Origin of the sequence: Siminovitchia fordii DSM 16014 = CIP 108821 (assembly GCF_000374565.1) — a bacterium.
GTDB lineage: Bacteria > Bacillota > Bacilli > Bacillales > Bacillaceae_C > Siminovitchia > Siminovitchia fordii.
Window position 1 is genome coordinate 57,672 of the sequence record NZ_KB894694.1, and the last position, 57,671, is coordinate 115,342.

Genomic DNA, 57,671 nt, shown 5'->3' on the forward strand with positions numbered 1-57,671 from the left:
TTTAACATTAATTGGAGCAGATTTATCCATCACCTTCACTCAAGCTGAACAGTCAGAAATAAAGGCCGAGGAAGCAAATAAAATCACAATAGGTATCAATGATCAATGTATGGGTGAATTGGAAGAAGTACTTGTTCCATATGAAAGCAAACATAATTTAAATAGTTTTAAAAAATTGATCCTCCAAATTGTAAAAAGCGAGATTAAGGATCAGGATGGCAAGGTTGTCAAGACAATTGGTTAGACATAAAGCATTCAGGGGAATGGACTGTAAGCAAGAGTACGTAAAACTCTTGCTTACAGTTTATATAAAAAACAGCCATCGTCATGATAGCTGTTTTTATTCGACTCATATGCTTAATATTTCTTTAATATCTTCTTCTGTCAGACTGGAGAGCATCGTCTCTCCCGGTTGGATGACCTGCTCAATTAATTCCCGTTTCTTCTGCTGTAATTGATAAATCTTCTCTTCAATCGTACCTTTTGTTATGAGCCTGATCACCTGAACGACGTTTTTCTGTCCAAAACGGTGTGCCCTTCCTGCAGCTTGATCTTCCACAGCAGGATTCCACCATAAATCGTAAAGAATGACCGTATCGGCCGCCGTGAGATTCAAACCGGTCCCTCCCGCCTTTAGGGAAATGAGAAAAATGGATTTCTCCCCATTGTTGAAATGCTCACTCATTCTCAACCGCTCCTGTGAAGGTGTCTGCCCGTTCAAATAAAAATGGGGGTAACCGGCTTTAACCAGCTCTCTTTGAATGATGTCCAGCATGCTTGTAAACTGGGAAAAAATAAGAAGTTTTTTCCCATTCTCCATGGAGGCATCGACCGTTTCCATCAACTGTTCCAGCTTACCCGATTTTCCTTCGTAATTTTCCAGGAAAAGCGATGGATGGCAGCAAAGCTGGCGTAGGCGGGTAATGCCTGCCAGGATTTTCATCCGGCTTTTTTGGAATCCCTCTCCCTTTAAGGAAGCTGCGGTTTCTTCTTGAATCCGTTGCAAATAGCCCACATACAGCTCCTTCTGCTCCTTGGACAGCTCAGTAATATGAGTGGATTCGATTTTTTCCGGAAGCTCCTTTAATACATCCGTTTTAAGCCTGCGTAAAATAAACGGCCTGATGATTTGGGAAATTTTTTTAGGGTCCAGCTTTTTAAAATCTTTCAGCCCAGGGAATAAACCCGGCATAATTGCCTGAAAAATTCCCCACAACTCATCGACTGAATTCTCAATAGGCGTTCCGCTCAATGCAAATTTCCGCGTTGCTCGTATACTTCTTACGGCTGCAGCAGACTTCGTCGTGTAATTTTTGATAAACTGTGCTTCATCCAGAATAAGCGTGTGAAACTGTTCTTTTATATATAAATCGATGTCCTGTCTAAGCGTGGAGTAGGACGTGATATAAACATCAGCCTTAGCCGCTTCCAACACTTTCTCCCTTTCCTCCCGCGTACCAGCAACAACGACTGTACTGACTGACGGAGCAAACTTGTTCCATTCACTCTGCCAGTTGTAGATCAATGACGCCGGAGCAACAATCAAATGACGGTTACCTTCCTGTTCGGATAAAAGATAGGCGATACTTTGCAATGTTTTCCCCAAACCCATGTCATCTGCCAAAATCCCTCCAAGATGATACTTGGATAAAGAACGAAACCATTGGTATCCGGTCTTTTGGTATTCCCTCATAGAAGCCTTCAGCCCTTCAGGCAATGGTAAAATTTGCTCTTCAGGTTTTTTCAAATGATCAAGCAGCCTCTTAAAGGCAGGATCATACTGTTTTTTCGTTCGCAAAGAATCGTCTATTTGGACACCACGATATATGGGAACATGGATGCTCCCCTCTTCTAATTCCTCCCTGCTGACCCGCAGGTCCGTAAAGAGTTCCTGCAGGGATTGAAATTCATCCGTCTCAAGCGATAAAAAAGTACCGTTTCTCATCCTATAAAAACGCTTTTTTTCAATCGCGGTTCTCATAATATCAGCGATCTCTTCATCATCAATCCCATCAAGCTGGAAGCTGATTTCCAGCAATCCCGCCGATTCTTCAGTGGTAATGTTCGTTTTAGGAATTGGCTGCTCTAAAGAAACAATCCGACGGATGCTGTTCGTCAGAAATAACTCGCACCGTTCTCCAAGCGCAGGCAATATAGAAAACAGAAAATCATAGAGTTCTTCCTCATCCAACTGGAGATGCAGTTCTTTTCCGTTATATTTCATTCCTGCATTTTCGATGATGTTCATGATTTCTTTCTCTTTTTCAACATCTCTGATTAAAATTTTCTCCGACTCTTCATGCTGATAAAATGGATCTACGGTTATACCGCCGTAATCGTACTCAAGCTTTGCCTTGATTGTATCCTCTTCGAGATCGATATAGGCTTTTGCTGTCAGTGGAACCTGGATAATCTGTTCTTTCACCTTTTCCGCAACCCGTACAGTACCCAACTTTTCCAATCGCGGCAAAACTTCGGACACAAAAGCACCAGCTTGATCCCCGGCAATGGAAATTTTACTGTTTTTTGTTTGAATCTTTAAGATTTTTTCAATGAAAGGAAGAAGGTCAGACGGCGGAAAATAAATTTCACCATTTAAAAAGACCAGATTATATGGCCCCATATAAACAGCGTTCTCAATATCGGGCAGTACCAGTTCAAGGTCATGATCCCCATTTTTCCCCAGTTCATATTGGAATGGAAATTCTCTCTCAGTGATCCGAATTCCGTCAAAGGTCCTGGAGCCCAATTTTCCAATCACGTGTCTGTCCTGTAACCTTTCCAATAATGAGCGGGCAAACAGCGGAGGAATCATTATAGACCGTGCAGTCGAGTAGATAGACGGGTTCATAAAGTAAGACTTGATGCCTTCGGTATATAGCTTTTCATTTTCGATGATCATGTACAGCTCATCTAAAATATTAGTGTCCGCAGAATCTATTTCATGCTCTTCCGGAATGTAAGTGAACTTTTTGGTGAATGGGTGTTCGTTCCCGCCCTTAATATTCTCAATAAACTCTGCTACATCGCGGACAACATACGCATGTTCCACGCCTGCCTTCACTTCTACGAAAAGAGCCTGCGGATTGGAAAAATCACAATGATACTCAATTTTTAATGGCTTTCTTCCAAAAGTTGGAACGATACTCCTTGCAGAAGTATCCTCATCAAGTAATTGGATTAAATCTGCAGCGGCGTGATATTTTCCACCATACGAGCTGCCCTTTATCTGCATCAATTCCTCTTGTTTTTCGCAGATCTCAAGCATGGCCGCTACAATATGTTTGCACTCGTAATATGCTTCGAACGACGGGCAATCGCAATATACCGGAACATTCTCCGGAAGCTTGCTTACATTCACTTCCACCAGATAGGAATGGGTCCCTTCTACATAAGTACGGCAAATACCGCTATTATGATCAAAATTCAATTTACCGACCCGACCCTGGAAATAATATTCCCTGCCCCGCCTGTATATGTTCGGATGGAACATTTCTGCTACTTGGTTCTTCTGTAAAAGTGCCAAATTGCAATAAACCCTTCTTTCCGTCTGCTTTTATATGTTTTTATAGCTGTTATTTTAAAGTATATCCCACCCATTTTACCATATTTTCTGACTCATTCATAATTCATTAGAAACCCGCAGTTTGACCTTTTTAAAACAGGGAAAGGATGAAAGGATTAATTGTATCGGGAGGAATCATTCATTGGGGGACAATCAGACCATTCATGGACTCGATTACCTGAAAAATTTATCACTCATAGATATTGCTTTTTTTTTCGTATATGTTTTGGTGATTTTTGCAATAAAATGGACTGCCCTGTTCATTTTAAAAAGGGTTTATCATTCGGACAGAACCAAGCATAGTTTTATTCCAATAATGGAAGCCATTCTTAATTGGCTCTCTTTTTACGGATCCATTCTTTTATTCATTTTTTATTTTTCAAAAGAAAAATGGCTGTTTACTCCTATTTATAGAGTAAAAGGGATTGATGTTTCTCTTTTCCTGATCTTGGTAGCCTTCATGCTTATCACATTTGCAAACCGCATGGTCAAATTATTCAATGCTCACATCATGCCACTAGCTTATAAAAGGTTTCATGTAGATGCCGGTTCAGGATATACAATCAACCGGCTTATTTATTACACCGTGATGATGATAGCGGTTATGGTGAGCTTCGCCATTGTCGGATTTAATTGGAAAGCCATTGCCGTAGCATTCAGTACACTGGGAATCGGTGTCGGGTTCGGATTGCGAAATGTGGCAGCAAATTTTATTTCGGGACTGATCATTTTATTTGAAAAACCATTGGAAGTCGGGGAAGTGATCGAAGTCGACGGCCAGACAGGAGTGGTGACCAAAATAAAATTGAGATCTACGTCCTTAAGGATGTACAAAGAAGGAACGCTTATCATTCCGAACCAGTATCTCATTGAAAACATGATTAAAAATATGGCGGACGAAAAACTTTATACGAATATTACTGTCAGTGTGGCTTATGGGACGGATACGAGAAAAGTGGAAGGTTTGTTACAAGAAACAGCTAACCGAGGGATTGAAGGAGAAAAAGGCGTTTTGTCAGACCTTCCGCCATCCATCCGACTAACTGACATACAAGAGTCGACTTTGATATTCTCCATTGAAATCCCAGTTGCAAACACCGAGACTAAAGAAAAGCTGGAAGATAAACTCCGCCATTTAATCGTCTCTGCTTTTTATAAAAATAATATACAGCCTGCAAATGTTCCCAATGGATCTGATAAAGGCAATATAGGTGAATGATGGAGAGATTTTTGGGATAATAAGAAAAGAGGAATGCTCATTTAGCGACGTACAGGCTTAGCAGAAAAGCGGGCATCTAAAACGATTCCCGAGGAAGCAGCACTCTAACCACTAGCAGGGCCGCTACATCCTTGAATCAACTTTTGAGCAGTTTTACTCCTATGATGTTGCATAAGATGCTCAAATAAGCTGACGTTTTCGGATACCGCTTCCTTGCAGGCTTGTGTCTTTAGATGGCTTGTCCTTGTCGCTGGGCATCTAGCTGCCATACCAAAGAACAGAAACATGGTGCCAAAACTATCGTAAAGAAACCTCTACAAAACTTAGGATAAAGAAAGGATGACCATCATGTCAGAATTAAAACAGATTACATCTGAATCAGAGTGGAAAGCCCTTATGCAGGATTCAAACGAGAAACCTGTACTTTTATTCAAACATAGTACAACTTGCCCTGTCAGCGCCAATGCCTATAAAGAATACCAGGAATTTGCAACTGACCTGGACAAGTACTATCTGATTGTAAGCGAAAGCCGTCCGGTGTCAAACCAGGTAGCGGAGGATTTGGATATTAAACATGAGTCTCCGCAAATTTTCCTATTGAATGATGGTAAAGCTGTATGGAATACATCCCATTGGAATATTACAGGGGATAACATAAAACAAGCATTAGAAGAGAGTATTTAGTAAATTACTTAAGAGGGCGCAATTTGCGCCCTCTTAATGATTGGCCAGCCGTCTTAAAGCCTCTTTCATCACCTGTACCCCGTTTACGCAGTCCGTAAGGGATGTCCACTCTTCAGGGGAATGGCTTTTTCCCTTATGGCTTGGAACAAAAATCATACCGGAAGGTACGTATTTTCCCATAACCATCGCATCATGGCCCGCTCCGCTTGGAATACTGATTGCCGTTAATCCATTTTTTTCAGCAGCAGCACGGACAGCTTCCTGAATTGTATCCGGAACAACAACAGGCGGGATTTTGACTTCTTCTTTCACTTTAATTTTCAGCCCTCGTTTTTGCGCGATCTCTTCAGCCGAGACTTTCATAACATCAAGCATTTGATCCCTTGCACTTTCATCAATATCCCTTGCATCCACCATCACTTCGGTTTTACCGGCAATAACATTCGTTCCATTGGGAAAAATATTCATTTTCCCGACAGTCGCTACAGCTGTTTCGCTAAATTTTCTTGGCATTTTTTCAACTGCCAGGATAAATTCACCGGCTGCAGCCACCGTATCTTTCCTGTATTCCATGGGGGTGTTACCAGCATGGTCCGTTTCACCATAGAAGGTAAAGGAAGTCCAGACAGGACCGGCAATCCCGTTTACGACACCGATATTTTTCCCTTCTGCCTCCAGCTTTTTTCCCTGCTCAATATGCAGTTCCAAAAAGGCATGTATTTCCTTTGGGTCTCTATAAGCGGATGAGATATTTTCAGGGTCGAAGCCGTATTCTTTCATCGCTTGATACAACACTTTTCCGTTTTTGTCCTTAAACTTCATCAGATCTTCCTTTTTTAATTCTCCCATCAATACCCTGCTCCCAAACAGACTGTTATTAAATCTTGCCCCTTCTTCGTCGACAAACACCACGAGTTCAACGGACCTTTTCAACAGGAGACCGGACTGGATAAGCGCCTTGATGGCAAGAAGGCTGCTGATACATCCGAGTGGGCCGTCAAAAGCTCCGCCATTTGGGACGCTGTCCAAATGAGAGCCTGTCAAAACCGCAGGAAGGTCAGGATTTTCTCCCTCAATCCTTCCGAACAGATTTCCAATCGCATCTTCTTTTACCGTAAGGCCGATTTCTGTCATCCATTCGCTGAACAGCTGCTTAGCCTGACTCTCTTCATCAGTATAAGGAAAGCGGGATACCCCTCCATCCTCTGTTCTTCCGATTCGCGCAAGCTTATCCAGCTTTTCGGCTAATTCTACTGGATCAATCCCTTCATATGAAGGACAATTATTCAACTCCTTCAGCAAACGCTCTTTTGAAAATATTTCTTCCATGATCAACACCGCTTTCAATGGAAAAGTATATATACTCAGAATACTAGATGACAGCTGTCCGGACAAAAGATAAATATTAACTTTTCAGCAAAGCTTGTGTACAATGAAATAAAAACTGATCGGAATATTCCAAGAAAGGCGGTATTTTATGATCACTCTTGATCCAAATGAGCTTAAGGGAAAAGAAATGTACAAGCTGTTATCGGGGACCATCGTTCCGCGGCCCATCGCGTTTGTCACCACTTCTTCCACCGTAAATGGCGCTGTTAACGCAGCACCATTCAGCTTTTTCAATATCGTCAGCAGCGACCCTCCTCTTATTTCACTTTCCATCGGAAGAAAAAAAGGCAATGCGATGAAAGACACGGCGAGAAATGCCATTGAAAATGGTGAGCTTGTTGTACATATAAGTACGGAAGATATCATTGAAGATATAAACGAAACAGCTGCTTTGCTTCCTGCAGCGATTAGCGAATTGGAACTGACTGGACTTAATATTGTAGAGAGTACACATGTGAGCGTCCCCGGAATTTTGGAAGCAAAGGTGCGCTTTGAGTGCCGCCTTGAACATCATCACGAAATTAAAAATGACCAAGGAAAGACCGTTGCTGATTTTCTCATGGCTCGCGTTATATTCGTACATATGGACGAAAGAGTATATGACCTTCAAAAAGGCTATGTTCTCACTGAAGCTTTACGCCCTGTTGCTCGGCTTGCAGGAAGCGACTATGCAGAATTGGGAAAGCTGTACAGCCTGGTCCGTCCTGAATAATTTCCGATATTTTTTATAACAACGGGGATAATATATTACACGATATATCTTTAAAAGGAGAGCCCCCGATGAAAAGAGATGAACAGGAGCAGCTTCGCAGCCTTTCCAAGTTGAATCTTAAAAGAAAATCAAAGGAAGAAGTATTAGAATGGAGTCCTACAGGGTATGGATTTATATCCGCCATTCAGCAGAATGATGCAGAAACAGAATCAGAGGATTAAGAGCTGGAAAGGATGAAATAGATGAGAAAGTGGAATAAAGAAGCAGCACCCAATAATAATATGACAAGTGCCGATATCGAATTTTCCATGAGAAACAACAAGGAGAACATCGAATTTTCCGAAGAGCTCGCGGATGGCGGCGAAAGAAATGAACGATACGAGGATCAGAAAAATAAAGAGCGTTAAAAGCGGCAGACAGGATCGTCCCCTGTCTGCCGCTTTATATTTAAACATCCCCAATGACAGCCTGTGCGATGTTTACCGCATGGTCACCGATGCGCTCAAGGTTGCTGACAATATCCACATAAACGATTCCGGCCGTACCGGTACACTTATTGTCATTGAGCCGCTGGATATGCTTTTTACGGAGATCCCGCTCCATTCTATTGATCAGCCTTTCATTGGCCAGCACCGCCCCCGCTTTAGATTCATTATCTTCCTGCAAAGACTCAAGTGCCTGATGCAGAGTCGAAGAAGTCAACTCAAACATCCTGTCCAAATCGTGGATGGCCGATTCAGAAAACTTTACTTTATTCTGGATCTGACTGTCAACAAGTTCCATGATATTTTCTATATGATCTCCGATTCGTTCCAAATCCATCACTGTGTTCAAGAGTGAACTGTGGGTTTTTAAGTCCTGGTCTGATAAGGAATGATATGAAATTTGAACCAAATAATCGGTAATCACCTTATCCAAGTTGTTCAGGGCATCTTCAATTTGTGGAAGCAGCTCCCGGTGTTTCTTTTCTCTTGTTTTATAAAAACCGCTTACTTCTTTTAGCCCCTGTTCTGCCAGCTCACCCATACGAAGAACTTCTTTTTTACCCTGCCCAAGCGCAATGGATGGAGATTGGCGGATAAATTTCTCACCCAAATGAACTGGTTTATGTTCAATCATCTTGTCCTCACCAGGTACAAGCTTAGTCACAATCCAAGCCAAGACAGCAATGAAAGGGAATTGAATAATCGTATTTGACACATTAAATGTTCCGTGGGCAAATGCAATCGTCATCTTTGGATTCAAAGCAAATGTTGCCTGCATATATTCGACAAGATGAGTAAATGGAATAAACAAGATCAACACAAGGATTGTGCCAATAACATTAAACATGACATGAGTTAATGCAGCCCGCTTTGCTGCAACCGAAGCACCTATGGATGCCAAAATGGCTGTAATCGTTGTTCCGATATTATCACCGAACAAAATTGGCAAGGCTGCTTGCAGGGTAATGGTACCTTGATCAAAAAGTGTTTGGAGAAGTGCAATAGATGCAGATGAACTTTGAACAATGACAGTAAAAAGAACACCTACTAGGACTCCAAGGAGTGGATGATCACTAAGACTTACTGTTAAGTCAGTGAAAAATTGTGCTCCACGGAGCGGCTTCATCGCATCGCCCATTAGGCTTAAACCGAAAAACAAGGCGCCGAATCCAAAAAACACAGTACCAAAATTATTGATTTTATGATTTTTGAAAAAGAAAATCAAGAATGCACCAATTGCAATAATCGGCAAGGCATAGTCAGAAATATTGATTCCGATAATAAAAGCTGTGACTGTCGTACCAATATTGGCGCCCATTATGACCCCAATTGCCTGCCTCAAGGTCATAAAGCCTGCTGTGACCAGTCCGATTGTCAAGACCGTCGTTCCGGAACTAGATTGGATGAGGCCAGTAACAACAATACCGGTTAGAACGCCTAGGATCGGCCTTGTAGTAAATCTGTCAAGCAAATCCCGAAGCCCGTCGCCAGCCACTTTCTGGAGTCCGTCGCCCATCGTTTTAATCCCGTATAGGAAAATTCCCAGTCCTCCAAAAAACATGAAAAGCAATGTTTGCAAGTCCATTTCTTCAGCCCTTTATTCAATAGTTAGAAAAATAAGATTGACCAAGTATTCTTTTTAAACAAAAATACATTCTGTCTAGCTCCGACGGACAGGTGGTTCTAGTGCCACCGAAGCCACAGGATGTGGCGTCCTGAGGCGACCAGGCGCCGTCAGCTCGAGGTCACAAGTCAAATTGCTGTGGTGGCTGAAGAACTGCCTCCCAGCAATTCGCCTTGCGCTTTTCTTATATCTTTTCGACATTATTTTATCCTTAAATAATACTAATGAAGATATATTAAAAAGTAAACAAAACCAATGTAAAGAATTTGTTACAATAAAAGCGGAGGGCGGCTGCTTAGGGGCGACAAGCGCTGGCCGCCTTAAGTCGCCACGTCCTGTGGCGCCGTATGCACTAGGACATCCTGTCCGTCGGAGGGCAAGTAAGTGAAGTCGTCCTTTAACTTCATTGGCTTGACCGAGGCGACCTCGAGCCCCTGCCGACCGGAGCTGTACAGTAGAAAAGCGGAAGCGCCTGTACATCGACGTATGTGCTGGACTGAAACGAGTGAGATAAAGGAGAGTCGAAAGACGATAGTCTTTCGTTCTCGACTTATCGTAAACGAGTTGAAGGAAGCACACTAGTCGATAGGCGCTGGAACTGGACAATAAGAAAAGCGGAAGTGTTCGTTTAGCGACGTACAGATAAGCAGAAATGCGAAAACGCCTTGTTTAACCCCGACAAGCATAAGTCGATTCCCGAGGAGGTAGCTTTTCAGCCACCACAGGGAATAGGCTTATGACCTCGAGGGGCTAAGCGTTGTAGCTAGACATGGACGATTCCTGACGAGTTAAAAGAAAAAGAAAAGCGTAGGTGCTCTTTTCAGGATGCACAGACTGGATGGTTCCTAACCTGACTAATAGGGAGGCGAGACCATGGAAAAGATACAACCAAATGTATATAACATGTTAAACGGTGAAAAGTTCGAAGTAAGAACAGCTTTACCCAAAGATGCTGATCAATCGATACATTTCACAAAAAACATTTTAGTAGAGGCACCCTATTTACTGACTTCTTCGGCCGAATTTAAGATAACAACTGAAAAACAAAACAGTTCTTGCAGGAAATCTATAAAAACGAAGGAAGGTTAGCCCTTCTTGCAGATCATGAAGGGGAAATTATTGGGTTTCTAGACTTTCACTGTGGTCACAAAAAACGAAATGAACACCAAGGCTCTTTCGGAATGAGTGTAAAAAAAGAGTTTCGCAATCAGGGAGTCGGCAAAGCTTTACTTAAATGCCTTATACGATGGGCTGAAAACAACCCTTTGATTGAAAGAATTTCCCTTGAAGTTTTTTCCAATAACAAAGGTGCTATCCATCTATATACGAGCTTTGGATTTGTTGAAGAGGGGATACAAAGAAGAGCAATAAAAAATGACGATGGGAGTTATGAAGATATCATATTGATGGCATTATTCCTAAATTAAATTAAGCAAGGAGGTACTTACGCACCTCCTGTTTTACATTTTAGACTTTTCATCCCAACAGCTTTGCCGCAACAGTTTTTGCTTCGACAATATCCTTCGTGCCATGCACCAGCATGCGGCCATCCCGAAATAATACAATTCGATGACCATCAAAATGGCAGGCAACCAAATGCATATTGGAAATTAGATCGCTCACTATCGGGCGAATGGACTCAGCAATCGATCTAAGTTCCACACCTCTATAACGTGATAATGTAAGCTGCACTGTGTCCCGCCCACACAAAACAGCTGTTTTTGTCTGGTTTTCCCTCGATAAGAAAGGATACTCCGCTTTCTCAGAACAACTGGGGCAATTATGACGGCGAAGGGTCGTCACATCAATCGCCGCCTGTTCACCTGTCCATAGATCAAAGGACTTCAGCCTGTGATCAACTTCTTCTCCGACAATATACTTGAAAGCATTTGTTACTTGGTGGGCAGCAACGACCTGGATGATCGGGCTGATGACGCCTGCCGTGTCGCAGGTCAACGTTTGGGGCGGCAATGTGTCAAGCAGGCAATGGAGACACGGATGGTTCCCTATCCCAATGCAATACGTCAACCCATAACTGGCCACAACTGCCCCCATCAAAAATGGGGTACTTGTTTTTAATGCAGCATCATTCATTAAAAGCCTTGTTTCAATATTATCTGTCGCATCCACAATAAGAGTTTTTCCTTTTGCCAGCTCTTCTGCGTTTTCCTGTGTAACATCAGCTGTAAAAGTTTCAACTTCTATCATACTATTCAGTTCGCCTAGTCGACGTTTAGCTGCAACCGCCTTAGGAAGCTGATCCCTTACATCCTTCTCTGTATAAAGCTGCTGCCTCTGCAAATTGCTCCAATCCAAAATGTCCCGGTCCACAATCGTCAGCTTTCCGACACCGGAGCGTGCAAACATTTCTGCGCTTGCAGATCCTAGCGCCCCTGCCCCGATAATCAAAACATGGGCCTGACCTATTTTTTTTTGACCATCTTCCCCTATGGGGTCAAACAATTCCTGCCGCGAATATCGTTCGATCAAGTTGAAAGCAATCCTTCCATAGGACTGCTTGCCACAGCATAATCCCTTTCTTCAATGCGCCCTGCCTCATACCCCAGGCGACCGGCTTCAATTGCAAGCTTCATTGCCTCGGCCATTTTTACAGGGTCCTTTGCACCCGAAACCGCTGTGTTCAACAGCACTGCGTCTGCTCCAAGTTCCATGGCGAATGCCGCGTCTTTTGGGGAACCAATTCCCGCATCGATAATGACAGGCACCTTCGATTGTTCAATGATGAATTTTAAATTCAGCGGGTTTAAAATCCCCTTTCCTGAACCGATCGGCGATGCACCCGGCATGACGGCATGGACACCAAGCTCCTCCAGCCTTCGGGCCAATACCACATCATCCGATGTATACGCAAGCACTGTAAAACCTTCCTCCAACAACAATTCCGAAGCTCTTAGCGTTTCAACCGGATCCGGCAGCAGCGAACGGTCACAACCAATGATTTCCACCTTTACCATGTCACATAATCCTGAAGCCTTTGCCAGCTTTGCCGTTCTGACAGCTTCCTCGGCAGTTTTTGCCCCAGCCGTATTGGGGAGCAGGGTGTATTTTGATAAATCCAGCATCTCCAGGAAATTCGGCTGAGAGGGCTCAAACACATTCATCCTCCTTACTGCAAAGGTAAGTATTTCAGCTTCCGATACACGAACCGCTTCCTTTTGGATTTGAAAAGACGGATACTTGCCCGTTCCAAGCAACAGTCTTGATTGAAAAGTTTTCTCTCCTATTTTTAACATATTCATCTTGTCATCCTCCTCCTACAAAATGGATCATTTCCACTTCATCCCGATCCCGGATCGGCCTGTCATAATCATCTTTTTGAACTATTTCTTTATTTACTTCAACAATCACAATCCGTTTGGAAAGTTCAAGGTGTTCAAGAAGCTGCTGAACATTTGAAACATCTTCCGGCAGCTCATATGAGTTCCCATTTAACGTGATCTCCATAACATTCAACCTCCCTCTACTGTTGATAAAGTCGGCAGGCAGCATGGTACCTTTCTGCAGCCCTTGCCGGATCAGGGCTTCCAAATATCGAGGACATGACTGCAATTCCCTTTATATTCGTTTTTCTTAATAACGCAACATGTCTGGGCTTGATTCCCCCAATCGCATAAACACCGCATGCTACATGTTCCGTAACCTTTTTCAGCTCCTCAATGCCACGGGCGGATGCACCTTTTTTACATTCCGTTTCGTATACATGTCCGTATAAAAGCCAATCAGCTCCTGACTCGTTTGCTTTTATTCCTTCTTCCAGTGAGTGGATAGACCTCCCAGTTTGCAAATTTGGAAAATGTGATTTCACTAGCTGCAACGTCAAGCCGTGTCCCGGAAGCTGTACCTTGTTGATGCCCATAGCTACCGCAACATCAACCCTGTCGTTTATGATCAACTTTTCTTTACTGATATTTGCAGCAAACAAGTTGTCGATCAATCGTATGTATTCATTAGCTGTTTTTGTTCTTTCTCTGATTATAAAATAGTCGACAAAAGGTTCAGCCTCCATCATGATGCTGGCGAGAGCATCTGAGTCGAAGCGGTCATTTGTTACCGCTATCACCTCCACACCGAGCACCCCCCTTTTACAAACATAAAAAGCCACTTTCCTTTTCCAGGGAAAGTGGCATGATAAACTAAGAAAAATATATGGCACTTCCCTACGCAGGCACAAACCCGATCAGGTCATAAGGGTATCAGAGTTCCACTCTTCTCTCAGTCCTTTTTAAGGATTCCCCTAGTGTTTTTCAGTATTAAATTATAGATCTACAGATATGGTAACATGGTAAAGCAAATAATGGAAGTATGTGAAACCTTCTAAATCCCATAGAAAAAAACTATAAGTTTTTCATTTCTGAATAGAAACAATCGTAATACTCTGCCAATTTAAAATCCAGATCCGTCAATCCTTTTGCTCTCCATGAGGAAATTTTCACCGTTATCAATTTGTACTCGATCGAGATAAATGGATGATGCTGTACCCTTTCTGACTCTTCTGCAACCATTTTCACAAAAGAAATTCCTTGCAGGTAATCCCTGAAACGATATTTACGGACAATCCACTTTTCATCCGCCAGCTTCCAATCCTTCAGTTCGGAAAGCCTTTCTTGAATTTGCTGTTCAGACATTTTTTCCAAAAAGTTCTCCTCCCTTTTAAAGTCACATAATTGGACGTTCGCTTATAAACATTCTATCATTTCCCTTAAGAGATCTTTAAGGAGTGATTCCATTTGAATTCCCCGTCCGCAAAAAAATTTCACGGAATTCCATTGTCTGTTTTGGATTTGGCACCAATCACTGAAGGGAGCAATGCCTCTGAATCATTTAAAAACAGCGTCGAACTGGCACAGCATGTTGAACAATGGGGGTTTAACCGCTATTGGCTGGCGGAGCATCATAACATGCCCGGAATTGCCAGTTCAGCCACTTCGGTCATTATCGGCCATATAGCCGGAGCGACAAAAACAATACGTGTCGGAGCTGGCGGCATCATGCTCCCCAACCATGCAACACTCGTTATTGCTGAGCAATTCGGCACACTGGAGTCGCTTTATCCAGGTCGTATCGATCTAGGGCTTGGACGCGCACCGGGAAGTGACCAGGCAACAGCTTTTGCTTTACGGCGTACATTGAACAGGGGGGCGGAGGAATTCCCACAGCAGCTGGAGGAGCTTCAAAATTATTTTAGTGAAAATCCAATTGGCCGAGTTCAGGCCTATCCTGGAAGAGGCCTCGATATTCCGATTTGGCTGCTCGGGTCCAGTGATTTCAGTGCAAGACTTGCTGCCCAAAAGGGACTCCCTTTCTCATTTGCAAGCCATTTCGCCCCTCAATATACGCTGCCTGCACTGAGACTCTACCGTGACAATTTTGAGCCTTCTGATGCATTGGAAAAACCTTATGCCATGGTCGGTGTAAATGTGATTGTTGCTGATACTGAAGACCGTGCCCAGTGGCTTGCAACATCTCAGCAGCAGCAGTTCTTAAGCCTGATCAGAAATACGCCGTCTCAATTGAAGCCACCCATTGATGATATTGAAAAGGTTTGGTCACCTTTTGAAAGAGCTTCTGTGGAACAAACCCTTGATTCAGAATCAACCATTGTCGGAAGTCCTGCTACAGTCAAGCAAAAGCTTGAGGAGTTTATCGATAAAACTAAGGCGGATGAAGTCATTGTCAACTCACAGATTTTCTATCAAAAAGACCGCTTGCGTTCATATGAAATATTGGCTGGAATGATGAATTAATCTAAAATAAAAAAGAGTGGGTTCTGCATCAAAGCTGAGCCCACTCTTTTCTTCATATCACCAGACGGCGATCGCACCATCTGTCCTTGATTCAGTTCCAGCCACCAGTACACCTGTATCCGGATTTCTCCAAATGATCTGTCCCCGTCCAAAATTATTTGTCTCGAGGGCGATACGAATATCATGCCCCTGGTAGGCCAGTGCTTCAGCAAAATGATGTGGGAAACGATGCTCCACTTCCACTGTCTTCCCTTTGATCCACTGCCAACGCGGTGCATCCAGTGCTGCCTGCGGATGGAGGCCAAAGTCGATTGAATTCATTATCACCTGGACGTGTCCCTGCGGCTGCATGAATCCGCCCATGACTCCAAACGGCCCAACAGCTTGGTCCCCTTTTGTCAAAAATCCTGGAATAATTGTATGGAAAGTTTTCTTTCCGCCTTCAAGTGCATTTACATGGCCCGGATCCAAGGAGAAATTATTCCCGCGGTTCTGCAGGGCGATACCAGTGCCAGGGACAACCAATCCGGAACCAAATCCCATATAGTTGCTCTGGATAAAGGAAACCATATTTCCTTCCTTATCAGCAGTAGCCAAATATACCGTTCCACCGGCGGACGGCTCGCCCGGTTCAGGCATGCACGCTTCTGTCTTGATCAGTTTGCGCCGCTCCTCAGCGTACTCATCGCTCAAAATTTCATCCACAGTATACCTCATATGCTCCGGATCTGTAACGTGCTTATATCCATCAACATAAGCAAGTTTCATCGCTTCGATCTGCTTGTGGTATGTATCGAGCGATTCTTTTCTTGTAAACTCAAAACCTTTTAAGATATTCAAAGCCTGAAGGGCTACAATCCCCTGCCCATTCGGAGGGATTTCCCAAACATCATACCCGCGGTAATTGATGCTTATCGGGTCAACCCATTCGGCTTTATACTCCGCCAAATCTTCTTCTGTAATAAAACCACCTGTTTCCTTTGAAAAAGCGGCTATTTTCTTTGCCAATTCCCCACGGTAAAACGACTCTCCGTCCGTTTCCGCAATAGCACGCAATGTATCAGCATGCCCTTGGGACTTCCAGACTTCACCGACGGAAGGAGCATAGCCGTTTGGAGCAAAGGTATCAAACCAGTGTTTAAACTCATCACCCTTCAGCTCATCGGAAAATTGCAAGAACGCTTTGCGCCAAAATCTGCTCAATGTAGGTGAAACAGGGTAACCCTCTTCCGCATATGTAATCGCATCTTTCAGGACATCCTTTAATGGCAGCTTTCCAAATTTTTTGGACAGTTCTACCCATGCCCCTGGTGCACCTGGTACTGTAACAGGCAGCCACCCATATTTAGGCATCTCTTCGTGACCAAGTCCCTTTACTTTTTCAATAGAAATATTCTTAGGTGCACGGCCGCTGCCGTTTAAACCGTGAAGTTTGCCTTTTGTCCAAACAAGAGCAAAAGCATCACCGCCGATTCCGTTGGATGTCGGCTCACAAACCGTAAGGCAGGCTGCCGTAGCGATCGCCGCATCAATCGCATTCCCGCCTTTTTGTAGAATTTCCAACCCCGCCTGTGCAGCAAGCGGCTGTGATGTGGCTACAACGCCATTCATGGCATAAGCCGAGTTCCTTGTAATTGGATAAGGATGTGATAAATGGTTGAAAGTGATCAATAGACTCTCCCCTTTGTGTATTTTCAGACAATTACCTTCCAGAACAAAATTTTCTTGTCTTTGAACTGCCTCTTATAATACTCTATAGCGGCAGCAGTTTCAGCTTCAAGTCATTTAATAGAGTTCAAGCCTTTCACATGACATCTTCTATACTATTAGGACAAAATCCTGTATACAATGCGACAGAAAGTTTGTCGAATTTAAAACAGGTCATGCTGAAACACCATGCCAGCATTAAGCAAACCGCTGTTTTTCAATGCGGTTCCCATGGAATCCCAATTTTTTTCTGAAAGTCATCCATTCTTCTTTTTCTTTAAAATTACTCAGTTTTTGAAAGAGTAGTCGTCTGCCACTTTTTCCAAGGCTGGAACTACCTCTTAAACACTAACTGACTTTTTGCATTTGTTCTTTTGCTTTCTGGCCGGCCTTAAAATTATTGTAAACTCCATACACCATGGATAATACAGCCAAAATAATTAATATCCCCGATATCGGACGGGTTAAAAACAAGGTCAGATTAGAGTCTATAGAGACCGCCTGCCGCAGGTTTTCCTCCACCATGGGTCCAAGTATTATTCCCAGGATAAATGGCGGGAGAGGAAATTGATTGGATTTCATCCAATATCCGATTAATCCAAAGATCAACAATACCCATACATCAAAAATACGATTGTTTACAGCGAAACTTCCCAAAACACAAAGTAAAAGAATGACCGGCACCAAGTAATGCTGCGGAATTTGATTTATCTTTAGAAATACTTTAATCCCAAAGCTCTGTACAATAAGCATTAAAAATGCAGCCAAGAACAGTGAGATGAAGATACCGTAAACTAAGACAGGCTGATTCTGCATGAGTAACGGACCAGGCTGAATTCCATGAATCAGCAGTGCCCCCAACATCATGGCTGTTACAGCGTCACCCGGGATTCCAAAAGCAAGCATCGGGACAAGCGCCCCTCCAATGGAAGAGTTATTTGCCGATTCGGCTGCGATGACCCCGTCTTGTGTACCTTTTCCGAAGCTCTCTGGCTTTTTTGAAAATTTCTTGGCAATGTCATAGCTCAAAATATTTGCGATACTGCCGCCTGCGGCAGGCAAAATGCCAACAAGGGTACCGATGAGACTGGACCTGATGACATTAAGCTTGGACTTCCACATATCTCTGATCACTTTGAATACAGGATAGGCAACATTCGTTTGATCTCCGACATTAAGAGCTTTCGGAGGATTCTTAATATCACCCAAAAGTTGGGAGAAGGCAAATAGGCCGATCAGTACTGGCAGGAAGTTGAAACCTGCCAACAGTTCGCTAAATCCAAACGTAAAGCGTTGCGTACCCATTAACGGATCTGATCCAACAAGGGCAAACATAATCCCTACCGTTCCGGCAATGAGTCCTTTTATCAAAGAGCCTTCACTCAGACTGGCAATCGCACTGATTCCAAACAACATGAGGGCAAACATTTCCCAAGGTCCGAATTCAAGTGCCCATTCCGCCAAAAGAGGCGCCATAAAAATAAGAATAATCCCGGAAATGACTGTTCCCACGAATGAGGACCATAATCCCAAAGCTAAGGCCCTTCCAGGTTCACCGTTTTTCACCATTGGATACCCATCAAAGGTCGTTGCCATAGCGGACGGTGTTCCGGGTATTCCAAGTAGACAGGCAGTAATGAGACCGCCTGAACTTCCTCCCACTTGCACTCCCATCATCAAAGCAATTCCATCAACAGGGGCCATGCCAAAGCTAAACGGAAGTGTTAGTGCTACCCCCATTGTGATTGTAAAACCGGGAATACTGCCAATGATGATTCCGGCAGTTACGCCGATCAACAGAATGAGGAGCGTGTGGAAGTTTAAGATATTTTCAAAGCTTAACAGAATATTTTCCATTATTTCTACTCTCCTCTAAAACAACAACCCTGCAGGAAGGAACACAGACAGCGCCTTTTGGAAAATTAAATATAAAAGGTATGTTAAAGCGACAGCTCCCAGCAAGACCACCCAAATTTTTTGTCTCTTTGCAGCCAGCAAATAATATAGTGCGATCATAAACAAAACAGATGATATAAAGTAGCCGATATATTCAAGCAGCAAAATATAGATGCCAAAAATAAGGAAGGTGAAAATCACCTTCTTATTTTCTTGAAGCAGTGATTTCGGAGATGCTGTTGTTTTGGACTCTTTTTCTTTTGTCATGCGAATAATGCTTTGTATCAATAAACAGATGCTTAAAAAAGCAACGATGCCTATGACAATTTTCGGAAAAAAATCTGCTCCTGTCTTTCCATAACTGCGGTCCGGAATAAGCAAAACCCCGTAATAAGCTAAGGAGCAGAAGGCTAAAAGTATAATTGAGTTTACGAGGTCTCTTTTTGCTTTAATCAAAGGTAATCCTCCTATTTATCAACCAAGCCACTGTTTTTCAACGAAGCTTCCATATCTTTTTCAATATTCTTCAAGAGCTCTTCGTATTCGCCATTCTTTTTAAAGTTCACATCCGTCGCCAGTTCTGCCATTCTCTCTTTGAAGGAGTCTTTTCCAGACACTTCTTCAAGTGCACCCGCAAGCTTTTCGACAATTTCGTCAGGTGTTTCCTTTGGCGCAAGAATTCCACGGTTTACGGCAGAAACGACATCAATTCCCTGTTCTTTAAGGGTCGGGATATCCGGAAGCTCGGGGCTCCTTTCTTCTCCTGTATAGCCCAGCAGTTTCATACGATTATCTTCGAAGTAATCTTTTCCTGCTGCAACGGATACACTTCCCAAATGAACATCATTCCCAACAACGGCCTTCATTCTTTGGGCCGTGCCGTCAAATCCGACGATATTAAATTTAATGTCTGCTGCCGTTTCAATCAGGGCAGGCTCCAATTGGGAGATGGATCCAATGGAAGCGGCATATGTAATCTTTTCCGGGTTTTTCTTTGCATCTTCAACAAGCTCCTCCATGTTTTTCCATGGATTTTTTGGACTTGTAGCAATCATGTTATAGGTGGATGTCATATTTGCAATCGGTTTAAAGTCAAAGTATCCAAAATCGGCTTGTCCAGTTATTTGCGACATCGGTACAGAATCATGTACGGCAAGTAGTGTATATCCATCAGGCTGAGCATTTAGCGCTTCCTGGGCACCAATTACTCCACTTGCTCCAGCAATATTCTTAATAACAACCGTTTGATCAAGAACTTTCTCCAACTCTTCAGCTATGATTCGGTTAATCGCGTCAGTATCCCCGCCAGCATCCCAAGGTACTATTAATTGAATAGGTTTCTTTGGATAACCATCAGCTTCTGACCCGCCTCCACTGCCGCTTTTAGAGCTGCATGCAGCTAAAAGCAGAACAAATAATAATGATAGTACTATACATTTTGAAAGTCTTTTCATGTTGAATTCCTCACATATTTTTTATTTTGCTAATGGTTTTGAATTTTCAGCAGCCAACACTTTCCTGGATTAGAAAACGTGAACTTACTGCTACATTACTTTTTTAACAATCCGCTGTTTTCAAGCGATTTTTTCATTGTCTCTTCGGATATTTTTATAAACTCGGTATATTCTTCTGTATTCTTAAAATTTACATCTGTGCCCATTTCTTCAATCCGATTTTTAAATGAGTCATTATTAGCAACTTTCTCCAAGGCATCGCTCAATCTTTTAATCATCTCTTCTGGCGTATCTTTCGGTGCCGCAACTCCCCTGTTAGTCCCAGTTACTACATCAATCCCTTGCTCTTTCAACGTTGGTACATCAGGCAGTTCCGGATTTCTTTCTTCCCCTGCGTAACCCAGCAATTTCATCCGGTTACTGGAGATATAATCTTTTCCTGCTGCAACAGATACACTGCCCAAGTCTACGTCGTTTCCTACAACAGCCTTCATCCGTTGGGCTGTACCATCAAAGCCCACAATATTGAATTCAATATCAGATGCAGTTTGGATTAACGCGGGGTCTAATTGGGATGTCGATCCTATCGAGGCAGCATATGAAATTTTCCCCGGATTTTTCTTTGCATCTTCCACTAACTCTTCCATTGAGTTCCATGGATTGTCAGGATGGGTGGCGATAGCATCATAAGTCGAAGTCATCATGGCTATCGGTTCGAAGTCTGAAAATCCAAAGTCGGCTTGTCCGGTTAATTCAGACATGGTCACTGAATCATGGACAGCTAGAATAGTATAGCCGTCAGGCTTTGCAGTCAATGCTTCCTGTGCACCGATCACACCGCTCGCCCCTGCAATATTTTTTACAACAACAGTCTGCCCAAGCTCTTTTTCCAGTTCCTCTGCAATAATCCGATTGATGGCATCGCTATCGCCGCCGGCATCCCAAGGTACGATAAATTGAATCGTTTTATTCGGATAGTCATCCGTCTTGCCTCCAGCCTCATCTGATCCGCAAGCGGCTAAGAGCAAGGAGAAAATAAGCAACAGGCTCCATAAAGTCCTTTTCTTCAATTAAAATGTCCCCTTTAAGAAAAAATGTTTTCTCCGATTGTATTATGTAATGAAAAACGTTCAATATTTGCATTTTATTTAGAAAATTTAAATTTGTCTCTCCCGAAAAATATACCCCCTAATAACAGAATTTTTTACATAAATAGATTTTTACATTTTTTATCCTACGAGATAATAGTTAGGTTGTCAATATTATTTGTAACAAAATGAAAAGTTGTATCTAATTTACCTTTCCTTTAATCAAAAAACTATAAGTTATACTTTCCTTTTGTTTATCATTATATAATGAAATGTTCAATACGCTATCGTTCTCCTCATCTCATTAATTTTAGTAATATTTTCCGTTTATTATTGTTGATTTCGCAAATCTTTTTGATTATAGTTAATCATAACGAAAGGTATTTGTTATTAATTTTTACTATACGTAAATATTTTCATTCTTTACTATTTCACGTAAGAATACTACGATATGGCGAGATGGTTTTTATCTTTTTAAAAAGGAATGTGGTCAATGAAAAAGAATAATGATTTTGACGCAAATCATATGCCAGCCATGAAATTGAATGAAACGGACAAAAAGATCATTGAAATATTATTGGAAAATGCCCGAATTTCGTATACTGACCTTGCCAAGGAAATCGGATTGTCCAGAGTGGCCGTTCAGTCCCGCATCCAATCGCTGATTGAAGATGGGGTCATTGAACGATTTACGGCTGTGGTGAATCCGATAAAAGTGGGCATTCAGGTCTCCGCTTTTTTCAATGTGGATGTAGAACCTAAATATCTCGACGAGATTGCCGAAAAGCTTGCTCTGCATCCGGCAGTCACAAGTCTTTATCATATGACAGGACCCAGCACTCTCCATATGCATGGGGTCTTTAAGAGCATGAAAGAAATGGAAGACTTTTTGCTTGAAACACTATATTCAACAAAAGGGATCATGCGCGTTGATACCCAAATGCTTTTAAAACGATATAAAAGCAGAATGGGGCTCAAACTTTAAACTTTGCATTTCAAAAACAGGAGGGATTGGAGATGGACCTCAAAGAGTATGTAGCACTGTCTGGTGCCATGCTAAGAGTTGGGATTTTTGGTTATGGAGGAGGACCTTCCGTCATTCCTCTGTTCCGCCATGAAGCTGTTACTCGTTATAAATGGATGACCGATAAAGAATTCGGTGAGCTCTTGGCTTTTGCCAATGCTTTGCCAGGGCCAATTGCCACAAAGCTGGCTGCTCAACTCGGCTATCAACAAAAAGGGGCCATGGGAGCGGTAGTGGCAATTCTTGCCCATATTCTGCCCACTACCATTGCAATGGTTGCCTTACTGGGAGCCTTGTATGCCATGAAAGAATCAGTGATCGTAGCAGGAATGATTGCTGCTGTAAGGCCGGTCATTGCTGTCTTGCTCGGGATTACCGCCTATGAGTTCTGTGCAAAAACCTGGGGTGGACTTGGAAAGATCATCGGAGTTGGATTCGGGGTTATCGCTTTCTTGCTGCTTGGTGTACTGGACGTCCATCCAGCTATTGTAATTATTACTTTTTTAGCATATGGCACTGTCCATATTAAAGTATTTAATTGGGCCAAGCGGAAATGGGGCGGAAAAGAAAGCATCAAACAAAATAGCGGAGGAATGCCATCATGATTTATTGGGATTTATTTTGGGCTTTTTTCGTAGCCAATATATTGGGTTACGGAGGAGGTCCGGCAACCATACCGTTGGCACAGCAGCAGGTAGTGGACCATTATGGATGGATGACAAATACCGAGTTTGTTGACATGCTGGCCGTCGCAAACGCCCTTCCGGGCCCGATTGCAACCAAAATTGCAGCGTTCGCCGGTTATCAGGAAGCCGGCTGGCTTGGTCTCATTGTTGCAACAATAGGCACAGTAGCCCCATCTGCTATTGCTATTATTGTATTATTAAAGATATTGAATCACTTTAAACAATCGCCTATCGTTAAGGGGATGACGATGTTAGTACAGCCGGTTATCGCTGTTATGATGATACAGCTTACATGGCAGTTCAGCTCAGTCTCCTTCGATTCCATCGGCATGTGGCAATCCGTTTTTATCGGCGTAATTTCGCTGGTTGCCATCGTTTGGTGGAAAATCCATCCTGCCATCATGATCGTAGCCGCTTTTGTGTATGGAGGAGTCGTTTTGCCGTACATGATGGCTTAATATTTTTGAAAAATGGACTGAAAAATATTCAAAACCGACTGTTTAATGGAGAACAGTCGGTTTTGTTATGTCCAGGCCGCTTTTAAAAGGGAGACCCCTTTTACGATCTCAGTTGGGGTTAAATTACTAAACCCCAGCTTTAATAGTGGGTCACTTGGATAATCGGCAATAAAGTGAGGAAAGGTCGAATAGATTCTAACGCCTTGTTTTTGAGCCTGTTTGATCAATAAATTTTCTGATTTGCCGAGGTGAGCTTGAATTAAAACATAAAGCCCCGATTGCTCACCAATAATGGTTATTTTATCTTGAAAAGCCTTTCGGAGCTCTGATACCATTAATTGCATTTTACGTTGGTAAACGAGCCGCATCCTTTTAATATGGCGAAGCCATTCCCCTTCTTCCATCAATTTGGCCACGGTGAGTTGATGAAGTTTTGAAGCTGTATGTTGAAACATGCCAAAGGTTTTTTTATATTCGGACAAAATGGGCTCAGGCAGCACCATATAGCACATACGAAGTCCAGGAAGAAAAGCTTTTGAGAAATTTCCGATATATATAACCCTCGTTGCATCAATTGATGACAGTGCTGGAAACGGCTTTTGCGTATAGCGAAACTCACTATCGTAATCATCTTCAATAATATAGCCATCGCGGTTGTTCGCCCATTGAATGAGTGCCTGTCTTTGTTGAATCGGCATCGTGACACCTAATGGACATTGGTGAGATGGAGTGACATAAATGAGTTTCGATTGAAATTGGTCCAATTTGGAAAGATCAGCACCGTTTTTTTGAATGGGCAGTGTTTCAAGTTGGAACTTGTGTAAGTCAAACACTTCACGGGCGCCATCGTAACCGGGGTTTTCAACAATGATGCTATGATATTTTTCTTTTAATATATGACCAATATTAAGAAGCATTTGTTGTGTGTTGCTGCCAATGATGACAGCGTCCGAATTCGTCTCAAGACCCCGTGATTGAAATAAATATTTGGCAATCTCTAATCGAAGCACTTTTTCTCCGAAAGGATCGCCATAAGTATAGCTTGCTGGCATTGTTAATATTTGGTTGGTCATTTTCCGCCATGTTTTTACTGGAAAATGTGTGGGATCCACTGCACCGGCCCGGAAGTCTACAAGTATCTCTGGCGATGCCTGAGAAACCTCTCTCTTCATTTTTGTTTCAGGATTGTTTAACAGTAAAGGTTCTAAGAGGTTAACGAAATACCCCCTTCTTCCTTCCCCACGAATATAACCTTCAGCAACGAGTTGTTCATAAGCGGTAAGTGTTGTATTTCGACTCACACCCAGCGATTCTGCCAATTTCCTAATAGATGGCAGTTGCTCATTCGCCTGAACGTCTCCCTGTTCAATGAATGTTTTTAGTTTTTCATAGATTTGTTTATATTTAGGACACTTATCGTGCAAAGCGAAAATCATGTCTTTCATTTTTATCCACTCCTTTGACACGTGAAAAAGATTAAAGTTGTATCTTTTTTCATGTCAGACTTTGCACTACTATAATATTGCAGATGCAATGAAGTTGGCAAGTAAGCGTTATAAGTACAATTAAAAAACATAGCAAGTCAATAGTTGTCTTCATAATGATCATAGACGAACTACGTCTTAGTGAAAGGGGTAAGGATATGTACATTCCTAAACATTTCAAGATTGAAGAGGAAGCGGAGAAGTTTAAGATAATGAGAGAAAATAGTTTTGCGACACTGTTTTCTCTACATCAAGGGGCTCCTTTTGCAACACACCTTCCTTTGCTATTGAGTGAAGACGGCAGTCATTTATCAGGGCATTTTGCTCGAGCGAATCCTCAATGGAAGGACATTGAAAACCAAACAGTTTTAGCCGTATTCCAAGGGCCACATAGCTATATTTCTCCATCGTGGTACGAAACAAATCAAACCGTGCCAACTTGGAATTATGTTGCCGTTCATGTGTATGGTGAAATGAAGCTAATCAATGATGAAGAGGAAATAATGACTGATTTTCGTAAAATGACAGAAGTATATGAAGCAAAAAAGAGCTTGTATCGATTGGAAGTTGTGGATCCAAAGATAATGTCCAATTTGAATAAAGGAGTTCAAGCATTTAAAATTCATATTTCTCATATTGAAGGAAAAGCAAAGTTAAGTCAAAATCACTCAACCGAAAGACAAAATCGAGTTATTTCTCATTTGTCAAAAGGGGGTAATGAAAATGACCGGCAGATTGCCAGGTTGATGAAAACGAATCTGGACATTGATTAAAGAAAGTTAAATGGATTTCTCTGTAAAAAGACCTCTTATTGAATGGGGACCTTATAGATATTTTAGGAAATTTCCGCTGTTTTAAAAGAAAAACTGGCAAAATCCGTTTAGAGGTAAGCCAGTTTTTCTGAATGTTTAATCATTCTCATAAATGTCTTAGATTAGTCAGACTTTGTCGTATTCCAAAAAACAGGACCATGGAACATCTCAAAGTTTTTAACATTTGTGCGGATAGCGGCAACACTGTCTACATCCCCAAATTTAATAGCAGGCAGGTAGTTCCAAGATTCCTCTTGAAGTTTGCCAAATATCTCTTTAGCCTCCTCATCAGAAGGAGCAACCATCAATTGATCCAACAATTGATCGATTTCTGGACTATTCGACCAACCGGTATAATTAATTCTGGAATCTAAATAGTTAATTTGCGTTGGGTCAGTGGCCACTTGATAACTCATTGGCATTAAATCATAAAATTTATCGTCTTCCCTGACTTCCATCAAAGTTGCCCAATCATATATCTCTAACTTAGATTTAACCCCAATCTTTTTGAGGTTTTCCTGAATAACAACCGCTGTATGATATTGTTCATTATAATCCTTTGTTGTTAATATTGTTAGTTCTTCCCCGTTATAACCGGCTTCTTTAAACAATTTTTTGGCCGCTTCCGGGTCATATTCATCGTACTTGTCTTTCCCCTTGTCACTGTACCAGCTTACATACTCCTTTGATAATAATCCATGTTCCGGAGTATAAAACTTTTCGTCCGTGAAGGCCGCCATCATTACCTCTTTTTTATCCACCGCCAAGTTTAACGCCTGTCTGGCTTTCTCATTGGAAAATAACCCGTTGCGTTTATTAAAAATAACTGTGTTAAACCCATTCGGGTAGGTGAGTGCTTCCAGATTTCCATCACTTTCCAAAGCAGGAAAATTATCATGAGGAATTTCAAGTGATACATCGTACTCCCCCGTTTGTATTCCGGCAGTTCTGGTTGATTCGTCTGGAACTATGTGGAAAACCAATTCATCAACCATCGGGTCTTTTTTGCCGACCAAGCCATCAGGTTCATTTTTAGGAGACTGGTATTCTTCGTTTTTTACCATCTTAATATATTGATCCTGTTTCCACTCTTCGAGCTTGAACGGGCCTGTCCCAATGTATTCCTTAACTCCGGCTTTTGGTGCAGTGTCGATCACTTCTTTTGGCATAATAGCCGGGAAATTGATATTAGTAGCTAATATATACTTTGCGATTGTAAATGGCTTATCCATTTTTAATACAACCGTATAATCATCTTTTTTTACAAATTCGGATTTGGAAAAATAGGTGTTTGCCTTTCCATTTAATTCTCTCCAGCGCTCCATAGAAGCTACGACATCATCAGCCGTCATTTCTTTTCCGTTATGGAATTTAACACCTTTTCTTAATTTGAATGTGATGCTTTTGAGATCTTCACTGGATTCAAATGACTCTGCCAGCAATGGTGCAGCCTCATTCCTTTCATTAAAGGCCAATAGTGATTCAAAAATATTACGTCCGATTTCGGTCGTGGCCACCGAAACAGTGGCATGTGGATCCAAGGTAGGCGGTTGTGCCATATAAGCGACATTTAGCGTACCGCCTTTTTTATCACTATTTCCACTTTTTCCAGCATCTTCAGATGACGAAGCACAGCCAACCAACAAAAAGACGATCAAAAAAGGTACCAGTATTTTTTTCACGGTCTTTCCTCCGTTATTTTTTATGATTTTCCACATATAAAAATCATTACATTGTTACCGCTCTTATATGATCTATTTCTTCGAATGTTCCTTCCTGACCTACACGTAATAATGCCCTTCTTTCCGATAGATTCATAATAATAGAGAAAATTGTTTCTACCTTTCGATACTCTGGTGCGTTTTCATTTTCAAAATGATTAATGGAGCATGGTTTATTCAACGTATCCGATAACCATCTCTCAAACGTTTGCTCATTGATTGGTTCTTTAGCAGCTATGCTTGTTTTAATAAGTTGATCAGCCCTTTTCTTTCGAAGAATTGAATCTTCAAACCGAACATCATTCATGTCATTTACATGTTTTTTAATGACATTCGAGCAAATATGATTTGTGTGGGTCAACCATCCATCGTCTCCACCTACATAATCAACCCCAAAAGGAGAGACCTCCAGATTCACTGTCATTCCATTTCCATCGCCATCATCATAGCCAATTAAAAAATTTCCGGAAGCAGCTATTTGCCCATTTGATATCTTGGAAATTGCTTCGGCTTGGGAATATGAGTTTAATACGGCTCGATATCCAAGATGCAACGGTACTTTGTTTGTCCCTTTATCTGTAACTAAAGCATTTAGACAAAAACCTACTCCTGCTGAGTTAAAACCAATTTTCCCAATGATCCCTCCTTCGGTTACCATTGTTATGCGTGGGGTATTCTTAGCTTGTATATCAAGCAATAGCAAACTGTTTTTTTGTGATGCCGTCCAATCCCAGGTTTGGCCGATGATCGTGTCTTTAATGATGGGGCTGGAAACCGCCATGGACGTGCAACCATCCGAAAAAACTTCCCCTATATTCGTCAGGGCTATTTCACTTCGGGCATTTAATGCCAAGATATCTTCAAAATCTACTCCCGCTCCCTCTGCAATCCCTTCCATTTCTTCAATCATCCGCAGGTCATATTTTTCAATCGCGTCTAAATGAATCAAAGCGTGATCCCTTGCCTCTTGCCAACTCATTTTTTTGGCTACGTAAAATAGCCTTTCATACGCTTCCAGACTATTCATCACTTCTTGTTTCCCTTGGCTCCCATGCTGGAATCCTATTTCCTTTGCAGAGCCTTGGAGATGTAATCTTTTAACCATGAAGTGCATTCCTCCCTAAAAACTAAATATACAAGTGGCAAACTACCTGGTGCCATTTGCTTTTTGACTTATCGTTGGAATTTTTCTTTTTACAGCGCTCCATTGAATATGGACGATGAATGATAAACACAGCCTAATGGCACATTGTAAATGTTAGATGCAAAATGACAGCCCTTACATTTTGCATTTCATTCATTTACAAAGCTTGTTTTCACTTCCCTTCATCCTGTTAACTCATTATAAAAAATCTCCTAACAATAAAGTTGCACTATTGTTGGCGCTTTTTTAACTTTTTTGACATCTTTTTACTCAATTTTCATTATCACTGTAACCGTTACCTATTTGATGAAAAGTAAAAAACCAGCGTCTCCCCACTAAGCTTTCTTAGCGGAGGGACGCCTTTTATCATGTAATTGTGGAACCTTTTTCCGTGAATGGATCCGAATTATATTCAGTCGGCCAATGGGATAGATTAGTCAGACTTTGTCGTGTTCCAAAATACCGGACCATGGAACATCTCAAAGTTTTTAACATTTGTACGTACAGCGGCAACACTATCATAATCCCCAAATTTAATTGCAGGTAAGTAATTCCAAGATTCTTCCTGAAGCTTGCCGAATATCTCTTTAGCCTCTTCATCAGAAGGAGCAACCATTAATTGATCTAATAGTTTATCAATTTCCGGACTATTGGACCAACCTGTATAATTAATCCTGGAGTCTAAAAAGTTAATTTGTGTTGGATCAGTGACCGGGTTATATCCCATTGGCATTAGATCATAAAATTTATCATCTTCTCTAACTTCCATCAAGGTTGCCCAGTCATAGACTTCCAACTTAGATTTAACTCCAATTTTTTTAAGATTTTCCTGGATGACAACACCAATTTGATATTGGTCCTCATAATCTCTTGTAGTTAATATTGTTAGTTCTTCCCCATTATAACCAGCTTCTTTAAACAATTTTTTGGCCGCTTCCGGGTCATATTCATCATACTTGTCTTTCCCCTTTTCACTATACCAACTTACATACTCCTTAGATAATAATCCGTGTTCCTGCGTATAAAACTTTTCATCCGTGAAGGCAGCCATCATTACCTCTTTTTTATCCACTGCCAAGTTTAACGCCTGTCTAGCTTTTTCATTGGAAAATAGCCCATTGCGTTTGTTAAATACAACTGTGCTGAATCCTTCTGGATGAGTAACTGTTTCTAAATTCGCGTCACTTTCTATTGAAGGAACATTATCGTAAGGGATGCTAAGTGCTACATCATATTCACCCGTTTGAATTCCAGCAGTCCTGGTTGATGCATCCGGAACCATACGGAAAACCAATTCATCAACCATTGGCTCCTTTTTACCGACCAATCCATCAGGTTCATTACGCGGCGATTGATAATCTTCGTTTTTAACCATCTTAATATATTGATCCTGTTTCCACTCTTCGAGCTTGAACGGGCCTGTTCCAATGTACTCCTTAACTCCGGCTTTTGGTGCATTGTCGATCACTTCTTTTGGCATAATAGCCGGGAAGTTGATATTAGTAGCTAATATATATTTCGCGATTGTAAATGGCTTATCCATTTTTAATACAACCGTATAATCATCTTCTTTTACAAATTCAGATTTGGAAAAATAAGTGTTTGCCTTGCCATTTAACTGTCTCCACCGTTCCATAGAAGCTACGACATCATCCGCTGTCATTTCTTTTCCGTTATGGAATTTAACACCTTTTCTTAATTTGAATGTGATGCTTTTGAGATCTTCACTGGATTCAAATGTCTCTGCCAGCAATGGTGCCGCCTCATTCCTTTCATTAAAGGCCAAGAGCGATTCGAAAATATTACGTCCAATTTCACTCGTGGCCACCGAAACAGTAGCATGCGGATCCAAGGTAGGCGGTTGTGCCATATAAGCGACATTTAGAGTACCGCCTTTTTTATCACTATTTCCACTTTTTCCAGCATCTTCAGATGACGAGCCACAACCAACTAACAAAAAGACAATCAGAAAAGATATAAGTGCTTTTTTCATGGTGTTTCCCCCGTTTGTATATTTTTTATTCAAATTACAATGTTACTTCGGTCATTGTATCTATTTCCTCAAACTTTCCTTCTTGACCAATACGTAAGAATGCTCTCCTCTTTGATAAATTGATAATAATGGAAAAGATTGTCTCCATTCTCCGATGTTCAGGAGCATTTTTATTTTGAAAGTGATTAATAGAGCTTGGTTTATTAAATGTATCTGACAGCCATCTCTCAAATGTTTTTTCATTGATGGATTCTTTAGTAGCTATGCTTGCTTTTATGAGTTGGTCGGCTCTTTTCTTTCTAAGAATGGAGTCTTCAAATCTAAGTTCGTTCAAATCCTTTAACTTCTTTTTTAGTATCTCAGAACAAATATGGTTTGTATGAGCCAGCCATCCTTCATCGCCGCCTACATAATCAATTCCGAAAGGAGATACCTCCGGATTCACTGCCATCCCGTTTCCGTTGCCATCATCATACCCAATTAAAAAGCTGGCAGAGGCAGCAATTTGCCCGTTTGCAACTTTGGAAATTGCTTCAGCTTGAGAATATGAATTTAAGACCGCCCTAGTCCCGAGATGAAGCGGGATCTCGTTTGTCCTTTTATCCGCAATAAGAGCATTAAAACATAGACCGACTCCAGCTGAATTGAAACCTATTTTTCCTATAATTCCCCCTTCGGTCACCATTGAGATACGTGGTTTAGATTTAGCTTGAATATCAAGTAACAGCAAACTATTCTTTTGTGTTGCCGTCCAATCCCAAGTTTGGCCAATGATCGTGTCGTTAATAATAGGGCTGGTAATAGCCATGGTCGTACAACCATCAGAGTAAATATCACCTTTATTCGTCAGGGCGATTTCACTTCGGGCATTTAATGTCAAAATGTCTTCAAAATCTACTCCAGCACCATTCGCAATCCCTTCCATTTCTTCAACCATCTGTAAGTCATATTTTTCAATGGCATTTAAATGGAGCAACGCGAGTTCCTTGGCTTCAGACCAACTAATATTTTTAAATCCATAAAAAAGCCTTTCATATGTTTCTAAGCTATTCATCACTTCTTGCTTACCTTTGCTTCCGTGGCAGAATCCTATTTCCTTCGCAGAACCTTGGAGATGCAGCTTCTTAATCATAAGATGTATTCCTCTCTCTTATTTTATCTCACCCTTAAAAACTAGTTGTACAGGTGGCAAGCAACCTGGTGGCCATTTTCTCCTTGACTGATTGTTGGAATTTCCGATTTACAACGATCCATGGCGTAAGGACACCGGGTATGAAAAACACATCCTGACGGCAGATTTGTTGGAGAGGGGACATCTCCTTTAATGACAATTCTTTCTTTTTTTCTATGAGGATTGGCAATCGGTATGGCAGATAGCAAGGCCTGGGTATAAGGGTGCATTGGATTTTTAAAAAGTTCATCAGTTGGTGCCAATTCTACAATACTGCCCAAATACATTACTCCGATTCGATCGGAAATATGGCGAACAACACTTAGATCATGGGCAATAAATAAATAGGCTTGTTCAAATTCTTCCTGTAATTCTTGCAATAAATTAATCACCTGTGATTGTATAGAAACATCCAGAGCGGAAACGGGCTCATCACATATAATGACTTTTGGGGTGACAGCGAGTGCTCGCGCGAGTCCAATCCGTTGTCTTTGTCCTCCCGAAAACTCATGGGGATACCGGTAATATTGATCTCTGCGTAATCCGACCTTGTTTAATAGGTCCATGGCTTTTTCCATTCTTTCAGCCTTTGTACCGATACCTTGAATCTTCATGGGCTCCTCTATGCTGTAACCAATTCTTTTTTTAGGATTCAGTGAAGAATGTGGATCCTGAAAGACCATTTGCATTTCTTTCCTTATCGGCATAAATGCCTTCTCTTTTAATTGAAAGATATCCTTCCCCTTATATAAGGCGGTCCCAGAGGTAGGTTCTGTCAATCGTAAAATTGTTCTTCCGGTAGTACTTTTACCGCAGCCCGATTCTCCAACAAGCCCTAATGTCTCTTTTTCATATAAATCAAACGTTACATTATTAACCGCCTTAACCTGTCCAGTAACTTTGCCAAGCGGATTAGTTATTGGAAAATGTTTTTGTAAGTTTTTTACCTGGAGGAGAGGTTCCTGTTTCTCATACTGTTGCTGCATTATGTTCACCCTCCTTTTTTAAAAACTCATCAGCCTTCCAACATCTCACTTTTTGTCCATTATCTATTTCTTGTAGGACAGGTGCTTGACTCGTACAGTGATCGTCAGCAAATGCACATCTTGGGGCAAAACGGCAACCAGTTGGAACAGCCGTTAAAGGAGGAACCACTCCTTTAATCACGTGCAGTTTTTCCGTCCGGTCTCCGTCAAGCTGCGGAATCGACTTCAAAAGCCCCTTTGTATAAGGATGGAGCGGGCGGGAAAATAGTGCCCCCACCTCTCCCTCTTCAATCACCTGTCCAAGATACATGACGACCACCCGCTGACAAACTTCAGCTACGACACCAAGGTCGTGAGTGATCATCATCACTCCCATTTCCAGCTCTGTTTTCAATTCATCGATAAGGTCCAAAATTTGGGCTTGAATCGTAACATCGAGAGCAGTGGTCGGCTCATCTGCAATAAGTACTTTGGGCCTGCATGCCAAGGCCATGGCGATTAATACCCTCTGCCTCATTCCACCAGATAGTTCATGAGGATATTCATTGATTCTTTTTTCAGGAGCAGGTATGCCAGTAAGCCTCAGCATTTCTTCAGCTTTTTTATATGCTTCACCTTTACTCACTTTTTGGTGGATAACAATCACTTCAGCTATTTGATCCCCAATTGTTTGCACTGGATTCAAAGAAGTCATAGGGTCCTGAAAAACCATGGAAATTTTATTCCCACGTATATCCCGCATTTCAGCTTTGCTAAGCTGCAGTAAATTTTTCCCTTCGAACAGGACTTCACCTTCATATTTTGTTGTTTTTTCATTTAATAATCTCATGATTGATTCGGAGGTTACACTTTTACCGCATCCGGATTCCCCTACAATCCCTATAGTCTCTCCTTTGTTCACTCTAAAGGTGACATCATCAACTGCAGTGACAGGCCCTTCTTCGGTAGCAAAGGTCGTTTTTAAATGATTAACTTCTAACAGTGACTGACTGGACATCTTCAACCTCCTTAAGTGTGGTTCTTTACCTGGCTATTCATTATTTTTTTGCTTTATTCGATTGAGGGTCAATCAGATCTCGTATACCGTCTCCAAGCAGATTGGAGCCTAAAACAGCCAGCAAAAGAAATATGCCTGGAAATACAGTCATCCACCACGCCGTTTGAATGACACTTTTTCCGTCATATAAAATATTGCCCCAACTTGGCTCTGGTACCGGTATTCCCGCACCTAAGAAGCTTAATGATGCTTCTATAATCATGGAAACTGAAAATACATATGTGATTTGGACAATCAGAGGAGTAAGAACATTTGGCGCAATATGTGACCAAATGATCTTCCAAGAACTTGCTCCTTGGGCTCTTGCGGCCTCTATATAAGTCTGTTCTTTCACTACAAGAGCAGCCGAACGGACAATTCGCGCCACACCTGGTGTTTCAACAATGACAATGGCAATGACTACATTAATTGGTTTAGGTCCCATTACCGCCATAATGGCAATCGCCAGCAAAATTGAAGGAAATGCCATTAAACCATCAGCAATTCTCATCAAAATATGATCTAGTACCCGGTAATAAGAAGAATACATGCCAATAAATAGACCAAGGAAACCAGTAATGATTGCTACGGAAAGCCCCACAGCCAAAGACACTCTAGCTCCATAAACCACACGGCTGAAAATATCTCGACCAAAGTTATCTGTACCAAACCAATGCGTTGCATCTGGTGGTTTTAAACGGTTTACGGCCTCCAAATCATATGGGGTAAATTGGGCAATAAGTGGAGCAAAAAGTGCTAGCAAGGTGATGAGAAAAATAATCCCCCCGCCAATTACAACCATTTTATTAGCCCAAACTCGTCTGAGAAATAAAGCTCGTCTTTCTTTTGTGATTTCTTTTTTTCGCCCTTCCACATTCTGTTCTATTGCGTTTGAAATCATATCCTCACCCCCTACTTTTTATTTAACCGAACCCTTGGATCTACGACGCCATATAATAAGTCAACTAATAGATTAATGAATACATAAGTTGCCGCGATTAATAGAACCGTACCTTGAATTAAAACGTAATCTCTGCGTTGTATAGCGTTTACAATAAGTTGTCCTATTCCTGGTATATTGAAAACGACCTCAGTAACTACCGCTCCGGCTACTAAAGTGCCAAAAGCCTGGCCAACCACCGTTAAGATTGGGATCAGCGCATTTCTAAAAGCATGTTTGTAAATGATTACTCTTTCTTTCAATCCTTTTGCATGGGCTGTTTTAATATAATTCATACTTAATATATCCAGCATGGAGGATCTGGTCATACGGGCAATTAATGCGGCTTGAATAGCTCCAAGGGTAATTGCCGGTAAAATGAGAAACCTCAAGTGATTCCATAATCCTGCACTTAACGGTTGATATCCCGCAGCCGGAAGCCAATGCAATTCTACTGCAAATAAAAGGATTAGCAGAAGTCCAAGCAAAAAACTGGGTATAGAGATGCCAAGTAATGCGAATACCATGAAAAACTGATCTACTGCAGTCCCTCTCTTCGTAGCTGCCATAATTCCGAATGGAATAGCAATGATGATTGAGATCAGCTGTGCCAAAATAGCCAGGGATAAAGTAGGGCCTAAATGGCTTGTAAACGCTGTCAAAACAGGCATATCCAGATATAGGGAGTCCCCTAAATCACCTACCAAAATTCCGCTAAACCAATTGAGGAACTGTTGATAAATCGGTAAGTCTAAACCAAGCTCCGCCTGCAGCGCTTTAATATCTTCCGGCAGAGCTTCAGGCCCCAGAATGATTGATGCCGGATCACCAGGTGTCAGGTGTATTAAGAAAAAAACAACAATTGCCACTACAAGCATTACCGGAATAAGAGAGAGTAACCTCTGTAGTATATATATTCTCAAACTAATCCCCTCCTCTTTGTCCATCATCTTTTTTTGATCGCTAGAATGATAACCCTTTCATCATCATCTACAACTTGTAATTGCCTCTCACAATCCTATTGTTTGTATTATAAAAAAAATCCTAACAATAATTTTGCATTATTGTTAGGACTTTTTTAACTTTAATGACATCCTTCTTTTCAGACTGCTAATCATTTGCATGATAAACGCTGCCATTACAAGGAGGCTTATTAAACAGCCGAAAAACACATAAATAAACAGAAGACTATAATGAAAAAAAATAAGGACTGTTAGAAAGGCGGCTATCAAAATAAATACAAAAGATTTGCTAAGAAATGTGTTTTCTTTTCTTTCATTTAGAATTGGAGGAAGCGAATCAATTAATATGATTAGAGTGCTGAAATAAAGGACTATACAGAAAACTTTAAAGACTATTGCCAGAGAGAACTTCTCTACAAGCAATATGAATAATTCATTCGCTTGACTGTAGTCTAAATTTTGTGTGATAGCAACAACATTCACTGTCGCAAAAGCTAGTATAAAAGTACAATAGATGAAAACTGCCATTGAGAATTTAAAAATTACTTTATAAAAACTTTGACCGGTGTACTTATCAATGACTTCCCGTTGAAGCAACAGCTTTGAAAGAAATATTATAAAAGCAATCAGGAATAACATCCACAGGCTTTTTGAATCGTGATTCAGGACCTGAGGCTGATAGTACAAAAGATTATGATATAAAGATTCTAGGCCTTTTTGCAAATAAATATAAGTTGGGAGAAGTATCGCTAGGCCACTAATCAATATAAATCTTGTGTCTTTTATACTTTGCCTGAATTTCTGCCCTTTCGGGAGATAAACGGCACATATCATTAAAATAAAAGCAGTGGCAAAAATCGAGATGTACATATTTACATGAAATGCCGTATGGAAAATTAGACCACAGATAAAAAGGTGAAGAACATATATTTCAAGAACCCTAATTGTTGTAATAAATCTTCCCAATAAGGAACTTTTCTTTATTCTGAATGGCGATCTTTGCAATACGAAGAAAACTGCAAAGGCCAATAAAAAGGCAGAAACAATCACTAAACTAGAAAAAACACCAAATCTAGTGACGACTTCTCCAATGATAAATATCATGCTGATGGATACCCAACTTGAAATTAAATAGGTGATGTTGATAGGTTTTAAGGGTTTCATCTTGGGCTTAAACCACTTTCCTGTTTCGATATTCTTTTGGTGTGCATCTGACAATCTTTTTAAAAGCGTTGCTAAAATAGTGCTGGCTGTTAAAGCCGCATTCTTCCGCTACTCGAAGTATGGACCAGTTTCTATTTTGCATCAGCAGTTTTTTTGCATTTTCAATTCTATAATTCAGCAAAAAATCAGAGAAATTTACACCTACCTCTTCTCTGAAAAGCCGGCTTAAGTAACTAACATTAATATGAAAGCTTTCAGCTATCAAAGCTAGTCTCAGAGGTTCTTTATATTGCTCCTTTACGACCTGAATAACTGACCGGACAACTTCTGTGTAATTCTCGTGTTCAGGACATGTTTTCAGAAAGGTTTGCAATGCTTCCACTAATTCTCTTTCAATAACCGGTTTAACAAGGTAATCTAAAACTTTTAAATGTATAGACTGCTTAGCATAATCAAAGTTTTGAAATGCTGAAATGATGATAATTTCTAAATCAGGCATTAAAGACTTCAATTTCGTTGCAACTTCTAAGCCATTTCTACCGGGAAGCTTTATGTCCATAAGTGCCAATTGAAAAGAACCTTTTTCAAGCATATTTTGAGCTAATTCAATTGCCTCCGTCCCATAAAGTGCTTTATAAACTTTCCAAGTAGGAAAATGCAAGTGAACTAAAAACTCTAATTGTTCCAATTCTAAGGGTTCGTCATCCAATATTAGAATGTTCATTCATTTCCCCTCCAAGATCATTCCTATTAAAAACTTTTGGCATTGACACAATAACTTTTCCGCCTTGCTCTTCATGTTGGCGATCCAGAGAGAATGTCATCTTTGCATCCTCGCCAAACAAAAGATGTAATCTTTTAGAGATATTTTTTAATCCTATGCCCACCCCGGACTGTTCTTCTAGTGGATTAAAAGCAAAACCGGGTCCGTTATCCTTAACAATTATTAATAGCCGACGTTCAGTAGCTTGTATCATAATCTTAACAACTCCCGGCCCCTCAAGGTTTTCAATTCCATGCTTAAATGCATTTTCAACAAGTGTCTGTATTAGATATGGAATAATGAGTATTTCCTCAATTCCCTCTTCAACATGCCATTCTACCCGCAGCCGATTCCCAAAACGAAGTTTTTGTATAGCTAAAAAATGGTTTGTATACTCGATTTCTTCTTTTAAAAAATAAAGTACCTGTTCCTGGTCATATTTTGAACGTAAATATAGGACCATATGTTCAAAGACCTCTTCTAGACGGTCATACTTTTTTAAACGTATTAAACTAAACATAGAATTTAAAGCATTAAATAAAAAATGAGGTTGTATCTGTTGATTAAGTCTGACATATCTGGTAGTTTCCAACTCTTTTTCCAATAATACTTTAGAGTTCTCCACCTCCAGTAAGTAAATTTGTTTTTCAAACGTATTAAATATGATTAATATAAGTACACCAATCACAGGACCCAGAATACTGATTAGTATAAACAGAAAAAAATTCTCGTACGAAACCATATACTCACCGTTTCAATTATAATTTGGTCTATATTACTAAAAAACCAGCTTATTGGCTAGTGACCAGAAAAAATGAGCAGCCCCTTGTTGTAGGCTGCCCCTCTTTTCCATATTGGTCGCTGCTTTCTTAATCTATTTTCAACTTGTCATTCTATCAGCCTCGTCCACACCAAGATCTGTTATATCCCTGTTAAAGATCTTGGACATGATAAGCATGTAAATGACCCCAATGATTACCCACACAATTCCTCCAATGAATGCATCGGCATGCAAGTGCGCCCACAGAACCCCTGTAAAAGCGGCACCAAGAGTAGGCATGACAATATATGAGAATACTTGTTTTGGGGTTTGGTATTGTTTCTTTTTAAATACAAAATATGCGATGACAGACAAGTTCACGAATGTGAACGCTATCAAAGCACCGAAGTTAATGACAGCAGAGATCAACTCAAGGCTTGGCCCCATCGCGAGCAGGCTGACAAGTCCCACGAAAATGACGTTAAAAAGCGGCGTTCTGAACCTCGGATGTACGTATCCAAAGAGTTTTTTCGGCAAGACACCGTTTCTGCCCATTACGAACAGAAGTCTGGAAACACTTGAGTGTGAAGCCAGTCCGGATGCTATGGTCGCTGCAAATGCTCCGGATAGGAAGATCAATTGAAATACGACGCCACCGACGTACAATGCGATCTCAGGGAGCGTATCATCGACGACATTGAATACCGAAACGTCAGGGAATAATGTTTGTGCAAAGTACGCGCCAATGAAAAATACGGCTCCCCCGATAAGGACAGTGAATGCGATCGCTTTTGGCATTACATTAATATCCTTTGCCTCTTCCGTATACATGGTGATCGCATCAAAACCGATAAATGAAAAACATACAACTGTTGCACCGGTTAACACGGCGGTTATATGCATATTCGCCTGGAACAATGGCTGAATGGTTAAAAGGGTCCCTGTACCCATTCCTTTATAGAGCTGGATTGACCCTAATACAACAAAAGCGGCCATTAAAACCAAAGTAAAGATAACTAAAATGACGTTGACTCCTGATGTTGATTTCATGCTGAACGCGTTGATGGCTGTTACAAAGGCGACATAGATGAGCACCCAAATCCATGCAGAAGCATCAGGAAAAAGAGATTCCATGTACAACCTGATTATGACAGCGTTTACAAGCGGCAGAAGTAAATAGTCAAGCAATGAAGCCCAGCCGACAAGGAATCCCAAACGGGGACCCATCGTTTCCCGTGTATATGTGTAAGCAGAGCCTGCACTTGGAAATACTTTTACCATCTTTCCATAACTGATTGCCGTAAAAAGCATAACAATCAAACCTACGACATATGCCAAGGGGACAAGTCCGCCTGTTTGTTTGGAAACGATTCCAAATGTATCGAATACAACCGTAGGTGTCATATAACCCAAACCTAATGCAACGATTGCCCATAAACCTAGGGATCTTTTCAATGATGTGTTTGTCCCCATGTAACACCCTCCTCTATTCCCGTTTCTACCTAGTTTATTTTACTCATTCCAAAAGTACTATATTTAGAGGATAGTATTTTCGGATTAACATAGAGCTAATCCGAAAATATCCATCTATCATTTTTATTAAACGATTACATCGGTTTATAATCCGGGTTTTTCCACTCCATTAAAGCTGCGTATTTTAATGACTCTGCATCTGTCGGCAAATAGTTTGGCATGATTGCCCTGAATTCAAACCCGTTCTTCAATTGGAATGTCATGACGGGATCATAGATTTCTCCGCTGACTACCTTTGCGGCATATTGTTCCGGAGTCAATTCATTTGCATGTTTATGATAGTTTGGAATACGCCCCCCGAAAAGGATGCTTTCCAAGTTAAATTCCTGTGCAATGGCCCTTCTGGCCTGATATAAACGCTTTCCAATTTTCAGTCCCCTGTATTCCGGGTGTACAACCACTTCTGTTCCATAAAGGTTTTTACCTTTTGGATTGTGGTTCTTTATATATCCATTATCTGAAATTTCATCGAAATCATGTTTTACGCCATACTCCTCAAAGTTTACAATGACACTTGAACATGAACCTACGATATTTCCATCCTCATGTTCTATAACCACCTGGCCTTCAGGAAAAATTTCAATCTGACTGGCCAAATGCTCAGGCTTGAATGGAATGTTCGGATCCCCGAATCCGATGGCTGCCATCTCATTTACTTTATAGATGTCGTCTAAGGTCATTAATCTTGCTCCTGCTGCTTCTATAGCTTTTTCGAACTGCGTTCCCATAGACAGCCCCTCCTTTTTTAATGGGATTGTGCGTAAAATGATTTACGCACAATCCGTAATCTTTAATTTTCGTAAATGGATACGAATTTTTCTTCCAAATACTCTTCCAGACCAAATTTTCCGCCCTCTTTACCCATTCCGCTCTCTTTGATACCGCCGAATGGAGCTTGAATGACGATAGGAGCCGGATCGTTGATACCAATGATTCCAAACTCGAGTTCTTTCATCATTCTCAAGCCGCGGCCCAAGTCTTTTGTATAGCAATAAGCTGCAAGTCCGTATAATGTATTATTTGCTTTTTCAACGATTTCTTCTTCACTTTCAAACGTGAATACCGGTGCGATTGGACCGAATGTCTCTTCCGTCGCGATGACCATGTCTTCTGTAGCATTTAAAATGACAGTCGGTTCGAAGAAATATCCGTTTCCTTTTTCGTAATTGAAAACGTTGCCTCCTGCAATAACTTCAGCGTTATGCTTCACGGCATCTGCCACTTGATTTTTCATTGTCTCAAGCGCCTTTTCGTTGATTAATGGCCCAACGTCCGTTCCCTCTTCCAATCCATCACCGATTTTCAGCTCTGCAGTACGTTTAGCAAGCTTTTCCGCAAATTCCTTGGCGATGCTTTTATGTGCATACACACGGTTCGTACTGATGCATGTTTGACCGGAGTTTTTGAATTTGGAAAGCATGACACCTTCAATCGCAAGGTCAATATCCGCATCTTCAAAAACGATGTAAGGAGCATGTCCGCCCAATTCCATCGACACTTTTTTCATTGTGTCCGCTGAGTCACGTACTAATTTTTTACCAATAAATGTAGATCCTGTGAATGTAAGTTTGCGCACATCCGTGCTGGATGTCAATTCTTTTCCGATTTCTTCAGCAGGTCCGATAACAAGGTTTACAACGCCCTTTGGAAGTCCTGCTTCATGGAAGCATTCAAACACTTTGATGGCAGATAGTGGTGTCTGCAATGCAGGTTTAAGGACAATTGTACAGCCTGCTGCAAGTGCTGGAGCGATTTTCCTTGTAATCATCGAAAGTGGGAAATTCCATGGTGTGATGGCTCCGCAGACTCCAACCGGCTGTTTGATGACCATCAGGCTTTTATCTTGGTGGGAAGCAGGAAGCACTTCGCCATAAATTCTTTTCGCTTCTTCCGCATACCAGTCAAGATAGCTGATTGCGCTGAGCACTTCTCTTTTTGCATCCGGAAGCGGTTTCCCATTTTCCAATGTAATAATCTGTGCTAGCTCGTCCACTCTTTCTTTCATAAGCTTAACTGCTTTGAAGAGGTAGGCGCTTCTTTCATTACCTGTTGTTTTTTTCCAAGTCTTAAAAGCTTCTTTTGCTGCTGCAATCGCCGCTTTTGTTTCTTCTGCACCACAAACCGAGATAGTGTCAATCACTTCAAGCGTCGCCGGGTTCGTGACTTGCTCTTTTTGGTCTGATTCATGCCATTCTCCATTAATGTAATACATGGTAAATCTCCCTCCACTCCGATTTTCGATTGTTTATTTGTTAGTTTTCGTAATGATGGAATCATTAAGGGTACTGCCTAACATTACTCTTGCAATAATCATGCCAGCACATTATTGTCATGTCCAGCCAGTGAAAACGTCATCATTATAAAGCCCTTCATTATCATTTAGTGTTAAAGCCCTTTCATTCTATCAAGAACTTATTCTTTTCGCAATACCTTTATTCATTATTGCATAAATCTATTCACGTTCGAGATCATCTAATCAAGTTTAGCGGATTCCGACATTATCGCCTTCCCGTCTTTTATTCACAATTTTTTGGTATTTCCTACTAACAGAGGATTGGCTGATTCCGAGCGCCGTTGCCGCTCTCGTTGTAGTTTTATATATATTCATCGCTTGGGTTATTAGCTGTTCCTCCACCGCTTCAAAAGCTTCCTGCAAAGGCATGATATTAGTAATGATCGGTTTAACCTTTGTCATCGGCTCATTTAATTTTAATACTTGCCCAACGACGCTGGCATCTATTATTTCATCATCAGCCGTTACAACCAACCGCTCGACAATGTTCTGCAATTCCCGAATATTTCCGGGCCAAGTGTATGCCTCCAGTAAATTGAGAGCATCAGGCGTTAAATGATAGTTGCTCTCATGCTGTTCATTAAATTGCTTCAAAAAATGAAAAGCAATCAGCGGAATGTCCTCGTGCCTTTCCCTTAATGGCGGGACATGAATAGGAATGACATTCAACCGGTAAAACAAATCCTCGCGAAACGCTCCTTCCGCCACCATCTCCCTCAGATTCGTATTTGTCGCCGCTATTATTTGCACGTCAACAGAAAAAGTTTGAGTGCTTCCAATAGGAGCCACCTCCCTTTCCTGCAGGACACGAAGAAGTTTCACCTGGAGCCTGAGGGGCAGTTCCCCAATTTCATCAAGAAATAGAACTCCCTGATCAGCCTGTCTAAAATAACCATCTTTACCGCCAGGATCGGCACCGGTGAAAGCGCCCTTCACATAACCGAAAAGCTCACTTTCAAGAAGCGCTTCGGGGATCGCTCCGCAATTCACTTTTAAAAACGGGCGCTCCTTACGCCCCCCCAATTGATGAATGGCATGGGCGATCACTTCTTTCCCGACACCTGATTCCCCTTGGATCAGTACGGTTGATGAGAATTTAGCCACTTTATGAATCTGTGCCACAATGTCTTCCATTTTCTGACTGCGGTAAATCAGCTTCCGGCTTAATTTTTCCTGCATCTTCATCTCATCAAGCTCTTGTTTGTACTGAGCGGAAATTTTCTTCATCTCGCGAAGCTCATCACGAAGACGGGTCGCTTCTGTAATATCACGAGAAGCCACGATGATTCTTTCAATTTCCCCATTTTCGTCAAGCACCGGATTTCCGACTGCCAAGACCTTTTTACCTGCCGGGGTTTCCTGTACTACAGAAACTTTTTTCTTTTTTTCTATGACAAGCCTTGTCACCGAAGGCATAAATCGCCCCTGCTTTTCAAGCTCCATAATATTTTTTCCGACCAGATCTTTCAGGTCCACTCCCCAGAATTCAGGAATGGCGTTTTCACTGTATCTGATCAATTCACCTTTTGGATTCACCACGAGGATTTCATCATAAATACTGGATAGGATAGCATTCAGATCCTTGTTCAAGTTTTTGACTGATTCAAGCTCCATTGCCATCTGCTCGACCATCGGGAGATCCTGAACAATGATAATGATTCCTTCCACATTTTTTTCGTCATTTACAATCGGGCTGTAATCGACAAGAATACCGGACTCGTTGGTGACTTGTATCTGGTTTAATACGGTTTCCCCTGTCTGAAAAACATGCCTTAAATGACCGGCGTCAAAAATCGTTTCAGCCGGATAATTTAAAACCTGTCCCACTTTGAGGCGGGTCATTTCCAAGGCAGATTCATTGCAATCGACTATCATTCCATGATTGTCAATAATGAAGATCCCCATCGGGATGGACATAAGCAATACTTTCAGTATATTGGCATCTTCATTTTCCTGCCTGAAAAGCTCGACAATCAAATCTTCGCGAAGTACATACCCTGTTATTGAACCGCTTTCATTTTTAATTAAAGATAGTTCTTTTCCTAGCACCTGGAAGATTGAAGAAAAAGATAGGTTTTCGGACAGTGTACTCAACTCGGTAACCGGCATGGCATAACGTCGGATTTGTTCTAGCTCCCCATCTTCGCGTTCACTCACCGGAAGATCTTTTAAATAAATATAGGAAGTCACCTTTCCGCCTTCCTCCAAAAATATAAACCGGTTCTTTTTATCAGACAAAAGTGCGCGCCATTCTTTCTGAGGCTGATCAACAGAAAGCTTGACTAATGATTGAATAATATCTTTCGATATTAAAAACACACCTCTCTCCCCCTTCCACTTTTGTCAGTTTCTGTCGGTTCCCTTTCCTAATTATAGCAGAAAAATTTCATTGAGCTATGTATTGTTTCATTTTTTATTCAAAAATGCATTATCCAGGTATTCGCTGCATAACTTTTATCATTTAAAAAAATTCAAACAACAACTTAACCGTTCTCTCTTTTATTCTTTCCCGAATAATTTATGCAAAACATCATAAGTCCTTCTCCTTTTCACAAGATTTTTACTTGTCTTAATTAATAGATTGGGCATGAAACTTTTGGCACATAACTTGCATTAATATTAAATAAGTTTCGTCGACACATAATATTCAGACAAAAAAGCAACTAAGACTAAAGGAGTGGTATTATTTTGAGTGAACTAATGGTGAAATTGAACAATGTCGTCAAAAGCTTCGATGACAATGTTGTAGTAAAAAATATTAACATGGACATCAAGGCCGGGGAGTTTCTCACCCTTTTGGGGCCTTCAGGGTGCGGAAAGACTACAACTCTTCGGATGATTGCCGGATTTGAACAGCCGACTGACGGTGAAGTCATTATAGATGGGAAAGAAGTAAGCAATATCCCTCCACACAAGCGGGATGTTAACACAGTTTTCCAAAGTTACGCCTTATTCCCTCATATGAATGTAACTGATAATGTAGCTTTTGGTCTTAAAATGAAGAAAGTGGACAAGGATGATATTAAGCGCCGCGTAATGGAAGCGCTTAAATTAGTTCAACTGGAAAGTTTCGCCGAGCGTAAACCCGACCAGCTCAGCGGAGGACAAAAACAACGTGTCGCCATAGCCCGTGCTCTGGTAAACAGTCCAAAAGTACTACTCCTAGACGAGCCGCTTGGAGCGTTGGACTTAAAACTCCGAAAACAAATGCAGGTTGAATTGAAACATTTACAACAGAAACTCGGTATCACCTTTATCTATGTTACACATGATCAAGAGGAAGCCCTGACCATGTCTGACCGGATTGCTGTCATGAATGGGGGAATCATTGAACAACTTGGATCACCAGATGAAATATACGAGCGCCCTGCGTCACGCTTTGTTGCAGATTTCATTGGTGAAACGAACTTGTTTGAGGGCAAGGTTGTTGAGTTGGATGAAAAGCATGCGTATCTCGATCTTTCAGGTCACAAAATACCGATCGTTCCTACAAATCCAGTATCTCTGGATGAAGAAGTTTCAATGGCCATCCGTCCAGAAAGGATACACCTTCACAATGAAACGAACGGATCCGATTTTGCCATTCCAGGAAAAGTCGTTGAACATATTTATGTAGGCTCTGTCATCAAAACTGTCGTTTCCCTTCCCGGCGGCTATCAAGTCACAGTCAACGAAACCCCAGAAGTGGCTCATTCCTTCAACGTTGATCAAGACGTATATGTAAACTGGGAGCCTGACAAGGCGGTGATCATTGCATGATGGAGACCAATATTGCACCAGGAGATAAAGCAACTGCAGTATCAAAGAAAAGGAAGCGTCAGAGCGGAAGGTTATTCGGAATGGCGTGGACACTATCGCCTGTTACTTTTTGGCTTGTACTGTTTTTTATATTTCCGCTTCTTTTTATCTTGCTGATCAGTTTTGCCACAAGGGGACTGTATGGAGGTGTGGAATACACCTTTACGTTTGAAAACTATACCCGTTTTTTTGATCCCCTTTATTTGAAAATCTTATGGGATTCCCTGGTCATAGCAGGTTTTACAACTATTTTATGCCTGGTCTTCGGCTATCCTTTTGCTTATATCATTGCAAGATCGCCGAAGAAATACCGCGCATTTTTGATTATGCTTGTCATGGTCCCATTCTGGACAAATTCACTTGTCAGGACATATGCATGGATTGTACTTTTACGCACAGAAGGGGTCATTAATATCATCTTAATGAAGATAGGCATTATTTCCGAGCCCCTTGCCATGCTGTATAACCACGGAGCTGTAATGGTAGGATTGACATACACACTGTTTCCGTTCATGGTATTGCCGCTTTATGCTTCCATTGAACAATTGGATAAATCACTGCTGGAGGCATCCAGTGACTTAGGTGCGAAACCTTGGCAAACGTTTACAAGGATAACTCTTCCTCTCACAATGCCGGGAGTAGTTGCTGGAGCCCTGCTTACATTCATCCCTACCCTCGGATTGTTCTTCATTCCGGATTTAATGGGAGGGTCCAAATCTCTCTTGATCGGAAACCTGATTAAAAACCAGTTCCTAACAGCAAGAGATTGGCCGTTCGGATCTGCAGCATCCATGATTTTAATGGTGCTTACATTAATTTTCATCCTTATTTACTTAAGGATCGGCGGCAATAAAAAAGGACTCGAGGTGTTGTAGATGAATCTTCGATTAAAAAACTTGCCATCGATTCTTTATGCATTGATTATTTACAGCTTTTTGTATGTTCCAATTATCATCTTGATCGTATTTTCTTTTAACAAATCAAGATTAAATGCTGTGTGGACCGGCTTTACATTTGAATGGTATGGAAAACTGATGCAAAACAGCGACATCCTGGCAGCAGCCAAGAACAGTTTGACAGTCGCTTTCGTCTCGACTATCGTTGCTACAATGATCGGTACAGTCGCAGCCGTCGGTATGTACCGGTTCCATTTCCGAGGCAAGACCGCGCTTGATGGTATGCTGTATCTTCCCATTGTCATTCCCGAAATTGTCATGGGGATTTCTTTACTGGCCTTTTTCGCGCTCGTTAACGTCCCTCTGGGAATTACGACATTGGTTATTGCTCATATTACGTTTTGTATTCCGTTCGTTGTCGTTATTGTCAGGGCAAGATTGGAAGGCTTCGATCCATCAATGGAAGAAGCTGCAAGGGACCTTGGAGCCAACGAATGGCACACCTTTACAAAGGTGACGCTGCCCATTATAGGCCCAGGTATCATGGCTGGTGCGCTATTATCTTTTACACTTTCGATTGATGATGTAATCATTAGTTTCTTCGTCGCCGGCCCAAGCAGTACAACATTGCCTTTGAAAATTTTCTCAATGGTGAAGTTCGGTGTTTCACCGGAAATCAATGCACTTTCCACTTTAATGCTAGTCATTACCTTATCGATCGCAGTGTTCGCTCAACTCAGACTAAACAAATAATTAACAAAGCCAATTCAATATAATATAGCCGGTACTTTCCCAAGTACCGGCCAATTAAGGCGAAAAGAATTCTCAAAAATAAAAAGGGGGTAAATATTGTGAATTTTACAAGAAAAAATAACAAATATATCATCCTATTGATTTTGACATTGATTGTCGGTTTCGGCTTGGCAGGATGTGGGAAAAGCGGATCATCAGGAGAGAAAGCCGGTTCAGAAAACGGCGGTGAAGGAGATCTATCAGGCGAGCTGAATTTATTTATCTGGTCTGAATACATGCCTGATAAGATACTCAAACAGTTTGAAGAGGAAACCGGAGTCAAAGTCAATTACAACGTTTATTCATCCAATGAAGAAATGCTTGCCAAGATCAGCGCTGGTGCAGCAGGTTATGATCTCTCGGTGGCAAGTGATTACATGGTTGAAATAATGAAGAAACAAAACCTGCTTGAAAAGGTGGACAAGGAAAACATCACCCATTTTGATCATCTGGATCCTGAATTTTTGAATCAGGAATTTGATCCGGATAATGAATATTCCATTCCATATATGTGGGGGAATGTAGTGATTGCCATCAATGAAGATACAGTTAAAAAAGAGGTTACAAGTTTTGAAGATCTATGGGATTCTGAATTTAAAAACTCTCTAGTTGTACTTGATGACCAAAGGATTCTAATTGGTATCGGTAATAAACTTCAAGGCGAGTCGATGAATGCAACCGATCCCAAAGTCATTCAAAAATCCAAAGAACTGTTGATGGATTTACTTCCAAACATCAAGGCATTTGATAGCGATAGTCCAAAAACAATGTTGGTAAACGGTGAAGCCAAAGCAGGGATTGTCTGGGGCGCAGAGGCTTATTTGGCGGAAAAAGAAAACCCCTCCATTAAAACCGTACTTCCTAATGAAGGATCAAATATTTGGATGGACAACTTCGTCATTCCTGTAGGAGCACCAAATAAAAAGAACGCAGAAGCTTTTATCGACTTTATTTTAAAACCAGAGATCAGTGCACAAATTATCGAAGACTTCCCTTATGCAAATCCGAACCGTGCAGCACATGAACTGATTGACGAAGATATCATGACACACCCTGCTGTCTATTCCAACGAAGAATTCTTGAAGAAGAGCGATATTTTCAAAGACATTGAAGACGCCATCCTGGAATATGACCGCGCTTGGTCTGAAATCAAGCAGTAAAAAAGTAATATTTTTACGATACTTTGGAGCTTTCCATAGGAGGAGGCGTTGTATGAAAAAGCAGAATGGCAATATTATCGTAGCCATGGTCTTAGTCTTCCTGATGACAAGTATTTTTTTATCAGGATGCGGAACAAATAATACTTCTGGCGGAAAAGAATCAAAAGAGTTGAATGTTTTTAACTGGACAGAGTACATTCCGGAAGTCACCATTAAAAAGTTTGAGGAGGAATATGGGGTAAAAGTGAATTACAGCATGTTCTCATCCAACGAAGAAATGCTGGCTAAGGTTGCAGCTGGCGGGGGCGTATATGACCTTACCATGGCAAGCGATTATATTGTCCCTGCCATGGTTGAGCGCGATATGATTGAACCGATTGATTTATCGAACATTCCAAATTTCGATAACCTGATAGCCGACTATATTGACCAGGATTTTGATCCCGGGAATAAATATTCTGTTCCATTTATGGGAAATACCTTATCCCTAGGCGTCAACCCGGATTCAATTGGAATGGATGTGTCAGAAATTAAAAGCTATACCGATTTATGGAACCCGAAATTGAAAAATAAATTGGTTGTCTTGGATGACCAGCGCATGATTATCGGGATGATCCTTAAGTCTCTCGGATACAGTGCAAATGATACAGATCCAAAACATCTCGAGGAAGCGAAGAAAAAGTTGGTGGAACTCCTTCCAAATATAAAAGCGTTTGACAGTGATAGTCCTAAACAGATGATGGTAAATGGGGAAGCTTCCGGAGGCCTTGTATGGGGACCGGAGATCGCTTTGGCCCAAAGGGAAGGAGCGAACTTCGAGACCATTATTCCTGAAGAAGGTCTTCTTATTACAATGGACAACTGGGTTATACCGAAGGATGCCAAAAATAAGGAGCTGGCAGAGAAGTTTATCAACTTTATTTTAGAGCCAGAAATCAGTGCGGAAATTGCCCAACACCAGCCATACATCAATCCAAACAAGGAAGCCCGGAAGTTGATTGACGAAGATATTCTTAATAACATTGCCATTTATCCGCCTGACGAAGAAATTGAGCGCCTTGAGTATATCGAGGATATCGGTGAAGCGATCCAATTATATGACCGCGTCTGGTCGGAAGCAAAAGGATCTCAATAGTCCAAAGTATGGAGGGAGTTTCTTCCTCCATACTTTAAGATTAAATTAATTGATTATTTTAAACTTACAAACAACCCACATTCAGCGAAAGGAGTAAGTAAATGACAAAAAAGGGATGTCAACCATTTGCTTGGCCGCTTGTTTTTTTATTTCTACTCAGTGCTGTTTTGACGGGCTGCGGTGAAAAAAGTCCTCCCGCATCTCAGGAAGTATCTGGAAATAAAGACAGTGACAAGGAGCAACTAACAGGGGAACTGAATTTATTCAACTGGTCTGAGTACATGCCGGATAGCGTAATCGAAAAGTTCGAAAAAGAATATGGGGTCAAAGTAAACTACAGTACATACTCATCCAATGATGAGATGTTGGCAAAAATCAACGCTGGAGCCTCTGGTTATGATATTGCTGTAGGAACAGATTATATGGTAGAAATTATGCGGAATGAGGAACTACTTGACCCGATCAATCACGATAACATAACTAACCTCCATAACATCGACGATCAATTTTTGGATAAGTCTTTTGATCCGGGCAATGAGTTCTCCGTCCCTTATATGTGGGGAGGAGCTTTTATTGCCTACAATAAAGATACTGTGGACACCTTAATCACAGGTTACAAGGATTTGTGGAAGCCGGAATTCAAAAATTCCTTGGTCGTATTGGATGACCAACGGGTCATGCTGGGCATCGCCAATAAAATGCAGGGAGAATCCATGAGTTCGGTTGATCCTAAGGTCATTGAAAAATCCAAAGAGCTTCTTATCGATTTGCTCCCCAACATCAAAGCTTTTGACAGTGACACACAGAAAACGATGCTCCTTAATGGTGAAGCCAAAGCAGGAATCGTCTGGGGTGCGGAAGCTTATCTTGCGTACCGCGAAAATCCAGCTATCGAAACGGTACTACCGGAAGAAGGCATGTATTTAGGCATTGACTGCTTCATTATCCCAAAGGCAGCTCCAAATAAGCGTACAGCGGAAGCCTTTATCGACTTTGTGTTAAGGCCGGAAATCAGCGCTGAAATAACAGAAGATTTCCCTTATTCCAATCCAAACAAGAAAGCTCATGAGCTTATTGGCGACGAAATCATGCAACACCCAGCCGTCAATCCGCCTGACGAAGAGCTTAAGAAAGGAGAGTTTTTAAAAGATCTAGGTAAAGCCGTACTGGATTACGACAGAGCCTGGTCTGAGATAAAACAATAAATACAACGAAAATTCTATGGCTTTGTTGCCTTTTGGTTTTTCTATCGTTCATCTGAATGATTTTTAAAATAAAGCTTACCTCATGCAAAAAGTATTACGTTCATCAATCAAGGGAAAGCTGGGTGGAAAATCGGAAGATAAGGCCTCAAATCAAACGTTTGATTAAATAACACGCGTAATTTGATGAAACCGGAACAACTACATGGTTTCTGCGTTTCCCCAACACTTAAACGTTTGTTTAGGGGAGTATCTCTTTTGTGTACTGCTTTGGATTCTTCCAACCATTGCCGCTCCCTGCTTCATTTTATATTCAAAGACGTATTGTTTCCAATAAACAATACGTCTTTGCTATTTAAGACTCAAAGTGCTGAAATGGATTTTTCCACTCCATCAGTACTGCATAGTTACATGATTCTTCATCTTCTATATAGCTTGGCAAAACCTGGACGGGAGTACGCCCACAGTGCAATAAAAAGGTTATGACCGGGTCTTTGATGTCCCCCTCCATGACACGACTCAAGTATTCTCCGGCGGCCATGTCATGTTGATATTTATGATAAAAAGGCATCCGGGCACCACCCAGCAAACGTTCCAACCGCTTGTGCACAACCACTTCGTACATCGATTGCATCAGCCATTTGCCAAGGCCTAATTTGCGGAAAACAGGTTTAATGCAAATATCTACAATATAAATTGTGTTTCCATCGGGGTTATGATTACGGATATATCCGTCGTCCGTAACCTCCGACCATGTATGCTCAGGCTGGCCTGGGTCAAAGTCAATCATAAGCCCGGTGATCGACCCCGCCATTTTCCCGTCAACCTCCACGCATAAAGCGCCTTCCGGGAACTTTTCGACATGCTCTTTCAACTGTTCTTCGTTCCACCAGAGATCTGACGGAAAAGGTGGAGGAAAACTTTCCCTCTGAACATCTATCAGCTCCTGAAAGTCACCTTTTGTATAGTTTCTGACAACAGCTTGAACAGGTTTATCCTCATCAAAGACATACCATTTTTTATACAACCGAAACGCCCCCCTTAAGACACCTTTTCATCAAAGCTTAACTCGGGCGGTTTTTCCCTGAACATTTTTGTTAAATATGCCAAATATATGGCGCCTATAATAAACCAGCTTATCCCCAACATAAATGCCTCTCCGCTAAGACTGGTCCATAACCAGACACAAAGCACAATTCCGATTAATGGAATCACCAAATATAAAATGGAGTCTATCATTGAACGTCTTCTGTTTCTAAAAAAGTAATGAGTAATAACGGATATATGAACAATAGTGAAAGCGGCAAGTGCTCCAAAACTTATAAAAGAAGCAACTGTATCTAGAGTAAATACCAATGAAGACAGGGCCAGCAGGCTCACAATTACCGTACTGTATACTGGTGTTCTGTATTTTGGAGAAATATAACCAAATATTTTTTTGGGAAGAATCGTGTCCCTCCCCATTGCGAAAAGCAGCCTGGATACACTGGCATGGGAACTAGTCGCTGAAGCGAAACAGCCTAGGATATAACCCGCAAGGAACATGGCTTTAAACAGATTCCCTCCGATGAAGACAGCAATCTGAAGCGGAGCGGAGTCCGGGTCTTCAAATGCCATATAGTCCGGGTAAACCATCTGCCCAATATATGAAACTATGATGAATAGAACACCTCCGACAATGGTGACAAGAAAAATAGCTTTGGGAATATTTCTTTTTGCATCTACCGTTTCTTCCGATAAAGTCGTGACTGCATCAAATCCCAAAAAAGACAGGCATAAAATCGCAGCACCCGCAAAAACTAAAGAAGTCGAACCTTCGGGATTGAAAAAAGGCAATGTTGAAAATAATGTACCCGTTCCTCCCCCGCTTAAAATTGTTTTAATAGAAAGGATCAAGAAAAAGGCAATCACAATAATTTGAAACGCGATTAAAAAGAAATTGACATTCGTAACCACTTTTATTCCCTTGATATTGATAAATGTTACGATCAAAATGGCCAAAATAACCCAAATCCAGTTAGGCACCGATGGAAATTCGGCATTTAAATAGATTCCGATTACCAGGTAATTGATCATGGGAAGGAATAAGTAATCCAACAACAATATCCATCCTGTAAAAAAACCAATGTGGGAATTGAGTGATTTTTGTGCATAGGTATAGGCAGATCCTGTATACGGATAAGCTTTGACCATTCTGCCGTAGCTGTAAGCTGTGAACAGCATTGTCAATAAAGTCGCTATATATGCTGCCGGCAGCATCCCCAGTGTAAGCTGTGATACGATGCCGTATGTTGTAAAAACGGTCATCGGAACCATGTATGCTAATCCGAAGAGTACGACAGGAAACAGAGTAAGTACCTGTTTAAATTCAGTTTCCGCCTTCATTCAAAGTCCCCCATTTACCATTCTTTATTTTTATAAACCACTTTCCCATTCATAACGGTGAGGCTTACTTGCACTTCCAACAATTGCTCAGGCTCTATTGCAAACAAATCCCGATCCATAACAATCAAATCTGCCAGCTTCCCCTTCTCTATCGTTCCCAGCCTGTCCTCCATAAAATTCCCAAAGGCAGGACCTGCAGTATAATACCTTAAAGCTTCCTCCAACGGGATTTTTTCTTTTGGATTCCAGCCTTCTTGCGGCTCTCGATCGTTAAATTTGCGTGTAACAGCGCGGTAAATTTCCAGCATCGGGTTAAGCTCAACAACAGGAAAGTCACTTCCAAACGCCATAGCCGCACCAGAATCAGCCAGTGTTTTAATCGGCCATGTATACGGATCGCGTTCCTTCCCCATTCTTGTCAAATAGACATTGTCCTCATATTTTTCCGTGATGGCCATATGCTCCGGCTGCATGGAAGCAACGACGCCCAAATGGGCGAAACGATCAATATCATCTGGATGGATCACCTCAATATGCTCGATTACATGTCTGGAATCCCGACTCCCGTTGTTCTCCTTGGCCTTTTCATATAGGTCCAGACCAAGCCGCACCGCTCCGTCACCGCATGCGTGCAGCCGAATACGGAAACCTTCACGGTCAGCCTCCGTCACCCATTGCTTCAAAAGCGAAGGCGGCAGGAATGCCTCCCCTTTTTCGGAAGGATTGTCGGAATATGGTTCAACCATTAAAGCTGTGTATGTTGTCGCCACACCGTCGAGAAATTGTTTCAATCCTGAAAACTTCAATACATCTGAATGATATTTTTTACGCAGCTCTCTTGCTTGCGATAAATCTCCATTTAGTGGGCTGAGGAAAAAAGTTCTGACCGTCAGTTTGTTTTCCTCTTCAAATCTCCGATAAAGAGAGAGATCGCCTACTTCAAAACCTGGAAGAGGCAGCATATCACTGACGGATGTAATCCCTAGTCGATTTGCCTTGGCTAAGAAACGCTCCATCAATTCAACAGCCTTCTTTTCCGGGATATTAAACGCCTGATCAGCAGCAAGGCTCATAGCCGTTTCCAACAAAATCCCTGTTGGCTTCCCGTCTTCCCCTTTCAAGATCATCCCGAATGGTGGGTTCTCCGTATCTTCATCAATCCCCGCCAGCTCCAGCGCTTTGCTGTTGAGCCATGCCCCGTGGCATTCAGCATTTAATAGAAATACAGGGCGGTCTGGAATCACTTCATCCAAAATAGTCCTGTCAGGCATCTCCTTTTTATCCCAGAAAATATGGTACCAGCTGAACCCGAGAATCCAATCATCTTCCGGACGGCTGTCAGCAAATTCTTTCACCTTTTGGGCTGTTTCCTCCGCTGAGCGGGCATCAGTAAGATTAACATAGTCCTCAAAAAGACATCCCAATGTCAAATGGATATGGAAGTCATGAAAGCCAGGCATGATCGTTTGATTATCAAACTTATAAACTTGAGTCTCACTGCCTATATATTGTTCTATGCAGTGAGGTTCGCATACTTCGATAATCTTTCCATCTTTGATCGCTATACCGCCTTCCAACATTTCCTTCCCAGTAAAAATACGATTTCCCTGAATGATCATATCTGCTTTGTCCAATCGCATTTCCCCCTTGAAGCACTTTTGTTTTTGTAACATTAGTTAAAATTCAATAGTAGGCAGAAACCATTTGGTTTCCTCTGAATTTTTGTTTGATTTAATGTATCACTGATGCTAAACCCCTCGCAAAATAACAACTGTTTTTTGATTGCCTTGAATTGGAAAGAGTTTCAGCTCCAGCCACACACATCAGTTTCATCCATGGTTGTAATAATCTTCTGCTTATGAATTATTCTGATCTTTTTCATAAGTGTTTTGCTCTTCTTTTATCCTCAAAATCGATGGAAAAGGATTACGGTTCTCCTATCATTCTTGAAAGGGACGGTTTATTCACCATCCCCCATAATCGAATCTATTGTTTCACCTCAGACCAGACTCGGTCATACACTTGGAGAGCTTCCCCTACATCGATTGCATGTGCCGCCTTTGGATGATCAATTCCATCTCCAACTGTCAGTTCAATCTCTGAGCGAATATCATCCGGCAACAGCTTCATTGCTTCTTCATTAGGATTCATATAAGGGTGGTCGAGAGTAATCTCCTTGCTCACTTCTGGATCAAAGATGAAATTAATGAATTTTTCTGCATTTTCTTTGTTCTTCGCTCCCTTTGGAATGACGAAATTATCCTGCCACAAGCTCAGAAAATCTTCAGGAATAACGACTTTGATGTTTGGATTTTCCCTCATTGCAAGTGCGGCTTCAGCTCCATAGACGACTCCTGCCTTGACTTCATTACTGATTAAAAGATTTTTGGCATTGTCACTGTCGTATACTTTGATATTAGGTGTCAGCTTTTTAAGTTCTTCGCCTGCTGCTACGATTTCTTCTTCTTTCGTACTGTTTGGATCGTACCCAAGCATGCTCAGCATGGCGCTCAACATTGTACGCTGATCGTCAAGAATGACAAGACTGTCCTTAAAGTATGGATTAAACAGGTCCTTATAAGATTTTACTTCCACATCTTTATCAACAAGTTCTTCGTTTATAACAATGATCTCCGTTCCTGACATATAAGGAAGCGAATAATCGTCATTAGGATCAAACTCCCATCCCAGATAATCTTCACCTATATATTTCAGGTTGGGGATATTATCTTTATTAATTTTTTCCAGTTTTTCCTGCTTAATTAACGCATCAACGAAGTATGTGGACGGCACAGCCAGGTCAAAGTCCCCGCCGCTGACATTCAGCTTTGCAATCATCTCCTCGTTAGAAGAAATCTCACTGTAATTCACTTTGATTCCGGTCTCTTCCTCGAATTGCTCAATTAGATGTTCCGGCAAATACTCGGACCAGTTCATGATGTTGACAACTTCCTTTTTTGAACCTCCAGTACTGCTTCCGCATCCTGTCAAAACAAACCCCAGCATAATGGTAACGATTACAAAAATGATTGACTTTATACGCAGTTTCCTCATTACGGCCATTCCCCCCTAATTTTTTTGAGCTAAAGAGCCGAGCAGAAGCCCGGCACAGAATAAAGCAACGGCAACATACAATCTATCAAAGAAAAACTTCAAATTAGTGCAAAGAATCCGTTTAATTCATTGATGCAGACTCTGCCTCCTGCTGCTGATTCCTATCCTTAAACGGCGTCGCTGATCCGGTCTCCCGATTTCTCCGCAATATTTCCAAATCAACATCCCCTACTACGACAGCTTCAACGTTCGGATGACTTTCGGCTATGATTCCTGCATTCGGGAAGGAGAAATCCACCGGCGAGAAAATACCTGATTGTCCATATTTTGCATCTGCTAGTGTAATAGTCGTCATATTGCCGGATGCCCCGGAAATAACGGTATATACTTGATTTTCAATGGCTCTTGCCTGGGAACAATAGCGGATCCGCAAATAGCCTTGTTCATTCTCCTCCGCGAATGGTGTAAATATGATTTGCGCACCCTGTTCAGCAGCTTTTCTGGCAAGTTCCGGAAACAGAATGTCATAACCTATTAATATTGCGATTTTTCCGCAATCCGTGTCGAATACCTTTACATCTTCCCCTGGTTGGATCCCTAGCCAACTTTTCTCAGCGGGTACCACATGAAGCTTATATTGTCTCTCAAATGTACCGTTACGCCTAAACAGATAGGAGACATTATAAATCTCGTCATCTTCTTCCACATAGTGCGATCCGGCAATAATATTG

Annotated in this window: 51 protein-coding genes, 1 pseudogene and 1 riboswitch (2 of these 53 cut by a window edge); of the genes and pseudogenes, 19 read left to right on the plus strand and 33 right to left on the minus strand. The window is 41.4% G+C overall.

Annotated features, from left to right (window positions below; all coding sequences use genetic code 11):
• A pseudogene (locus tag C509_RS24840) lies at positions 1-244 on the plus strand (suppressor of fused domain protein); it begins 805 nt to the left of the window's first position.
• Positions 245-349: 105 nt separating this feature from the next.
• Here the strand turns inward: C509_RS24840 and C509_RS0113995 are convergent.
• Entirely contained in the window at positions 350-3,526 is a 3,177-nt protein-coding gene (locus C509_RS0113995) for an SNF2 helicase associated domain-containing protein (protein ID WP_018707547.1), read from the minus strand.
• A gap of 181 nt (positions 3,527-3,707) precedes the next feature.
• On the opposite strand from C509_RS0113995, the gene C509_RS0114000 reads away from it, so the two are divergent.
• Complete coding sequence (locus tag C509_RS0114000) at positions 3,708-4,784, plus strand: mechanosensitive ion channel family protein (RefSeq protein WP_018707548.1); 1,077 nt, start codon at positions 3,708-3,710, stop codon at positions 4,782-4,784.
• Positions 4,785-5,132: 348 nt separating this feature from the next.
• Positions 5,133-5,468: a bacillithiol system redox-active protein YtxJ gene (gene ytxJ / locus C509_RS0114005; RefSeq protein ID WP_018707549.1), complete on the plus strand. Its 336-nt coding sequence runs from the start codon at positions 5,133-5,135 to the stop codon at positions 5,466-5,468.
• A gap of 33 nt (positions 5,469-5,501) precedes the next feature.
• Here the strand turns inward: ytxJ and C509_RS0114010 are convergent, their stop codons facing one another.
• Positions 5,502-6,797 carry a Zn-dependent hydrolase gene (locus tag C509_RS0114010; protein ID WP_018707550.1) on the minus strand — a complete coding sequence of 432 codons (1,296 nt, stop codon included), beginning with the start codon at positions 6,795-6,797 and terminating at the stop codon, positions 5,502-5,504.
• Between the two features lie 148 nt (positions 6,798-6,945).
• On the opposite strand from C509_RS0114010, the gene C509_RS0114015 reads away from it, so the two are divergent.
• The 3 genes from C509_RS0114015 (at position 6,946) to C509_RS26520 (ending at position 7,976) form a co-directional block, all read left to right on the plus strand.
• Positions 6,946-7,569: a flavin reductase family protein gene (locus tag C509_RS0114015; protein WP_018707551.1), complete on the plus strand. Its 624-nt coding sequence runs from the start codon at positions 6,946-6,948 to the stop codon at positions 7,567-7,569.
• Between the two features lie 68 nt (positions 7,570-7,637).
• Entirely contained in the window at positions 7,638-7,790 is a 153-nt protein-coding gene (locus tag C509_RS26160; RefSeq protein WP_018707552.1) for a hypothetical protein, read from the plus strand.
• Between the two features lie 21 nt (positions 7,791-7,811).
• A complete protein-coding gene (locus C509_RS26520; RefSeq protein ID WP_018707553.1) occupies positions 7,812-7,976 on the plus strand; it encodes a hypothetical protein in 165 nt (54 codons plus the stop codon).
• Positions 7,977-8,016: 40 nt separating this feature from the next.
• Here C509_RS26520 and C509_RS0114030 read toward each other — a convergent pair whose 3' ends face one another.
• Positions 8,017-9,639: a Na/Pi cotransporter family protein gene (locus C509_RS0114030; protein WP_018707554.1), complete on the minus strand. Its 1,623-nt coding sequence runs from the start codon at positions 9,637-9,639 to the stop codon at positions 8,017-8,019.
• Positions 9,640-10,551: 912 nt separating this feature from the next.
• Between C509_RS0114030 and C509_RS27045 the strand changes: the two genes are divergently transcribed.
• Both C509_RS27045 and C509_RS24845 read left to right on the plus strand, forming a co-directional pair.
• Entirely contained in the window at positions 10,552-10,767 is a 216-nt protein-coding gene (locus tag C509_RS27045) for a hypothetical protein (RefSeq protein ID WP_018707555.1), read from the plus strand.
• Positions 10,734-11,105 (plus strand): GNAT family N-acetyltransferase, encoded by a 372-nt coding sequence (locus C509_RS24845; RefSeq protein WP_018707556.1) that lies wholly within the window; start codon positions 10,734-10,736, stop codon positions 11,103-11,105. The genes C509_RS27045 and C509_RS24845 overlap by 34 nt, the downstream gene beginning before the upstream one ends.
• A 49-nt stretch (positions 11,106-11,154) precedes the next feature.
• On the opposite strand, the gene C509_RS0114040 is transcribed toward C509_RS24845, so the two are convergent.
• The 5 genes from C509_RS0114040 to C509_RS0114060 form a co-directional block, all read right to left on the minus strand.
• On the minus strand, positions 11,155-12,168 hold the full coding sequence (locus C509_RS0114040) for a ThiF family adenylyltransferase (protein ID WP_018707557.1): 1,014 nt from the start codon (positions 12,166-12,168) through the stop codon (positions 11,155-11,157).
• Positions 12,165-12,938 carry a thiazole synthase gene (locus tag C509_RS0114045; protein WP_018707558.1) on the minus strand — a complete coding sequence of 258 codons (774 nt, stop codon included), beginning with the start codon at positions 12,936-12,938 and terminating at the stop codon, positions 12,165-12,167. The genes C509_RS0114040 and C509_RS0114045 overlap by 4 nt, the downstream gene beginning before the upstream one ends.
• A 4-nt stretch (positions 12,939-12,942) precedes the next feature.
• Positions 12,943-13,143: a sulfur carrier protein ThiS gene (gene thiS, locus C509_RS0114050; RefSeq protein ID WP_018707559.1), complete on the minus strand. Its 201-nt coding sequence runs from the start codon at positions 13,141-13,143 to the stop codon at positions 12,943-12,945.
• Positions 13,144-13,159: 16 nt separating this feature from the next.
• Positions 13,160-13,765, minus strand: a complete 606-nt coding sequence (locus C509_RS0114055) for a thiamine phosphate synthase (RefSeq protein WP_018707560.1) — start codon at positions 13,763-13,765, stop codon at positions 13,160-13,162.
• Positions 13,766-13,836: 71 nt separating this feature from the next.
• A riboswitch (TPP riboswitch) is annotated at positions 13,837-13,945 on the minus strand.
• A gap of 88 nt (positions 13,946-14,033) precedes the next feature.
• The gene (locus tag C509_RS0114060; RefSeq protein WP_033370135.1) at positions 14,034-14,324 is read right to left on the minus strand and encodes a 4a-hydroxytetrahydrobiopterin dehydratase; all 291 of its coding nucleotides are present in this window, start codon (positions 14,322-14,324) and stop codon (positions 14,034-14,036) included.
• Positions 14,325-14,426: 102 nt separating this feature from the next.
• On the opposite strand from C509_RS0114060, the gene C509_RS0114065 reads away from it, so the two are divergent.
• Positions 14,427-15,443: an LLM class flavin-dependent oxidoreductase gene (locus tag C509_RS0114065; RefSeq protein ID WP_018707562.1), complete on the plus strand. Its 1,017-nt coding sequence runs from the start codon at positions 14,427-14,429 to the stop codon at positions 15,441-15,443.
• A gap of 57 nt (positions 15,444-15,500) precedes the next feature.
• Here C509_RS0114065 and C509_RS0114070 read toward each other — a convergent pair whose 3' ends face one another.
• The 5 genes from C509_RS0114070 to C509_RS0114090 all read right to left on the minus strand — a co-directional run bounded on the left by C509_RS0114070 (position 15,501) and on the right by C509_RS0114090 (position 21,570).
• The gene (locus C509_RS0114070) at positions 15,501-17,054 is read right to left on the minus strand and encodes a gamma-glutamyltransferase family protein (protein WP_154654419.1); all 1,554 of its coding nucleotides are present in this window, start codon (positions 17,052-17,054) and stop codon (positions 15,501-15,503) included.
• Between the two features lie 444 nt (positions 17,055-17,498).
• Positions 17,499-19,007 carry a tripartite tricarboxylate transporter permease gene (locus C509_RS0114075; RefSeq protein ID WP_018707564.1) on the minus strand — a complete coding sequence of 503 codons (1,509 nt, stop codon included), beginning with the start codon at positions 19,005-19,007 and terminating at the stop codon, positions 17,499-17,501.
• A 15-nt stretch (positions 19,008-19,022) separates the two neighbouring features.
• Positions 19,023-19,502, minus strand: coding sequence for a tripartite tricarboxylate transporter TctB family protein (locus tag C509_RS0114080; RefSeq protein ID WP_018707565.1), 480 nt, complete (start codon positions 19,500-19,502; stop codon positions 19,023-19,025).
• Between the two features lie 11 nt (positions 19,503-19,513).
• Positions 19,514-20,500 (minus strand): tripartite tricarboxylate transporter substrate binding protein, encoded by a 987-nt coding sequence (locus C509_RS0114085; RefSeq protein ID WP_018707566.1) that lies wholly within the window; start codon positions 20,498-20,500, stop codon positions 19,514-19,516.
• A 95-nt stretch (positions 20,501-20,595) separates the two neighbouring features.
• Positions 20,596-21,570, minus strand: coding sequence for a tripartite tricarboxylate transporter substrate binding protein (locus C509_RS0114090; protein WP_018707567.1), 975 nt, complete (start codon positions 21,568-21,570; stop codon positions 20,596-20,598).
• 511 nt (positions 21,571-22,081) lie between these two features.
• Here C509_RS0114090 and chrS point away from each other — a divergent pair.
• From chrS to chrA, 3 genes are read left to right on the plus strand one after another with little or no spacing between them, the layout of a single operon-like run.
• Positions 22,082-22,573, plus strand: coding sequence for a chromate efflux transcriptional regulator ChrS (gene chrS / locus C509_RS0114095; RefSeq protein ID WP_018707568.1), 492 nt, complete (start codon positions 22,082-22,084; stop codon positions 22,571-22,573).
• 32 nt (positions 22,574-22,605) lie between these two features.
• Positions 22,606-23,217 carry a chromate efflux transporter ChrB gene (gene chrB, locus C509_RS0114100; protein ID WP_018707569.1) on the plus strand — a complete coding sequence of 204 codons (612 nt, stop codon included), beginning with the start codon at positions 22,606-22,608 and terminating at the stop codon, positions 23,215-23,217.
• Positions 23,214-23,756, plus strand: coding sequence for a chromate efflux transporter ChrA (gene chrA, locus C509_RS0114105; RefSeq protein WP_018707570.1), 543 nt, complete (start codon positions 23,214-23,216; stop codon positions 23,754-23,756). Before chrB ends, chrA begins: the two co-directional genes overlap by 4 nt.
• A gap of 65 nt (positions 23,757-23,821) precedes the next feature.
• Here the strand turns inward: chrA and pdxR are convergent, their stop codons facing one another.
• On the minus strand, positions 23,822-25,201 hold the full coding sequence (pdxR, locus tag C509_RS0114110; protein WP_018707571.1) for a MocR-like pyridoxine biosynthesis transcription factor PdxR: 1,380 nt from the start codon (positions 25,199-25,201) through the stop codon (positions 23,822-23,824).
• Between the two features lie 197 nt (positions 25,202-25,398).
• Between pdxR and C509_RS0114115 the strand changes: the two genes are divergently transcribed.
• Positions 25,399-26,013, plus strand: coding sequence for an FMN-binding negative transcriptional regulator (locus C509_RS0114115; protein WP_018707572.1), 615 nt, complete (start codon positions 25,399-25,401; stop codon positions 26,011-26,013).
• A gap of 161 nt (positions 26,014-26,174) precedes the next feature.
• On the opposite strand, the gene C509_RS0114120 is transcribed toward C509_RS0114115, so the two are convergent.
• The 14 genes from C509_RS0114120 to C509_RS0114190 all read right to left on the minus strand — a co-directional run bounded on the left by C509_RS0114120 (position 26,175) and on the right by C509_RS0114190 (position 44,837).
• Complete coding sequence (locus tag C509_RS0114120; RefSeq protein ID WP_018707573.1) at positions 26,175-27,734, minus strand: ABC transporter substrate-binding protein; 1,560 nt, start codon at positions 27,732-27,734, stop codon at positions 26,175-26,177.
• A 46-nt stretch (positions 27,735-27,780) separates the two neighbouring features.
• A complete protein-coding gene (locus C509_RS23990) occupies positions 27,781-28,878 on the minus strand; it encodes a C45 family autoproteolytic acyltransferase/hydrolase (RefSeq protein WP_018707574.1) in 1,098 nt (365 codons plus the stop codon).
• 472 nt (positions 28,879-29,350) lie between these two features.
• Complete coding sequence (locus C509_RS0114130) at positions 29,351-30,910, minus strand: ABC transporter substrate-binding protein (protein ID WP_018707575.1); 1,560 nt, start codon at positions 30,908-30,910, stop codon at positions 29,351-29,353.
• A gap of 34 nt (positions 30,911-30,944) precedes the next feature.
• On the minus strand, positions 30,945-32,042 hold the full coding sequence (locus C509_RS23995) for a C45 family autoproteolytic acyltransferase/hydrolase (RefSeq protein ID WP_018707576.1): 1,098 nt from the start codon (positions 32,040-32,042) through the stop codon (positions 30,945-30,947).
• Between the two features lie 41 nt (positions 32,043-32,083).
• On the minus strand, positions 32,084-33,067 hold the full coding sequence (locus C509_RS0114140; RefSeq protein WP_018707577.1) for an ABC transporter ATP-binding protein: 984 nt from the start codon (positions 33,065-33,067) through the stop codon (positions 32,084-32,086).
• On the minus strand, positions 33,051-34,064 hold the full coding sequence (locus C509_RS0114145; RefSeq protein ID WP_018707578.1) for an ABC transporter ATP-binding protein: 1,014 nt from the start codon (positions 34,062-34,064) through the stop codon (positions 33,051-33,053). The genes C509_RS0114140 and C509_RS0114145 overlap by 17 nt, the downstream gene beginning before the upstream one ends.
• Positions 34,065-34,104: 40 nt before the next feature.
• On the minus strand, positions 34,105-35,004 hold the full coding sequence (locus C509_RS0114150; protein ID WP_018707579.1) for an ABC transporter permease: 900 nt from the start codon (positions 35,002-35,004) through the stop codon (positions 34,105-34,107).
• Positions 35,005-35,015: 11 nt separating this feature from the next.
• Positions 35,016-35,966, minus strand: coding sequence for an ABC transporter permease (locus C509_RS0114155; protein WP_018707580.1), 951 nt, complete (start codon positions 35,964-35,966; stop codon positions 35,016-35,018).
• Between the two features lie 1,210 nt (positions 35,967-37,176).
• Entirely contained in the window at positions 37,177-37,893 is a 717-nt protein-coding gene (locus tag C509_RS0114165; RefSeq protein WP_018707582.1) for a response regulator transcription factor, read from the minus strand.
• Entirely contained in the window at positions 37,871-38,536 is a 666-nt protein-coding gene (locus C509_RS0114170; RefSeq protein ID WP_169509215.1) for a sensor histidine kinase, read from the minus strand. Before C509_RS0114170 ends, C509_RS0114165 begins: the two co-directional genes overlap by 23 nt.
• A 276-nt stretch (positions 38,537-38,812) precedes the next feature.
• Positions 38,813-40,165, minus strand: coding sequence for an APC family permease (locus C509_RS0114175; RefSeq protein WP_018707584.1), 1,353 nt, complete (start codon positions 40,163-40,165; stop codon positions 38,813-38,815).
• 134 nt (positions 40,166-40,299) lie between these two features.
• Positions 40,300-40,953, minus strand: a complete 654-nt coding sequence (locus C509_RS24000; protein ID WP_018707585.1) for a GNAT family N-acetyltransferase — start codon at positions 40,951-40,953, stop codon at positions 40,300-40,302.
• Positions 40,954-41,015: 62 nt separating this feature from the next.
• Positions 41,016-42,437, minus strand: a complete 1,422-nt coding sequence (locus C509_RS0114185; RefSeq protein WP_018707586.1) for an NAD-dependent succinate-semialdehyde dehydrogenase — start codon at positions 42,435-42,437, stop codon at positions 41,016-41,018.
• 270 nt (positions 42,438-42,707) lie between these two features.
• Positions 42,708-44,837 carry a sigma 54-interacting transcriptional regulator gene (locus C509_RS0114190; protein ID WP_018707587.1) on the minus strand — a complete coding sequence of 710 codons (2,130 nt, stop codon included), beginning with the start codon at positions 44,835-44,837 and terminating at the stop codon, positions 42,708-42,710.
• A gap of 369 nt (positions 44,838-45,206) precedes the next feature.
• Here C509_RS0114190 and potA point away from each other — a divergent pair, with 369 nt between their 5' ends.
• The 6 genes from potA to C509_RS24005 all read left to right on the plus strand — a co-directional run bounded on the left by potA (position 45,207) and on the right by C509_RS24005 (position 51,504).
• Complete coding sequence (gene potA / locus C509_RS0114195; protein ID WP_018707588.1) at positions 45,207-46,277, plus strand: spermidine/putrescine ABC transporter ATP-binding protein PotA; 1,071 nt, start codon at positions 45,207-45,209, stop codon at positions 46,275-46,277.
• An 80-nt stretch (positions 46,278-46,357) separates the two neighbouring features.
• On the plus strand, positions 46,358-47,191 hold the full coding sequence (locus C509_RS0114200) for an ABC transporter permease (RefSeq protein WP_154654420.1): 834 nt from the start codon (positions 46,358-46,360) through the stop codon (positions 47,189-47,191).
• Positions 47,192-47,965: a spermidine/putrescine ABC transporter permease PotC gene (potC, locus tag C509_RS0114205; RefSeq protein ID WP_018707590.1), complete on the plus strand. Its 774-nt coding sequence runs from the start codon at positions 47,192-47,194 to the stop codon at positions 47,963-47,965.
• Between the two features lie 98 nt (positions 47,966-48,063).
• On the plus strand, positions 48,064-49,164 hold the full coding sequence (locus tag C509_RS0114210; RefSeq protein ID WP_018707591.1) for a polyamine ABC transporter substrate-binding protein: 1,101 nt from the start codon (positions 48,064-48,066) through the stop codon (positions 49,162-49,164).
• A 52-nt stretch (positions 49,165-49,216) separates the two neighbouring features.
• Entirely contained in the window at positions 49,217-50,299 is a 1,083-nt protein-coding gene (locus tag C509_RS0114215; protein WP_018707592.1) for an ABC transporter substrate-binding protein, read from the plus strand.
• A 101-nt stretch (positions 50,300-50,400) separates the two neighbouring features.
• A complete protein-coding gene (locus C509_RS24005) occupies positions 50,401-51,504 on the plus strand; it encodes a polyamine ABC transporter substrate-binding protein (RefSeq protein ID WP_018707593.1) in 1,104 nt (367 codons plus the stop codon).
• A 352-nt stretch (positions 51,505-51,856) separates the two neighbouring features.
• Here C509_RS24005 and C509_RS0114225 read toward each other — a convergent pair whose 3' ends face one another.
• The 5 genes from C509_RS0114225 to C509_RS0114245 form a co-directional block, all read right to left on the minus strand.
• Positions 51,857-52,528 carry a GNAT family N-acetyltransferase gene (locus tag C509_RS0114225; protein WP_018707594.1) on the minus strand — a complete coding sequence of 224 codons (672 nt, stop codon included), beginning with the start codon at positions 52,526-52,528 and terminating at the stop codon, positions 51,857-51,859.
• A gap of 14 nt (positions 52,529-52,542) precedes the next feature.
• Entirely contained in the window at positions 52,543-53,886 is a 1,344-nt protein-coding gene (locus C509_RS0114230) for an APC family permease (protein WP_018707595.1), read from the minus strand.
• A 14-nt stretch (positions 53,887-53,900) separates the two neighbouring features.
• Positions 53,901-55,526 carry an amidohydrolase gene (locus C509_RS0114235; RefSeq protein WP_026319868.1) on the minus strand — a complete coding sequence of 542 codons (1,626 nt, stop codon included), beginning with the start codon at positions 55,524-55,526 and terminating at the stop codon, positions 53,901-53,903.
• 346 nt (positions 55,527-55,872) lie between these two features.
• A complete protein-coding gene (locus tag C509_RS0114240) occupies positions 55,873-56,940 on the minus strand; it encodes an ABC transporter substrate-binding protein (protein WP_018707597.1) in 1,068 nt (355 codons plus the stop codon).
• 121 nt (positions 56,941-57,061) lie between these two features.
• A protein-coding gene (locus C509_RS0114245) for a bifunctional GNAT family N-acetyltransferase/carbon-nitrogen hydrolase family protein (protein WP_018707598.1) crosses the window boundary here: on the minus strand, positions 57,062-57,671 show its 3' portion. It continues 932 nt past the right edge of the window; the window shows 610 of its 1,542 coding nt (coding positions 933-1,542); its start codon lies off the right edge, out of view; the stop codon is at positions 57,062-57,064.

Coding starts and splice junctions, on each gene's coding strand:
- ytxJ (WP_018707549.1), top strand. CDS start 5,133: ATGTCAGAATTAAAACAGATTACATCTGAATCAGAGTGGAAAGCCCTT.
- C509_RS0114010 (WP_018707550.1), bottom strand. CDS start 6,797: ATGGAAGAAATATTTTCAAAAGAGCGTTTGCTGAAGGAGTTGAATAAT.
- C509_RS0114015 (WP_018707551.1), top strand. CDS start 6,946: ATGATCACTCTTGATCCAAATGAGCTTAAGGGAAAAGAAATGTACAAG.
- C509_RS26160 (WP_018707552.1), top strand. CDS start 7,638: ATGAAAAGAGATGAACAGGAGCAGCTTCGCAGCCTTTCCAAGTTGAAT.
- C509_RS26520 (WP_018707553.1), top strand. CDS start 7,812: ATGAGAAAGTGGAATAAAGAAGCAGCACCCAATAATAATATGACAAGT.
- C509_RS0114030 (WP_018707554.1), bottom strand. CDS start 9,639: ATGGACTTGCAAACATTGCTTTTCATGTTTTTTGGAGGACTGGGAATT.
- C509_RS27045 (WP_018707555.1), top strand. CDS start 10,552: ATGGAAAAGATACAACCAAATGTATATAACATGTTAAACGGTGAAAAG.
- C509_RS0114045 (WP_018707558.1), bottom strand. CDS start 12,938: ATGAATATGTTAAAAATAGGAGAGAAAACTTTTCAATCAAGACTGTTG.
- thiS (WP_018707559.1), bottom strand. CDS start 13,143: ATGGAGATCACGTTAAATGGGAACTCATATGAGCTGCCGGAAGATGTT.
- C509_RS0114060 (WP_033370135.1), bottom strand. CDS start 14,324: ATGTCTGAACAGCAAATTCAAGAAAGGCTTTCCGAACTGAAGGATTGG.
- C509_RS0114070 (WP_154654419.1), bottom strand. CDS start 17,054: ATGAATGGCGTTGTAGCCACATCACAGCCGCTTGCTGCACAGGCGGGG.
- C509_RS0114075 (WP_018707564.1), bottom strand. CDS start 19,007: ATGGAAAATATTCTGTTAAGCTTTGAAAATATCTTAAACTTCCACACG.
- C509_RS0114085 (WP_018707566.1), bottom strand. CDS start 20,500: ATGAAAAGACTTTCAAAATGTATAGTACTATCATTATTATTTGTTCTG.
- chrS (WP_018707568.1), top strand. CDS start 22,082: ATGAAAAAGAATAATGATTTTGACGCAAATCATATGCCAGCCATGAAA.
- chrB (WP_018707569.1), top strand. CDS start 22,606: ATGGACCTCAAAGAGTATGTAGCACTGTCTGGTGCCATGCTAAGAGTT.
- chrA (WP_018707570.1), top strand. CDS start 23,214: ATGATTTATTGGGATTTATTTTGGGCTTTTTTCGTAGCCAATATATTG.
- pdxR (WP_018707571.1), bottom strand. CDS start 25,201: ATGAAAGACATGATTTTCGCTTTGCACGATAAGTGTCCTAAATATAAA.
- C509_RS0114115 (WP_018707572.1), top strand. CDS start 25,399: ATGTACATTCCTAAACATTTCAAGATTGAAGAGGAAGCGGAGAAGTTT.
- C509_RS23990 (WP_018707574.1), bottom strand. CDS start 28,878: ATGGTTAAAAGATTACATCTCCAAGGCTCTGCAAAGGAAATAGGATTC.
- C509_RS0114130 (WP_018707575.1), bottom strand. CDS start 30,910: ATGAAAAAAGCACTTATATCTTTTCTGATTGTCTTTTTGTTAGTTGGT.
- C509_RS23995 (WP_018707576.1), bottom strand. CDS start 32,042: ATGATTAAGAAGCTGCATCTCCAAGGTTCTGCGAAGGAAATAGGATTC.
- C509_RS0114140 (WP_018707577.1), bottom strand. CDS start 33,067: ATGCAGCAACAGTATGAGAAACAGGAACCTCTCCTCCAGGTAAAAAAC.
- C509_RS0114145 (WP_018707578.1), bottom strand. CDS start 34,064: ATGTCCAGTCAGTCACTGTTAGAAGTTAATCATTTAAAAACGACCTTT.
- C509_RS0114150 (WP_018707579.1), bottom strand. CDS start 35,004: ATGATTTCAAACGCAATAGAACAGAATGTGGAAGGGCGAAAAAAAGAA.
- C509_RS0114165 (WP_018707582.1), bottom strand. CDS start 37,893: ATGAACATTCTAATATTGGATGACGAACCCTTAGAATTGGAACAATTA.
- C509_RS0114175 (WP_018707584.1), bottom strand. CDS start 40,165: ATGGGGACAAACACATCATTGAAAAGATCCCTAGGTTTATGGGCAATC.
- C509_RS24000 (WP_018707585.1), bottom strand. CDS start 40,953: ATGGGAACGCAGTTCGAAAAAGCTATAGAAGCAGCAGGAGCAAGATTA.
- C509_RS0114185 (WP_018707586.1), bottom strand. CDS start 42,437: ATGTATTACATTAATGGAGAATGGCATGAATCAGACCAAAAAGAGCAA.
- C509_RS0114200 (WP_154654420.1), top strand. CDS start 46,358: ATGGCGTGGACACTATCGCCTGTTACTTTTTGGCTTGTACTGTTTTTT.
- potC (WP_018707590.1), top strand. CDS start 47,192: ATGAATCTTCGATTAAAAAACTTGCCATCGATTCTTTATGCATTGATT.
- C509_RS0114215 (WP_018707592.1), top strand. CDS start 49,217: ATGAAAAAGCAGAATGGCAATATTATCGTAGCCATGGTCTTAGTCTTC.
- C509_RS24005 (WP_018707593.1), top strand. CDS start 50,401: ATGACAAAAAAGGGATGTCAACCATTTGCTTGGCCGCTTGTTTTTTTA.
- C509_RS0114230 (WP_018707595.1), bottom strand. CDS start 53,886: ATGAAGGCGGAAACTGAATTTAAACAGGTACTTACTCTGTTTCCTGTC.
- C509_RS0114235 (WP_026319868.1), bottom strand. CDS start 55,526: ATGCGATTGGACAAAGCAGATATGATCATTCAGGGAAATCGTATTTTT.
- C509_RS0114240 (WP_018707597.1), bottom strand. CDS start 56,940: ATGAGGAAACTGCGTATAAAGTCAATCATTTTTGTAATCGTTACCATT.